This is a genomic window from Enterobacter sp. UPMP2052 (assembly GCF_053709675.1).
Genome location: NZ_JBSKJR010000003.1, coordinates 57672 through 115342, shown reverse-complemented (window position 1 = coordinate 115342; position 57671 = coordinate 57672). Strand labels below are relative to the sequence as shown.

51 protein-coding genes and 1 pseudogene (2 of these 52 cut by a window edge) are annotated in these 57671 nt (G+C 55.3%); 20 read left to right on the top strand and 32 right to left on the bottom strand.

Features of this window, described 5'->3' with window-relative positions:
- Window positions 1-194: the 3' portion of an 8-oxo-dGTP diphosphatase MutT gene (gene mutT / locus ACWKX3_RS12525; protein ID WP_042320465.1), read on the top strand. The gene continues 199 nt to the left of window position 1, outside the view; only the last 194 of its 393 coding nucleotides appear in the window; its start codon lies beyond the left edge, outside the window; it ends in the stop codon at window positions 192-194.
- A 1-nt stretch (window position 195) separates the two neighbouring features.
- On the opposite strand, the gene yacG is transcribed toward mutT, so the two are convergent.
- From yacG to coaE, 3 genes are read right to left on the bottom strand one after another with little or no spacing between them, the layout of a single operon-like run.
- Window positions 196-390, bottom strand: a complete 195-nt coding sequence (yacG, locus tag ACWKX3_RS12520; RefSeq protein WP_454541891.1) for a DNA gyrase inhibitor YacG — start codon at window positions 388-390, stop codon at window positions 196-198.
- 9 nt (window positions 391-399) lie between these two features.
- Window positions 400-1143, bottom strand: a complete 744-nt coding sequence (gene zapD, locus ACWKX3_RS12515) for a cell division protein ZapD (protein WP_454541950.1) — start codon at window positions 1141-1143, stop codon at window positions 400-402.
- Window positions 1143-1763: a dephospho-CoA kinase gene (coaE, locus tag ACWKX3_RS12510; protein ID WP_454541890.1), complete on the bottom strand. Its 621-nt coding sequence runs from the start codon at window positions 1761-1763 to the stop codon at window positions 1143-1145. The genes zapD and coaE overlap by 1 nt, the downstream gene beginning before the upstream one ends.
- Before the next feature lie 228 nt (window positions 1764-1991).
- Here coaE and ACWKX3_RS12505 point away from each other — a divergent pair, with 228 nt between their 5' ends.
- The gene (locus tag ACWKX3_RS12505; RefSeq protein ID WP_006173824.1) at window positions 1992-3035 is read left to right on the top strand and encodes a GMP reductase; all 1044 of its coding nucleotides are present in this window, start codon (window positions 1992-1994) and stop codon (window positions 3033-3035) included.
- 31 nt (window positions 3036-3066) lie between these two features.
- On the opposite strand, the gene hofC is transcribed toward ACWKX3_RS12505, so the two are convergent.
- From hofC to aroP, 6 genes and pseudogenes are all read right to left on the bottom strand, one after another.
- Entirely contained in the window at window positions 3067-4263 is a 1197-nt protein-coding gene (gene hofC, locus ACWKX3_RS12500) for a protein transport protein HofC (RefSeq protein WP_454541889.1), read from the bottom strand.
- Window positions 4253-5635, bottom strand: a complete 1383-nt coding sequence (gspE, locus tag ACWKX3_RS12495) for a type II secretion system protein GspE (RefSeq protein WP_454541888.1) — start codon at window positions 5633-5635, stop codon at window positions 4253-4255. The genes hofC and gspE overlap by 11 nt, the downstream gene beginning before the upstream one ends.
- A gap of 12 nt (window positions 5636-5647) precedes the next feature.
- A complete protein-coding gene (ppdD, locus tag ACWKX3_RS12490) occupies window positions 5648-6085 on the bottom strand; it encodes a prepilin peptidase-dependent pilin (protein ID WP_058609685.1) in 438 nt (145 codons plus the stop codon).
- A 175-nt stretch (window positions 6086-6260) separates the two neighbouring features.
- Window positions 6261-7154, bottom strand: coding sequence for a carboxylating nicotinate-nucleotide diphosphorylase (nadC, locus tag ACWKX3_RS12485; RefSeq protein WP_454541887.1), 894 nt, complete (start codon window positions 7152-7154; stop codon window positions 6261-6263).
- Window positions 7155-7253: 99 nt separating this feature from the next.
- Window positions 7254-7415, bottom strand: a pseudogene (locus ACWKX3_RS12480) (MFS transporter); the annotation flags it as partial.
- A gap of 164 nt (window positions 7416-7579) precedes the next feature.
- Window positions 7580-8950 (bottom strand): aromatic amino acid transporter AroP, encoded by a 1371-nt coding sequence (gene aroP, locus ACWKX3_RS12475; RefSeq protein WP_006173808.1) that lies wholly within the window; start codon window positions 8948-8950, stop codon window positions 7580-7582.
- Between the two features lie 537 nt (window positions 8951-9487).
- Between aroP and pdhR the strand changes: the two genes are divergently transcribed.
- The 4 genes from pdhR to lpdA all read left to right on the top strand — a co-directional run bounded on the left by pdhR (window position 9488) and on the right by lpdA (window position 16550).
- On the top strand, window positions 9488-10252 hold the full coding sequence (gene pdhR / locus ACWKX3_RS12470; protein ID WP_006173806.1) for a pyruvate dehydrogenase complex transcriptional repressor PdhR: 765 nt from the start codon (window positions 9488-9490) through the stop codon (window positions 10250-10252).
- A 121-nt stretch (window positions 10253-10373) separates the two neighbouring features.
- A complete protein-coding gene (gene aceE, locus ACWKX3_RS12465) occupies window positions 10374-13037 on the top strand; it encodes a pyruvate dehydrogenase (acetyl-transferring), homodimeric type (protein ID WP_058609688.1) in 2664 nt (887 codons plus the stop codon).
- Window positions 13038-13051: 14 nt separating this feature from the next.
- Complete coding sequence (aceF, locus tag ACWKX3_RS12460; RefSeq protein WP_454541886.1) at window positions 13052-14950, top strand: pyruvate dehydrogenase complex dihydrolipoyllysine-residue acetyltransferase; 1899 nt, start codon at window positions 13052-13054, stop codon at window positions 14948-14950.
- Window positions 14951-15125: 175 nt separating this feature from the next.
- Window positions 15126-16550, top strand: coding sequence for a dihydrolipoyl dehydrogenase (gene lpdA / locus ACWKX3_RS12455; RefSeq protein WP_042319244.1), 1425 nt, complete (start codon window positions 15126-15128; stop codon window positions 16548-16550).
- Window positions 16551-16632: 82 nt separating this feature from the next.
- Here lpdA and ACWKX3_RS12450 read toward each other — a convergent pair whose 3' ends face one another.
- Together ACWKX3_RS12450 and ACWKX3_RS12445 are read right to left on the bottom strand one after the other, a co-directional pair.
- Entirely contained in the window at window positions 16633-17424 is a 792-nt protein-coding gene (locus tag ACWKX3_RS12450; protein WP_088208879.1) for a DUF2950 family protein, read from the bottom strand.
- A 10-nt stretch (window positions 17425-17434) separates the two neighbouring features.
- Complete coding sequence (locus ACWKX3_RS12445) at window positions 17435-18949, bottom strand: DUF3300 domain-containing protein (RefSeq protein WP_454541885.1); 1515 nt, start codon at window positions 18947-18949, stop codon at window positions 17435-17437.
- A gap of 428 nt (window positions 18950-19377) precedes the next feature.
- Between ACWKX3_RS12445 and acnB the strand changes: the two genes are divergently transcribed.
- Together acnB and yacL are read left to right on the top strand one after the other, a co-directional pair.
- On the top strand, window positions 19378-21975 hold the full coding sequence (gene acnB / locus ACWKX3_RS12440; RefSeq protein ID WP_042319239.1) for a bifunctional aconitate hydratase 2/2-methylisocitrate dehydratase: 2598 nt from the start codon (window positions 19378-19380) through the stop codon (window positions 21973-21975).
- Window positions 21976-22165: 190 nt separating this feature from the next.
- Complete coding sequence (gene yacL / locus ACWKX3_RS12435; protein WP_006173797.1) at window positions 22166-22528, top strand: protein YacL; 363 nt, start codon at window positions 22166-22168, stop codon at window positions 22526-22528.
- Window positions 22529-22556: 28 nt separating this feature from the next.
- Here the strand turns inward: yacL and speD are convergent, their stop codons facing one another.
- From speD to ACWKX3_RS12420, 3 genes are all read right to left on the bottom strand, one after another.
- A complete protein-coding gene (gene speD / locus ACWKX3_RS12430) occupies window positions 22557-23351 on the bottom strand; it encodes an adenosylmethionine decarboxylase (RefSeq protein WP_006173795.1) in 795 nt (264 codons plus the stop codon).
- A complete protein-coding gene (speE, locus tag ACWKX3_RS12425; protein WP_454541884.1) occupies window positions 23352-24221 on the bottom strand; it encodes a polyamine aminopropyltransferase in 870 nt (289 codons plus the stop codon).
- Between the two features lie 101 nt (window positions 24222-24322).
- Window positions 24323-24670: a YacC family pilotin-like protein gene (locus ACWKX3_RS12420; RefSeq protein ID WP_042320459.1), complete on the bottom strand. Its 348-nt coding sequence runs from the start codon at window positions 24668-24670 to the stop codon at window positions 24323-24325.
- 145 nt (window positions 24671-24815) lie between these two features.
- On the opposite strand from ACWKX3_RS12420, the gene cueO reads away from it, so the two are divergent.
- Window positions 24816-26375, top strand: coding sequence for a multicopper oxidase CueO (gene cueO, locus ACWKX3_RS12415; RefSeq protein WP_454541883.1), 1560 nt, complete (start codon window positions 24816-24818; stop codon window positions 26373-26375).
- Between the two features lie 123 nt (window positions 26376-26498).
- On the opposite strand, the gene ACWKX3_RS12410 is transcribed toward cueO, so the two are convergent.
- Entirely contained in the window at window positions 26499-28889 is a 2391-nt protein-coding gene (locus tag ACWKX3_RS12410; RefSeq protein WP_220711079.1) for a glucose/quinate/shikimate family membrane-bound PQQ-dependent dehydrogenase, read from the bottom strand.
- Between the two features lie 206 nt (window positions 28890-29095).
- Here ACWKX3_RS12410 and hpt point away from each other — a divergent pair, with 206 nt between their 5' ends.
- Complete coding sequence (hpt, locus tag ACWKX3_RS12405; protein ID WP_058609693.1) at window positions 29096-29632, top strand: hypoxanthine phosphoribosyltransferase; 537 nt, start codon at window positions 29096-29098, stop codon at window positions 29630-29632.
- Between the two features lie 92 nt (window positions 29633-29724).
- On the opposite strand, the gene can is transcribed toward hpt, so the two are convergent.
- Window positions 29725-30387, bottom strand: a complete 663-nt coding sequence (can, locus tag ACWKX3_RS12400) for a carbonate dehydratase (protein ID WP_006173783.1) — start codon at window positions 30385-30387, stop codon at window positions 29725-29727.
- 107 nt (window positions 30388-30494) lie between these two features.
- On the opposite strand from can, the gene ACWKX3_RS12395 reads away from it, so the two are divergent.
- The 4 genes from ACWKX3_RS12395 (at window position 30495) to ACWKX3_RS12380 (ending at window position 34047) form a co-directional block, all read left to right on the top strand.
- Window positions 30495-31421, top strand: coding sequence for an ABC transporter ATP-binding protein (locus ACWKX3_RS12395; RefSeq protein WP_220711080.1), 927 nt, complete (start codon window positions 30495-30497; stop codon window positions 31419-31421).
- Window positions 31418-32188, top strand: coding sequence for an ABC transporter permease (locus tag ACWKX3_RS12390; protein WP_006173774.1), 771 nt, complete (start codon window positions 31418-31420; stop codon window positions 32186-32188). Before ACWKX3_RS12395 ends, ACWKX3_RS12390 begins: the two co-directional genes overlap by 4 nt.
- Window positions 32189-32295: 107 nt before the next feature.
- Window positions 32296-32736: a PTS sugar transporter subunit IIA gene (locus tag ACWKX3_RS12385; RefSeq protein WP_058609694.1), complete on the top strand. Its 441-nt coding sequence runs from the start codon at window positions 32296-32298 to the stop codon at window positions 32734-32736.
- Window positions 32737-32799: 63 nt separating this feature from the next.
- Entirely contained in the window at window positions 32800-34047 is a 1248-nt protein-coding gene (locus ACWKX3_RS12380; protein ID WP_454541882.1) for a polysaccharide deacetylase family protein, read from the top strand.
- 3 nt (window positions 34048-34050) lie between these two features.
- Here ACWKX3_RS12380 and ACWKX3_RS12375 read toward each other — a convergent pair whose 3' ends face one another.
- The 16 genes from ACWKX3_RS12375 to thpR all read right to left on the bottom strand — a co-directional run bounded on the left by ACWKX3_RS12375 (window position 34051) and on the right by thpR (window position 48281).
- The gene (locus tag ACWKX3_RS12375) at window positions 34051-35133 is read right to left on the bottom strand and encodes a fimbrial protein (RefSeq protein ID WP_454541881.1); all 1083 of its coding nucleotides are present in this window, start codon (window positions 35131-35133) and stop codon (window positions 34051-34053) included.
- Complete coding sequence (locus ACWKX3_RS12370; protein WP_368747378.1) at window positions 35126-35731, bottom strand: fimbrial-like protein; 606 nt, start codon at window positions 35729-35731, stop codon at window positions 35126-35128. Before ACWKX3_RS12370 ends, ACWKX3_RS12375 begins: the two co-directional genes overlap by 8 nt.
- Before the next feature lie 13 nt (window positions 35732-35744).
- Window positions 35745-36311 (bottom strand): fimbrial protein, encoded by a 567-nt coding sequence (locus ACWKX3_RS12365; RefSeq protein WP_058609698.1) that lies wholly within the window; start codon window positions 36309-36311, stop codon window positions 35745-35747.
- Window positions 36312-36337: 26 nt separating this feature from the next.
- Window positions 36338-36916: a fimbrial protein gene (locus ACWKX3_RS12360; RefSeq protein ID WP_220711084.1), complete on the bottom strand. Its 579-nt coding sequence runs from the start codon at window positions 36914-36916 to the stop codon at window positions 36338-36340.
- 24 nt (window positions 36917-36940) lie between these two features.
- Window positions 36941-39538: an outer membrane usher protein gene (locus tag ACWKX3_RS12355; RefSeq protein ID WP_454541880.1), complete on the bottom strand. Its 2598-nt coding sequence runs from the start codon at window positions 39536-39538 to the stop codon at window positions 36941-36943.
- 81 nt (window positions 39539-39619) lie between these two features.
- Entirely contained in the window at window positions 39620-40363 is a 744-nt protein-coding gene (locus tag ACWKX3_RS12350) for a fimbrial chaperone (protein ID WP_400445435.1), read from the bottom strand.
- 83 nt (window positions 40364-40446) lie between these two features.
- A complete protein-coding gene (locus ACWKX3_RS12345) occupies window positions 40447-41055 on the bottom strand; it encodes a fimbrial protein (protein ID WP_454541879.1) in 609 nt (202 codons plus the stop codon).
- 292 nt (window positions 41056-41347) lie between these two features.
- Window positions 41348-41728: an aspartate 1-decarboxylase gene (gene panD / locus ACWKX3_RS12340; protein ID WP_006173750.1), complete on the bottom strand. Its 381-nt coding sequence runs from the start codon at window positions 41726-41728 to the stop codon at window positions 41348-41350.
- A gap of 33 nt (window positions 41729-41761) precedes the next feature.
- A complete protein-coding gene (gene panC / locus ACWKX3_RS12335; protein WP_102891411.1) occupies window positions 41762-42613 on the bottom strand; it encodes a pantoate--beta-alanine ligase in 852 nt (283 codons plus the stop codon).
- Window positions 42614-42624: 11 nt separating this feature from the next.
- A complete protein-coding gene (gene panB / locus ACWKX3_RS12330) occupies window positions 42625-43416 on the bottom strand; it encodes a 3-methyl-2-oxobutanoate hydroxymethyltransferase (RefSeq protein ID WP_088208892.1) in 792 nt (263 codons plus the stop codon).
- A gap of 122 nt (window positions 43417-43538) precedes the next feature.
- A complete protein-coding gene (gene folK, locus ACWKX3_RS12325) occupies window positions 43539-44018 on the bottom strand; it encodes a 2-amino-4-hydroxy-6-hydroxymethyldihydropteridine diphosphokinase (RefSeq protein WP_006173746.1) in 480 nt (159 codons plus the stop codon).
- Window positions 44015-45412: a polynucleotide adenylyltransferase PcnB gene (gene pcnB, locus ACWKX3_RS12320; protein ID WP_454541949.1), complete on the bottom strand. Its 1398-nt coding sequence runs from the start codon at window positions 45410-45412 to the stop codon at window positions 44015-44017. Before pcnB ends, folK begins: the two co-directional genes overlap by 4 nt.
- A 42-nt stretch (window positions 45413-45454) precedes the next feature.
- Complete coding sequence (gluQRS, locus tag ACWKX3_RS12315) at window positions 45455-46345, bottom strand: tRNA glutamyl-Q(34) synthetase GluQRS (RefSeq protein ID WP_454541878.1); 891 nt, start codon at window positions 46343-46345, stop codon at window positions 45455-45457.
- Window positions 46346-46400: 55 nt separating this feature from the next.
- Entirely contained in the window at window positions 46401-46856 is a 456-nt protein-coding gene (dksA, locus tag ACWKX3_RS12310; protein ID WP_001155232.1) for an RNA polymerase-binding protein DksA, read from the bottom strand.
- Window positions 46857-47032: 176 nt separating this feature from the next.
- Complete coding sequence (gene sfsA, locus ACWKX3_RS12305; RefSeq protein ID WP_202561688.1) at window positions 47033-47737, bottom strand: DNA/RNA nuclease SfsA; 705 nt, start codon at window positions 47735-47737, stop codon at window positions 47033-47035.
- Window positions 47727-48281, bottom strand: coding sequence for an RNA 2',3'-cyclic phosphodiesterase (gene thpR / locus ACWKX3_RS12300; protein WP_058609704.1), 555 nt, complete (start codon window positions 48279-48281; stop codon window positions 47727-47729). The genes sfsA and thpR overlap by 11 nt, the downstream gene beginning before the upstream one ends.
- Window positions 48282-48354: 73 nt before the next feature.
- On the opposite strand from thpR, the gene hrpB reads away from it, so the two are divergent.
- The 6 genes from hrpB to ACWKX3_RS12270 form a co-directional block, all read left to right on the top strand.
- On the top strand, window positions 48355-50784 hold the full coding sequence (gene hrpB / locus ACWKX3_RS12295; protein WP_454541877.1) for an ATP-dependent helicase HrpB: 2430 nt from the start codon (window positions 48355-48357) through the stop codon (window positions 50782-50784).
- 145 nt (window positions 50785-50929) lie between these two features.
- The gene (gene mrcB, locus ACWKX3_RS12290; RefSeq protein WP_042319225.1) at window positions 50930-53452 is read left to right on the top strand and encodes a bifunctional glycosyl transferase/transpeptidase; all 2523 of its coding nucleotides are present in this window, start codon (window positions 50930-50932) and stop codon (window positions 53450-53452) included.
- A 342-nt stretch (window positions 53453-53794) separates the two neighbouring features.
- Window positions 53795-54364, top strand: a complete 570-nt coding sequence (locus tag ACWKX3_RS12285) for a fimbrial protein (protein WP_058609707.1) — start codon at window positions 53795-53797, stop codon at window positions 54362-54364.
- A 49-nt stretch (window positions 54365-54413) separates the two neighbouring features.
- Window positions 54414-55127 (top strand): fimbrial biogenesis chaperone, encoded by a 714-nt coding sequence (locus ACWKX3_RS12280; RefSeq protein ID WP_058609708.1) that lies wholly within the window; start codon window positions 54414-54416, stop codon window positions 55125-55127.
- 19 nt (window positions 55128-55146) lie between these two features.
- Entirely contained in the window at window positions 55147-57624 is a 2478-nt protein-coding gene (locus ACWKX3_RS12275) for a fimbria/pilus outer membrane usher protein (protein ID WP_454541876.1), read from the top strand.
- Between the two features lie 43 nt (window positions 57625-57667).
- Window positions 57668-57671, top strand: the beginning of a protein-coding gene (locus ACWKX3_RS12270) for a fimbrial protein (protein WP_454541875.1). The gene runs 977 nt beyond the window's last position; only the first 4 of its 981 coding nucleotides appear in the window; it begins with the start codon at window positions 57668-57670; its stop codon lies beyond the right edge, outside the window.

Here is a 57671-nt window from a genome sequence, read left to right as displayed (position 1 = left end):
TGTTTGATAAGCTGGAGTATCAGTTTCCGGATCGCCACGTTACGCTGTGGTTCTGGCTGGTGGAAAACTGGGAAGGCGAGCCCTGGGGCAAAGAGGGGCAACCGGGTAACTGGGTTGCGCTTCAGGCGAGTGATGCGGAAAAATTCCCACCCGCCAATGCGCCCGTGATCACCCGGTTAGTAGAGGGCGGTTAACTTACCGCTGCTCTTCGCTCCAGTCGTCGCTGTCAGAAAGATCGCCTTCACTCGGGATGCGTTTCTCTTCCGCGGCCCATTCGCCAAGGTCTATCAGCTGGCAGCGCTTGCAGCAGAACGGGCGAAACGGGCTGATTTCGCCCCAGACAACGGTTTTCCCACAGGTGGGGCAGATTACGGTAGTAATGTCAGTCACGGGCACTCCTTAACAACAGGCCAGTTCAAAATCAAGGCGCTCCGGTACGGTGCCATTTTCGCTGTCGAGCGGCATAAAGCGGATCGCAAAACGGCTTTTATGGCCGGAAATTTGCGGATAGAGCTGCTCGCCAAGAGAGAGATTGAGGCGCAGCAGATCCGCGTCGTCGCCGTTATCCTGATAGAACCCGTTGAGGCTGGTCTGCTTGCGGAAAGGGGCCGAGTTGCGGATAAGATCAAGCACCAGCGTCAGGGCCTGATTCATTGGGTCCAGGCTTGCCAGCCAGCTGTGCACCTGTGCGTCACGTTGCGCCTGCGGCATGTGCAGCCACATGTGAAGCGTCGGCAGGTCAAAGCTGCAGCAGCCGCCCGGAATACTCAGACGCTGGCGGACCAGGGCGATGAGGCGGTCTTCACGTAAAAATTGCCCGACGCGCGGTGCGCCCATCAGGATCGTGCTGCTGTTTTTCAACTGCTGACGAAGCGAATCGATGCGGCTCTGGTCAACGCTAGGCACCTCTGCCCACGCCTGTAATTTACGCTGCTGGCGCTCCAGCTCTTTCAGCAATTCCGTGCGAACATCACCGCGTTCAATCACATCCAGCAAGTCGCCAATATTGCGGAAGAAGTGCAGTGCCGCGGCATGGTCGCTAATAGAGGGGTGATGTGAAAGCTGTTGGAGCAAAAACTCAATACGCAGCCAGGTGCGCATTTTTTCATTAAGTGGATGCTCAAAAAGGATATGGGTCGACATCATGGTTTTTCCTGTGCAACGGCCTGCGCGGCGAACGACAGATACTTCTCATGCAGGCGGGCAACATCCGATGCGATGGCATCTGGTGCGCCGTTATTATCAATAACATCATCCGCTACGGCAAGGCGCGCATCGCGCGTGGCCTGAGCGGCAAGAATTTGTTCAGCATGCTCGCGCGAAACATTGTCGCGGGCCATGGTGCGCTGGATCTGCGTCTCGGGAGACACGTCGATCACCAGAACTCTGTCGGCTTTTCTCTGCAGCTGGTTTTCGACCAACAGCGGGACAACCCACAGAACATAGGGCGAGCGTGCTTCAGCGATCTGACGCTGGGTTTCCTGGTGGATAATGGGGTGGAGCAGGGCATTAAGCCAGACTTTTTCTGAAGAATCAGAAAAAATGTATTCGCGAAGCTGCCGACGGTTAAGCGTGCCATCCGCATTGAGGATGCGGCTGCCGAAATGCGTTTCGATGGCTTTTAGCGCTGGTGTATTCGGCTCTACCACCTGACGGGCAATAATATCGGCATCGATTATCGTGATGCCCAGACGAGAAAACGCGTTCGCAACGGTACTTTTACCACTACCGATGCCGCCGGTTAATGCGACGATGTACCCCATTAAATCAAATCCTGGGAATTATTCATTTTTAAAATCAGTTGCTTGAAATTCAAACATGCTGCACGCGATGTTTCGCTCCCTTTACCCGCCTTTTCTCAGGTAAATTTATAGGATTGTAGCGTAAAAAAAGAGATTTTCGCAGTCTTGCGGAGCAGGTATTAGTGCGTATGATAACGTCACTGGAGTTGTGCTTTTAACATTTTTGCCTCTAACCCCAGGAATCCGCACATGCGTATCGAAGAAGATCTGAAGTTAGGTTTCAAAGACGTTCTTATCCGCCCTAAACGCTCTACGCTGAAAAGTCGCTCAGACGTTGAACTCGATCGTCAATTCACCTTTAAACACTCCGGTCAGACCTGGTCTGGCGTGCCTATTATCGCGGCCAATATGGACACGGTGGGTACCTTTGCCATGGCAACAGCGCTGGCCAAATTTGACGTGCTGACCGCCGTGCATAAGCACTATAGCCCGGAAGAGTGGAACGAATTTGTCGCTGCTGCCTCTGATGAAGTGATTAAGCATGTGATGGTCTCTACCGGCACGTCCGATGCTGATTTCGAGAAAACCAAACAGATCCTGAACGCCAACCCGGCGCTGAATTTTGTTTGTATTGATGTTGCGAATGGTTATTCAGAACACTTCGTTCAGTTCGTCAGCAAAGCGCGTGAAGCCTGGCCGACAAAAACCATCATCGCGGGCAACGTGGTGACCGGCGAAATGTGTGAAGAGCTGATCCTCTCCGGCGCGGATATCGTGAAAGTGGGCATTGGCCCGGGTTCTGTCTGCACCACGCGTGTGAAAACCGGCGTCGGTTATCCGCAGCTGTCTGCGGTGATTGAGTGTGCGGATGCGGCACATGGCCTTGGCGGGCAGATCATCAGCGACGGTGGCTGCACCATGCCGGGCGATGTGGCTAAAGCTTTCGGCGGCGGCGCTGATTTCGTGATGCTTGGCGGTATGCTGGCAGGCCATGAAGAGAGCGGCGGTACCGTGGTGGAAGAAAACGGTGAGAAATTTATGCTGTTCTACGGCATGAGCTCTGAATCCGCGATGACGCGTCATGTCGGCGGCGTGGCAAAATACCGCGCGGCAGAAGGCAAAACCGTTAAGCTGCCACTGCGCGGCCCGGTAGAAAACACGGCGCGCGATATCCTCGGCGGCCTGCGTTCTGCCTGCACCTACGTGGGTGCCTCCCGCCTGAAAGAGCTGACGAAACGCACGACGTTTATTCGCGTTCAGGAACAGGAAAACCGCGTATTCAACAGCCTGTAATGGCTTTCGCTGGCGCATCCTTGCGCCAGCGCTATCCCGCGCTCATCGCATCGCCCAGATGAAAAATCGGCAGGTACATCGCCACCACCAGCGTCCCGATAATCACCCCCGTCACGATCAGCAGTAAAGGCTCAAGAAGCGCCGCCAGGTTGTCCCCCTGCTGGAGCGTCTGCTCCGTATGATGACGTGCCAGGTTTGCCAGCATCGCGTCGAGCGCACCCGAGATTTCGCCGGTGCGAACCAGCTGTATGCACAGGGGCGTAAACACACCTGACTTCTGAAATGCAGACCAGACAGGCGACCCCTGCGCGACATCTTCACGGATCCCCGTCAGTAGCTCTTGCCAGAACAGGCTTTCAACGGTCTCCGCCGCGCTTTCCATGCCGTGTAAAAAGGCGATGCCTGCCTGCTGGGTCAGCGTCAGAACGGTAAAGATCTGTCCCAGTTTTTGCCCCCGTGCCAGCGCACCCAGGATCGGTAAACGCAGCAACAGACGCTGGCTGAATTGTTGCCATAGAGGATGCCGCCTGAGGCCATACGCGCCGATAAAAGGGGTAATGAACAGAACGATCAGTACGACCGCATGATGCTGAATGAACGCCGACAAGCGCATTACACTCTGCGTCAGCCAGGGGAGCGGCGTATTGAATGTGCTGTAGATGGCGGCGAACTCCGGCAGGACCAGCGTAACCATCGCCAGTACCACCGCTGCGGCCAGCGTCAGGATGATGATGGGGTAGCGCAGCGCCTTCATCACCTTTGCGCGCAGAAGTTGCTGAGACTTCTGCTGCTGTGCAAGCTGGCGGCAGCAGGTCTCCAGCTTACCCGTGAGCTCGCCCGTTTTGACCATCGCGACATACAGCGGAGGAAACACCTCGGGCCACTGTTTTAGGGCCTCAGAGAAGGCACACCCTTCGCTGAGGTCATCGGCAATGGCCTGCAGTAACGCCCGCCATTGCGGCAAAGGGTGCTGCTGTGCCAGCATCGCCAGGCTGTGCGACAGGGTCAGACCCGCCTGTAGCAGCGTGGCGAGCTGCTGGAAAATAGCGTAGCAGTGATCGATCTGCCAACGCTGGCGTAACCTGCGGCGCTTGAGCGCCAGCGGATGCAGGTTTTTATGCATTAATGTGGCAAACGCCGCCTCGCGGTTTTGCGCCCACAGCGTTCCTTGCTGCAGTTCACCGTCGTGTGACAGCGCCCGCCATTGCCACAGCTGATTAGCAGTCATCAGGCATTCCCAGCACGCGCAGAAGCTCTTCGACGGTCGTGAGCCCTTGCTCCACGGCCAGGCAGCCGTGTTCAAACAGCGACAGCATACCCGCCTGACGGGCGCTCTCATTTATGATGTCACTCGTTGCGCCGCTGGCGATTGCCTGACGCAACGCATTGTCGATCGCCAGTACTTCAAAAATAGCCACGCGGCCATAAAAACCGTGATAGCAGCGGTCGCAGCCTGAGGGCAGCCAGCGCGGCAGTGGCCGGGGCCACACTGAGCGGGGTAATTCCGTTTTGCTGCTCGCCTCTTTCCGGCAGTGTGGGCACAGGCGGCGAACCAGCCGTTGAGCCACAACCAGCGAGAGGGCAGAGGAGATCGTCCAGCGCGCAACGCCGATTTGCTGCAGGCGGACAAGCGTTTCTGCCGTTGAGTTGGTGTGGAGCGTGGACAGAACCAGGTGTCCGGTTTGGGCGGCATTGATGGCAATTTCCGCCGTTTCGCCATCGCGGATCTCCCCCACCATGATGATGTCCGGATCCTGACGCAGCAGCGCCCGCAGCACGCTCTGAAAGGTTAAGCCCGCACGTGGGTTGATTTGCGTCTGGTTTAATCCGGCGAGCGGAATTTCAATGGGGTCCTCCACGCTGCAAATATTCACCTCAGGCGCGTTACGTGCCTGCAGCGCGCTGTAGAGCGTGACGGTTTTGCCGCTGCCGGTAGGTCCGGTGACCAAAATCAGCCCCTGAGGTTTGTGCAGGGCGTCGGTGAAGCGCGCGAGCTGATTCGCACTCATCCCAAGTTGACCCACGTCCAGCGTCTGCTGGACCTGATGCAGCAGGCGCAGGACGATCTTTTCTCCGCCGCTGCACGGAAGGGTGGCGATACGAAAAGAGACGGGCTTCTCTGCCAGCTCGACCGTAAATTGCCCGTCCTGCGGCAGACGGCGTTCGGCGATATCCAAATCTCCAAGGACCTTTAGCCGGGCGATGAGCGTGTTCGCCAGCGCGGGCGCAAGCGGCGGCAGTGGACAGAGCACGCCATCGATACGTAAACGGATCTGGCAGGCGTGTTCTGACGGTTCGATATGAATATCCGAGGCGCGCTGGCTTAGCGCCTCGCGCAGCGTATTATTCAGGGCATCCACCGCAGTACGAGCGGCGGGAATCGCTGGCAGCGGAGAAGGCGAGGCGAACTGTCGCTGCTTTTCCATGCGCTCGGCGGTCCAGCATTCAATATCGATGCGCTTTTGCGTCGCGAAGCGTAACGCCTCCATCAGTTCCGTCCCGGGATTGCCAACCACCGCAATGCCAATCATATCGTCGTCGCTGGTCAACAGCATGGCATGGTGGCGCTGACAGAGCGCCGTGAGTTGTTCGGTATTCATCCTCGGCTCCTGTCAGTGATCATCGAAGCGGAAGACGTCTTCGCAGGCCTGCTTCAGGGCGCTGTCGTCAGCGATATTGCAGTCGCGCTTCCAGCCCGTCATGCCGTTGCCCTCGTTCCACTGCGGCGTCATCACCACTTCAAGCCCGTTCAGACTCTCCTGGCCGGTTAACGTCACAATGCCTGACGCGACGCTCATGGCAGAGACATAGCGCGTCGTGGTGGCGGAAGGAATGCCGTTGCTGCCCGCGTCGCAGCGCTCCACACCCCCGTGATCCAGCGCGCACAGCTCAATGGCGGTGCGGTAGGGAACGAAGGTTTGCAGCATATCGGTGAGCGCGGCTTTTCGCAGGTAGTTCTGGTAGGCGGGTACACCAATGGCGCTCAGGATGGCAATAATGCCAATGACCACCATCAGCTCAATGAGCGTAAATCCGTGTTGTCTGTTCATATCTGCTCCTCAGATTAGGTAGCGCTACTTTGTCAGCAGGCGAGAAGACAGACGAGGGGCAAAAAAAGGAACGGGAAGAGACTTTCAGGGATTTAATGCGTTGTTGCACACCAGGGCATTATCTTTGCGAGCGGGGTTCTATTTTCCCCTCTCCGGGTGGAGAGGGGAGGACGTATTATTTGAAGCGCATCGAGAGATCGAGGGCACGTACGTGTTTGGTCAGCGCACCCACGGAGATGTAATCCACGCCGGTTTCGGCGAACTCGCGGATGGTATCGAAGGTTACGTTGCCAGAGACCTCAAGCCGCGCCTGTCCGTTAGTGAGTTTTACCGCCTCGCGCATTTGCTCCGTCTCGAAGTTATCGAGCATGATGATATCCGCGCCCGCCTTAATGGCCTGCTCCAGCTCTTCAAGGGTTTCGACTTCCACCTCGACCGGCACATCCGGGTGCAGCCAGAAGGCTTTCTCCACGGCCTGGCGTACCGAGCCAGAGGCAATAATGTGGTTCTCTTTGATCAGGAAGGCGTCGGATAAGCCCAGACGGTGGTTCGTGCCGCCGCCGCAGAGCACGGCGTATTTCAGGGCGGTGCGCAGGCCCGGCAAGGTTTTGCGCGTGTCCAGCAGCTGCGTACGCGTGCCGGCCAGCAGGTCAACGTAGCGGCGAACTTCACTGGCGACGCCGGAAAGCGTCTGGACAAAGTTAAGCGCGGTGCGCTCACCGGTCAGCAGCAGACGGGAGGGGCCATCAAGCTCGAACAGCGGTTGATTGGGGATGAGGGTATCGCCATCTTCAACATGCCAGGTAACCTTCACCTCGTCGCCCGCAAGCTGGGTAAAGACCTCTTCAACCCAGCGTTTACCGCAGAACACGCCCTCTTCACGGGTGATGATCACCGCGTGCGAGTGTGTCTCTTTCGGCAATAATTGTGCGGTAATATCGTTATCGGCATTCACGTCGCCGCCCAGGTCCTCTTTTAAAGCCTGGGCAACGCTTGCCGGAATATCTCTGTTAATACGTTCCAGAAGCGCGTCACGTCGATGGTCGGGGTTATAGCGGCGAGGCGGCATGATAAAACTCCAAATTGGTAACGAATCATAATATTGAAACATGCTACTCTGAACCGAGAAACTGCACCACACATAAGGAGTTCCAGCATGCTGTTAGAAAACGGACAGCAGCAGAACGCCGACCAGCGCGGGGGCAAGACCAAAAATATCCGTATAGAAATAGTTAACAAACAGCATGATAGCGCCGAAGATGATGTTACATCCTGCGTCGCCCATCCCATAGCCGATCTTCTCTTTTACTGACAGTTTATTGTTATCCATCGACAGCTCTCCGGGTTGCGGTATGGAGAGAATTAAACGCCGACAAGGCGATATATGCGTTGCAACATAGAGGCGGTGATATGGATAAAATGGCTGTGGATGTGAATCTGTGAGGAAGGTAACAATCCTCTGCGCCCGTTAGAGGCAGGCGCAGAGGAGGCGGATCAGTGCGCTTTTACCGTTTTGGCATTTTTCTGCTTAACCATATAGCCCACGCCGAGGATCGCAATCCAGACCGGGATCAGGTACACGGAAATCGCCATGCCTGGGGTAATCAGCATGATGACCAGTACGGCCGCCATGAACAGCAGGCAAACCCAGTTACCCAGCGGATAGAGCAGGGCAGGGAAGCGTGTGGTGACGCCCTGCTGCTGCTTGGCGCGGCGGAACTTGATGTGCGCCAGGCTGATCATTGCCCAGTTGATGACCAGGGCAGAAACCACCAGCGCCATCAGCAGGCCAAAGGCCGATTCCGGTGCCAGGTAGTTGATCAGCACGCACAGCGCAGTGACCACGGCTGAAACAATAATGGTGTTCACCGGTACGCCACGCTTGTCGACGTTGAGCAGCGCTTTCGGGGCGTTGCCCTGCTGTGCCAGGCCAAACAGCATACGGCTGTTGCAGTAAACGCAGCTGTTATACACGGACAGCGCGGCGGTCAGTACCACGACGTTCAGCGCGTTCGCCACAAAGGTATCGCCCAGCTCGTGGAAGATCAGAACGAACGGGCTGGTATCCGCCGTGACGCGCGTCCAGGGCAGCAGGGAAAGCAGCACGGCCAGCGAGCCTACGTAGAAGATCAGAATACGGTAGATAACCTGGTTGGTCGCTTTCGGAATGCTCTGCTCCGGGTTATCGGCTTCTGCGGCAGTGATGCCCACCAGCTCCAGGCCGCCGAAGGAGAACATAATGATCGCCATCATCATCACCAGGCCGGTCATGCCGTGCGGCAGGAACCCGCCCTGCTCCCAGAGGTTACGCACCGTCGCCTGCGGGCCGCCGTTGCCGCTGAACAGCAGCCAGCCGCCGAAGATAATCATCGCCACAACAGCAATGACTTTGATGATTGCAAACCAGAACTCCATCTCACCGAACACTTTCACGTTGGTCAGGTTAATGGCGTTAATGATGACGAAGAACGCGGCGGCGGAAGCCCAGGTGGGGATCTCCGGGTACCAGAACTGAATGTACTTGCCGACGGCGGTCAGTTCGGCCATGGCAACCAGAACGTACAGCACCCAGTAGTTCCAGCCGGAGGCGAAGCCCGCAAAGCTCCCCCAGTATTTATAAGCAAAGTGGCTGAACGAGCCTGCAACCGGCTCTTCAACGACCATTTCACCGAGCTGGCGCATAATCAGGAAGGCAATGAACCCTGCGATGGCGTAACCCAAAATAATGCCTGGTCCGGCTGACTGGATAACCGATGCGCTTCCCAGAAACAGGCCGGTACCAATGGCACCACCCAATGCGATGAGCTGTATATGGCGGTTTTTGAGGCCGCGCTTGAGCTGATCGCCATGCTGTTGAGCTTCCATTTGAAACCTCGTGTGTGGTTGTTATGTTCACGCTGTGCGTGTGTAATTATGAAAGTCCATATTCTGTATTTATTTCTTTACGGCTAACGATGCCGAAAAAATCGGAGATGACTTCCGTAAGCGCAAGAATAGTGGTAAGCGCCCGCGAATGCACCTGCTTTATGAAGGGACGATGACGACTTGAATAAAAAGAAAGCATTTGTAAATCTGCGCGCTAACCCTTCGTCTCCCAACCTATAGAATAGAAATGCTCCATAAGGGGGCGAATTTTCATGATTTGCCTTGTTGAATCGCTTCAGATTGTAAAAACCCTCGTTTCATTAAGGTTAAAACTGCCTCTTTGTGGGTAATCAACTCATTTGTGCAAAGTTACATTTCTGAAACGTTATTTCTGTAAGGTTGTTAAAAAGTGCAGGCTTTACTGATTTCAATCAAAACCAATATGGACAGAAGGTGAATACTTTGTTACTTTAGCGATACGAACATGAAATTGGTAAGACCAATTGACTCCGGGCAAAAAGGCGTAAGACAGGGAATATGGCCTACAGCAAAATTCGCCAACCAAAATTATCCGATGTGATTGAGCAACAGCTGGAGTTTTTGATCCTCGAAGGGACACTGCGCCCGGGTGAAAAACTTCCGCCAGAACGCGAGCTGGCAAAACAGTTCGACGTTTCCCGTCCCTCTCTGCGTGAGGCGATTCAACGTCTCGAAGCAAAGGGCTTGCTCCTTCGTCGTCAGGGCGGCGGAACCTTTGTGCAAAACAGCCTGTGGCAGAGCTTCAGCGACCCGCTGGTAGAACTTCTCTCTGACCACCCAGAATCCCAGTTTGATCTGCTTGAGACCCGTCACGCGCTGGAAGGCATCGCGGCCTATTACGCCGCGCTTCGCAGCACTGATGAAGATCGCGTGCGTATCCGCGAACTGCATCAGGCCATTGAACGGGCACAGCAGTCCGGCGATTTAGACGCCGAGTCCAGCGCCGTAGTCCAGTATCAAATTGCCGTCACCGAAGCAGCACATAACGTGGTGCTCCTCCATCTGCTACGCTGCATGGAGCCGATGCTGGCCCAGAACGTTCGTCAGAATTTTGAATTGTTGTATGCCCGTCGGGAAATGCTCCCACTGGTAAGCAACCATCGCACCCGAGTATTCGAGGCGATAATGGCCGGGGAACCGGAGCAGGCGCGCGAAGCGTCGCACCGTCACCTGGCTTTCATTGAGGAAATCTTGCTGGACCGCAGCCGTGAGCAATCACGTCGTGAACGCTCACTTCGCCGCATACAGCAACGAAAGGATTAAGCGCCGACATTTTAGAGCGCGGCAACTAAACGCAGAACCTGTCTTATTGTGTTTTCTGACGAAAATACAATGGGACAGGTTCCAGACAAATCAACGTATTAGATAGATAAGGAATACCCCCATGTCAGAACGTCTCCAAAATGACGTGGATCCGATCGAAACTCGCGACTGGCTACAGGCGATCGAATCGGTCATCCGTGAAGAAGGTGTTGAGCGCGCTCAGTATCTGATTGATCAGCTGCTTTCAGAAGCCCGCAAAGGCGGTGTGAAGGTTGCTGCAGGTGCAGGGGCTAACAACTACGTAAACACGATTGCCGTCGAAGACGAACCGGAATACCCGGGCAATCTGGATCTGGAACGTCGTATTCGTTCTGCTATCCGCTGGAACGCCATCATGACCGTTCTGCGCGCGTCCAAAAAAGACCTGGAACTGGGTGGCCACATGGCGTCCTTCCAGTCTTCTGCAACCGTTTATGAAGTGTGCTTCAACCACTTCTTCCGTGCGGCCAACGAGAAAGACGGCGGCGATCTGGTGTACTTCCAGGGCCACATCTCTCCGGGCATCTACGCGCGTGCGTTCCTGGAAGGTCGTCTGACTGAAGAGCAGATGAACAACTTCCGTCAGGAAGTTCACGGTAAAGGTCTGTCTTCTTATCCGCACCCTAAACTGATGCCAGAATTCTGGCAGTTCCCGACCGTATCTATGGGTCTGGGTCCAATCGGTGCGATTTATCAGGCTAAATTCCTGAAATATCTGGAACACCGTGGTCTGAAAGACACCTCTGAGCAAACCGTTTACGCCTTCCTGGGTGACGGCGAAATGGATGAGCCAGAATCTAAGGGTGCGATCACCATCGCGACCCGTGAGAAGCTGGACAACCTGTGCTTCATCATCAACTGTAACCTGCAGCGTCTGGATGGTCCGGTAACCGGCAACGGCAAGATCATCAACGAACTGGAAGGCATCTTCGCGGGTGCTGGCTGGAACGTGATTAAAGTGATGTGGGGCGGTCGTTGGGATGAGCTGCTGCGTAAAGACACCAGCGGTAAACTGATCCAGCTGATGAACGAAACCGTTGACGGCGACTACCAGACCTTCAAATCCAAAGACGGTGCCTACGTGCGTGAGCACTTCTTCGGTAAATACCCTGAAACCGCCGCACTGGTTGCAGACTGGACTGATGAGCAGATCTGGGCGCTGAACCGTGGTGGTCACGATCCGAAGAAAGTCTACGCGGCACTGAAAAAAGCGCAGGAAACCAAAGGTAAAGCGACTGTAATCCTGGCCCACACCATCAAAGGTTACGGCATGGGTGATACCGCAGAAGGTAAAAACATCGCTCACCAGGTGAAGAAAATGAACATGGACGGCGTGCGTTATATCCGCGACCGTTTCAACGTTCCAGTGACCGATGAGCAGGTAGAAAACCTGTCTTACATCACCTTCCCGGAAGGCTCTGAAGAGCACAAATACCTGCACGAACGTCGTCAGGCGCTGAAAGGCTACCTGCCTGCTCGTCAGCCTAAGTTCACCGAGAAACTGGAACTGCCAGCGCTGGAAGACTTCTCTCAGCTGCTGGAAGAGCAGAACAAAGAGATCTCCACCACTATCGCTTTCGTGCGTGCCCTGAACGTGATGCTGAAGAACAAGTCGATCAAAGATCGTCTGGTTCCAATCATCGCCGACGAAGCGCGTACTTTCGGTATGGAAGGTCTGTTCCGTCAGATCGGTATCTACAGCCCGAACGGCCAGCAGTACACTCCGCAAGACCGTGAGCAGGTTGCATACTACAAAGAAGACGAGAAAGGCCAGATCCTGCAGGAAGGTATCAACGAGCTGGGTGCAGGCGCGTCCTGGCTGGCTGCTGCGACCTCTTACAGCACCAACAACCTGCCGATGATCCCGTTCTACATCTACTACTCCATGTTCGGTTTCCAGCGTATCGGTGACCTGTGCTGGCAGGCGGGCGACCAGCAGGCTCGCGGCTTCCTGATCGGGGGTACTTCTGGTCGTACGACCCTGAACGGTGAAGGTCTGCAGCACGAAGATGGTCACAGCCACATTCAGTCGCTGACTATCCCTAACTGTATCTCTTACGACCCGTCTTACGCGTACGAAGTGGCTGTCATCATGCACGACGGTCTGACCCGTATGTACGGTGAAGCACAAGAGAACATTTACTACTACATCACCACGCTGAACGAAAACTACCACATGCCGGCTATGCCAGCAGGTGCCGAGGAAGGTATCCGTAAAGGTATCTACAAACTCGAAACCCTCGAAGGTAGCAAAGGTAAAGTTCAGCTGCTGGGCTCCGGCTCTATCCTGCGTCACGTCCGTGAAGCAGCACAGATCCTGGCGAACGACTACGGTGTCGGTTCCGATGTGTACTCTGTGACTTCCTTCACTGAACTGGCGCGTGATGGCCAGGATTGTGAGCGCTGGAACATGCTGCACCCAATGGAAACCCCACGCGTTCCGTACATCGCTCAGGTGATGAACGACGCGCCAGCGGTGGCGTCTACTGACTATATGAAACTGTTCGCTGAGCAGGTTCGTACTTACGTTCCAGCGGATGATTATCGCGTTCTGGGTACTGACGGCTTCGGTCGTTCTGACAGCCGCGAAAACCTGCGTCACCACTTCGAAGTTGATGCTTCTTACGTGGTTGTAGCAGCCCTGGGCGAACTGGCTAAACGTGGCGAAATCGATAAGAAAGTGGTTGCGGATGCAATTACCAAATTCAACATCGATGCAGAAAAAGTTAACCCGCGTCTGGCGTAAGAGGTAAAAGAATAATGGCTATCGAAATCAATGTACCGGACATCGGGGCTGATGAAGTTGAAATCACCGAGATCCTGGTCAAAGTGGGCGACAAAGTTGAAGCTGAACAGTCGCTGATCACCGTAGAGGGCGACAAAGCCTCTATGGAAGTGCCGTCTCCTCAGGCTGGCATCGTTAAAGAGATCAAAGTCTCTGTTGGCGATAAAACCGAGACGGGCAAACTGATCATGATTTTCGATTCCGCCGACGGTGCAGCTGATGCTGCACCTGCTAAGGCAGAAGAGAAGAAAGAAGCCGCTCCGGCTGCAGCACCTGCTGCTGCGGCAGCGAAAGACGTTAACGTGCCTGACATCGGCGGTGACGAAGTTGAAGTCACTGAAATCCTGGTGAAAGTAGGCGATACCGTTACGGCTGAACAGTCCCTGATCACCGTAGAAGGCGACAAAGCCTCTATGGAAGTCCCTGCGCCGTTCGCAGGTACCGTTAAAGAGATCAAAATCAACACCGGTGACAAAGTGTCTACCGGCTCCCTGATTATGGTCTTTGAAGTGGCTGGCGCTGAAGGCGCGGCGGCTCCGGCGAAAGCCGAAGCGGCTCCGGCCCAGGCGGCTGCACCAGCAGCGGCTGGCGGTGCGAAAGACGTTAACGTACCGGACATCGGCGGTGACGAAGTTGAAGTGACCGAAGTGATGGTAAAAGTGGGCGACAAAGTTGCCGCTGAACAGTCACTGATCACCGTTGAAGGCGACAAGGCTTCCATGGAAGTTCCTGCGCCGTTCGCCGGTACCGTTAAAGAGATCAAAATCAGCACCGGCGACAAAGTGTCTACCGGTTCTCTGATCATGGTCTTCGAAGTAGAAGGTGCTGCGCCTGCGGCCGCTCCGGCTGCCGCGGCTGCTCCAGCTCCGGCTGCTGCACCGGCTCAGGCTAAACCTGCTGCTGCCCCTGCTGCAAAAGCGGAAGGCAAATCTGAGTTCGCTGAAAACGATGCTTACGTCCACGCAACACCGCTGATTCGTCGCCTGGCGCGCGAGTTCGGTGTGAACCTGGCGAAAGTGAAAGGGACCGGTCGTAAAGGTCGTATCCTGCGTGAAGACGTTCAGACCTACGTGAAAGACGCGGTGAAACGCGCCGAAGCTGCACCTGCTGCAGCCGCTGGCGGCGGTATCCCGGGCATGCTGCCATGGCCGAAAGTGGACTTCAGCAAGTTCGGCGAAATCGAAGAAGTGGAACTGGGCCGTATCCAGAAAATCTCTGGTGCTAACCTGAGCCGTAACTGGGTGATGATCCCGCACGTTACGCACTTCGATAAGACCGATATCACCGATCTGGAAGCGTTCCGTAAACAGCAGAACGCCGAAGCTGAGAAGCGTAAACTGGACGTGAAATTCACCCCAGTGGTCTTCATCATGAAAGCGGTTGCGGCGGCGCTGGAACAGATGCCACGCTTCAACAGCTCCCTGTCCGAAGACGGCCAGAAGCTGACGCTGAAGAAATACATCAACATCGGTGTTGCGGTTGATACGCCAAATGGTCTGGTTGTTCCGGTCTTCAAAGACGTGAACAAGAAGAGCATTACCGAGCTGTCCCGTGAACTGACCACCATCTCCAAAAAAGCGCGTGATGGTAAGCTGACTGCCGGCGAAATGCAGGGCGGCTGCTTCACTATCTCCAGCATCGGCGGCCTGGGTACGACCCACTTCGCACCGATTGTGAACGCGCCGGAAGTGGCCATCCTCGGTGTGTCCAAGTCCGCGATGGAGCCGGTGTGGAACGGTAAAGAGTTTGTGCCGCGTCTGATGATGCCAATCTCTCTCTCCTTCGACCACCGCGTCATTGACGGTGCAGATGGTGCGCGTTTCATCACCATCATCAACAACACCCTGAGCGACATTCGCCGCCTGGTGATGTAATCGAAAAGCCGGCCAGACGGCCGGCTTTTTTCTGGTAACCTTGTGATGTCAGTGAGGTTACTGGCGAAAGCGAGAATTCATGAGCCGTTTGTTGTTTCAAAATTGTTAACAATTTTGTAAAATACGGGCGGATAGAACGACCCGGTGGACGACGGGTATAAATTAAGAGGTCATGATGAGCACAGAAATCAAAACTCAGGTCGTAGTACTTGGGGCAGGCCCGGCAGGTTATTCCGCAGCATTCCGCGCCGCGGATTTAGGTCTGGAAACCGTCATCGTAGAACGTTACAACACCCTCGGCGGTGTTTGTCTGAACGTCGGCTGTATCCCTTCTAAAGCGCTGCTGCACGTAGCGAAAGTTATCGAAGAAGCCAAAGCGCTGGCTGAACACGGTATCGTCTTCGGCGAGCCGAAAACCGATATCGACAAAATTCGTACCTGGAAAGAGAAAGTTATCACTCAGCTGACCGGCGGTCTGGCAGGTATGGCCAAAGGCCGTAAAGTGAAAGTGGTTAACGGTCTGGGTAAATTCACCGGGGCGAACACCCTGGAAGTGGAAGGTGAAAACGGCAAAACCGTGATCAACTTCGACAACGCGATCATCGCGGCGGGTTCCCGTCCGATCGAACTGCCGTTCATTCCACATGAAGACCCACGCGTATGGGATTCCACCGATGCGCTGGAGCTGAAAACCGTTCCTAAGCGTCTGCTGGTAATGGGTGGCGGTATCATCGGTCTGGAAATGGGTACCGTGTACCACGCGCTGGGTTCAGACATTGACGTGGTTGAAATGTTCGACCAGGTTATCCCGGCTGCTGACAAAGACATCGTTAAAGTCTTCACCAAGCGCATCAGCAAGAAGTTCAACCTGATGCTGGAAACCAAAGTGACTGCCGTTGAAGCGAAAGAAGACGGTATTTACGTTTCCATGGAAGGCAAAAAAGCCCCTGCAGAACCACAGCGTTACGACGCCGTGCTGGTGGCTATCGGCCGTGTGCCGAACGGTAAAAACCTCGACGCAGGCAAAGCCGGCGTGGAAGTGGACGACCGTGGCTTCATCCGCGTTGACAAGCAGCTGCGCACCAACGTGCCACACATCTTTGCTATCGGCGATATCGTTGGTCAGCCAATGCTGGCACACAAAGGTGTTCACGAAGGTCACGTTGCCGCTGAAGTTATCGCGGGCATGAAGCACTACTTCGATCCGAAAGTGATCCCATCTATCGCCTACACCGAGCCAGAAGTTGCCTGGGTGGGTCTGACCGAGAAAGAAGCGAAAGAGAAAGGCATCAGCTACGAAACCGCCACCTTCCCGTGGGCTGCTTCTGGCCGTGCTATCGCCTCTGACTGCGCAGACGGTATGACCAAGCTTATCTTCGACAAAGAATCACACCGTGTTATCGGTGGTGCGATTGTCGGGACCAACGGCGGCGAGCTGCTGGGCGAAATCGGCCTGGCGATCGAAATGGGCTGTGATGCTGAAGACATCGCGCTGACCATCCACGCGCACCCGACTCTGCACGAGTCTGTGGGCCTGGCGGCAGAAGTGTTTGAAGGTAGCATCACCGACCTGCCAAACGCCAAAGCGAAGAAGAAATAAGTTTCTTTATTGCTGATAAACGCCTCTTCGGAGGCGTTTTTTTTGCTTTTGCCGTGCTGAACCAGCGCGCCACGCGAAGGATTTATGGCGCGACGGCTTCCCAGCTTTTATCCAGGTGGAAGGAGGTTACATCCTCAGCTTTTTGCCCGGTTCCACTGCCGAGATCGGCCTGATAAACCCTGTCGTCCTGATTAATCATAAAGCTCATCACGCCCGTCTGACCGTAACGCACCGGCCAGGCGATCATCGCAAAGCCCTCTTTATCTGGCAGGATCCGGAAACGATAGCCGTGATAACCGGCGCCAGGCTCTTGCGGGCTAAATGCCGGTCCGAGCGGGCTGGGCGCTTCGCCCGGTGAGACGGGCCAGTACAGACCATCTTTTTTTCCTTCTGCGCTGACGATTTTTTCGGCGTAATGCTGATTCAGCGCAAAATAGCTCTGTTGCGCGTCCACATAGGCGTGTAAGGCTTCAATTGCCGCAAGCTCGTTGCGCCCGATTTCACGCGTCTGGATCTCGTCGGCGGCTTTTTGCATATCAAACTGCCAGCCGTCGGTTTTTTTCACAACGGGTATGGGCAGCTGCCAGCCGTTTTCTCCAACATAGAGATGGGCGGTATTGCCGTTAATGGCGACGTGATGGCTTACCTTCCAGTCGCGTAAAAAACGCGCCACGGCTTCAGGGTCAACGCCTTCAGGCGGCAGGTAATCACGCCAGTTATCGCCGAGCAGGCTGTTTAATGCCTCCTCGTTTTGCTCGCTGATGGCTTTTGTCAGGGCGTCCGTTGCCTGCCCCGGCGTCGTGAAATTCTGCTGGGCCAGGGCGAAGGTGGATACCATAAGCAACAGTACGCCGCCAATCAGTTGTTTTTTCATCATGATGTCCTTAACGGTGGCGGAATTCTCGGTGTTCGGCGTGGCGTTCAGACGCCTGTTGTCTGAGGCTGGCACGCTGTTCATCGCTCAGCGACGCTCGCTGACGGCTTTGCAACCCGCGCTGCTGCTGCGCCTGCCAGCTCGGAGAACGGCTGTCGTTGCCGCTCAGGGCGTTGGCGTAACGCTGAGGATGCTGGCTTTGCGCGCGTCGCTCGGTCTGCAGGCGATCGTGAAGGGCGTGGTTATTTGCCTGCTGCGCGTGCGGCTTTATCCCGTCGTAGCCCCGGTAGTTATTGCGTTGAGTGATCTGCCTTAGCTGCTGGGCGGAGGCGGGGTGCTGCACGTTGCGGGTGACGGGATGCTGCAGTTGCGACAGCGATTTCCCGGTCGATTTTTGCACCTGCGCCAATGCCGCCTGACGCTGACTGTCGCGGTTAATCGGCTGATGTTGCGTCGCGCTCAATCCGGTGGGGGTCGACGTCGGATGGAACCGGCTGGCAAGCTGGCTGTTGGTATAGGGCACCCCGTTGCGATACGCCGGGTTGTGCTGCCACACCATATTGTTATCCGTGCGGTGCTCGCCGGTTATTTTATTGAAATTATTGACATTGATATTGATGTTATCGCCGTTATGCGAGTATCCGTCATGATGATAATAATCATCATCGTGGTGGTGGTGATCGTCGTCATCGTCCCAGTCGATATTGCTGAACAGCGCATAGGTAGTAGCCACGCCGAGGCTATAGCCGAACCCTTTTACAAAGCTGTTGGTGAACTGCCCGCCGGGAGACGGGGGGAGATAAACCGGCGGATAGCTGGCGTTTGGCCAGGTGCCGTAGACGGTCGTTGGGTTATAGGTGGGTACATACACTACCTGCGGATCGGCGGGCTCAATCTTTATCACCGTCTCGCTTGCAGGCGCGGCGGCGACCGTTGCGGTGGTACTTTTGGCGGGCGCGGCTTTTTTAACCGTGGTCACCGTCTGCTGAGGAGTCGATTGCAGCGCGCCGGTTTGCTGCGCCAGCGCGCGAAGACGCTGCACGGAGTCCATGACGTCCTTCGGCTGGGCCAGAAATGCATTTCCTAAATTTTGCACCCACTCCGGATTACCGCCCATTAGCGTCATCAGCTGTGGGAAGGCAACCAGCGATTTTACGCTGGCATCCCACGGCTGGGCAGAGACGGCCTGGATCGCAGCGTCGCCCTGCAATTTTGGATTGTCCTGCGACCACTGCGCGGCCTGGATGACGTTTGAAGGGTAGGTTGATGCCATCAGGATTTGCGAAAGCAGCGCATCGGGGTAGAGCGCAATGGGCGCTGTCCACTGATCGATTTGAGCCGCAGTATAAGTCGGGGCAACGACCGGCGCGGGCTGAGCAGTTGGGGTGACGGGTTGTTGCGCGACAGGCGCAGGGGAGACCGGCGTTTCTGTCGCGCGGCTTTTAACAAACATCACGCCAGAGGCGGCGAATAACCCGGTACTGCACAGAAGAACAAGCAGATGTGGCTTAAAGGGCAACTTCATATAGTGACTCCGACGAGACCAGCGCAATGCCCTCAGGCGTTGCAATTGCCGCGAGTATTATTCACCCGTCTTTTACAGTTTTGACGATTGTTGGGAATTCACCAGAAGGTCCGGATAAAGAGTGTGAGTATTTATTACACAATTCTGTACATGCACCTGCCGCAAACCTGCCAGCCACCGCCAGGCAACAAACTCACCGCTTTCAGGCGGTTTTTTGTCCCTCAAATTGGCCTCGTCTGCCCGCTATACCATTCTTAACGATTCAGCAAAGTATTTAATGTTGCTTTTTTGTAAACAGATTAACACTGTGCAGAAATCCTGCTATGCTGCCCGACGCGGTATCGGGCATTTACCCTACAAACTGCTGTCTCACAGGAGCGTGAAGAGAACGCCGGCCGCATATGACAATGAGAGCGAGGAGAACCGTCGTGCTAGAAGAATACCGTAAGCACGTAGCAGAACGTGCCGCCGAGGGAATTGTACCCAAACCTTTAGATGCAACCCAAATGGCCGCGCTCGTCGAGCTGCTTAAGAACCCGCCTGCGGGCGAAGAAGAATTCCTTTTAGATCTGCTGATCAACCGTGTACCGCCTGGCGTAGATGAAGCTGCCTACGTAAAAGCCGGATTCCTTGCCGCCGTTGCCAAAGGCGAAGCGACCTCCCCACTGGTTACTCCTGAAAAAGCGATTGAACTGCTCGGCACCATGCAGGGCGGCTATAACATTCATCCGCTGATTGACGCGCTGGACAACGAAAAGCTGGCACCGATTGCTGCCAAAGCGCTCTCTTCAACGCTGCTGATGTTCGATAACTTCTACGATGTGGAAGAGAAAGCCAAAGCGGGTAACGTCTACGCGAAGCAGGTGATGCAGTCCTGGGCCGATGCCGAATGGTTCCTGAACCGTCCTGCCCTGGCCGAAAAAATCACGGTTACCGTCTTCAAAGTGACCGGTGAAACTAACACCGATGACCTCTCCCCGGCACCGGATGCGTGGTCTCGCCCGGATATCCCTCTGCACGCGCTGGCGATGCTGAAAAACGCCCGCGAAGGCATCGAGCCGGATCAGCCTGGCAGCGTTGGCCCGATCAAACAGATCGAGGCCCTGCAGCAAAAAGGTTTCCCGCTGGCCTACGTCGGTGACGTTGTGGGTACCGGCTCTTCGCGTAAATCTGCAACCAACTCCGTGCTGTGGTTCATGGGCGATGATATCCCTCATGTGCCGAACAAACGCGGCGGCGGCTTGTGCCTCGGTGGCAAAATTGCGCCTATCTTCTTTAACACCATGGAAGATGCGGGCGCGCTGCCGATCGAAGTGGATGTTTCTAACCTGAACATGGGCGATGTGATTGACGTTTACCCGTTCAAGGGTGAAGTGCGTAACCACGAAACCAACGAACTGCTGGCAAGCTTCACGCTGAAAACCGACGTGCTGATCGACGAAGTCCGCGCCGGTGGCCGTATTCCGCTGATTATTGGCCGTGGCCTGACCACCAAAGCGCGTGAAGCGCTCGGTCTGCCGCACTCAGACGTGTTCCGTCAGGCGAAAGACGTGGCGGAAAGCAGCCGCGGCTACTCCCTGGCGCAGAAAATGGTTGGCCGCGCCTGCGGCGTAGCGGGTGTCCGTCCGGGCGCTTACTGCGAACCTAAGATGACCTCTGTGGGGTCTCAGGATACCACCGGCCCAATGACGCGTGACGAACTGAAAGACCTGGCGTGCCTGGGCTTCTCTTCCGATCTGGTGATGCAGTCCTTCTGCCACACCGCGGCCTATCCGAAGCCGGTTGACGTCACCACGCACCACACGCTGCCGGACTTCATCATGAACCGTGGCGGCGTTTCCCTGCGTCCGGGCGACGGCGTGATCCACTCCTGGCTGAACCGCATGCTGCTGCCGGATACCGTCGGTACCGGTGGTGACTCCCATACCCGTTTCCCAATCGGGATCTCCTTCCCGGCCGGGTCAGGTCTGGTGGCGTTTGCCGCAGCGACCGGCGTAATGCCGCTGGATATGCCGGAGTCTGTGCTGGTGCGCTTCAAAGGCAAAATGCAACCGGGTATCACCCTGCGCGACCTGGTTCACGCTATCCCGCTGTATGCCATCAAACAGGGCCTGCTGACCGTAGAGAAGAAGGGCAAGAAAAACATCTTCTCTGGCCGCATCCTCGAGATTGAAGGGCTGCCGGATCTGAAAGTGGAGCAGGCTTTCGAGCTGACTGATGCCTCCGCCGAGCGTTCCGCCGCGGGCTGTACCATCAAGCTGAACAAAGCGCCAATTGAAGAGTACCTGACGTCGAACATCGTGCTGCTGAAGTGGATGATTGCTGAAGGCTACGGCGACCGTCGTACGCTGGAGCGTCGTATTCAGGGCATGGAAAAATGGCTGGCCGATCCGCAGCTGCTGGAAGCCGATGCTGACGCAGAGTATGCGGCAGTGATCGACATCGATCTGGCGGATATCAAAGAGCCAATCCTGTGCGCGCCAAACGATCCGGACGACGCCCGTCCGCTGTCTGAGGTGCAGGGCGAGAAGATCGACGAAGTGTTTATCGGCTCGTGCATGACCAACATCGGCCACTTCCGCGCGGCGGGCAAGCTGCTGGATACTCACAAAGGCCAGCTGCCGACGCGTCTGTGGGTGGCACCGCCAACCCGTATGGACGCGGCACAGCTGACCGAAGAGGGCTACTACAGCGTGTTTGGTAAGAGCGGCGCGCGTATTGAAATCCCTGGCTGTTCCCTGTGCATGGGTAACCAGGCACGCGTGGCAGACGGTGCGACGGTGGTCTCTACCTCTACCCGTAACTTCCCTAACCGTTTAGGTACGGGAGCTAACGTCTTCCTGGCCTCTGCGGAGCTGGCGGCGGTTGCGGCGCTGATTGGCAAGCTGCCAACGCCGGAAGAGTACCAGACCTTTGTTGCTCAGGTTGATAAGACGGCGGTGGATACCTATCGCTATCTGAACTTCGACCAGCTTTCTCAGTACACCGAGAAGGCGGACGGGGTTATCTTCCAGACGGCAGTATAAACAGCAAAACCGTCTCCACGAGACGGTTTTTAGTGTTTGCACCCTCTCCCGTGGGAGAGGGGCGGGGTGAGGGCATCAGGCCGCAGGGTCTGGCTCTCACCTTTTTATTTTCATTCCTCCTGCCTCTCCCGCTTTTTTTCTTCCTCTACGCTGCGATAATTACCCTAATGGCTTTGCAGAGGAAAACGCTATGGATTACGAATTTCTGCGCGACATCACCGGCGTGGTGAAGGTGCGTATGTCGATGGGCCACGAAGCCGTAGGGCACTGGTTTAATGAAGAGGTTAAAGACAACCTCGCGCTGCTGGATGAGGTGGAACAGGCCGCGAACACGGTCAAAGGCAGCGAGCGCTCCTGGCAACGCGGTGGGCATGAATACACCCTGTGGATGGATGGCGAAGAGGTGATGGTACGCGCCAACCAGCTTGAGTTCTCGGGCGATGAGATGGAAGAGGGGATGAACTACTACGACGAAGAGAGCCTGTCGCTGTGCGGCGTTGAGGACTTTTTGCAGGTAGTTGCCGCGTATCGCGAGTTCATGAAACAGAAATAACGGTGGAGCATCCTTGCCCCGGCAATACCTACACGGCTGGAATGTTGCGGCCGTAGTAGATTTCGCGCATCTCTTTCCAGAGCAGGTCGGTAATGGCCTTGCGCTCGTCTTCGCTTAAATCTTCCGGTTTGGTGTGGAACATGTAGTGCTTAAGGTCGAACTCCTTAAGCAACATCTTGGTGTGGAAGATATTCTCCTGATAGACGTTGACGTCCATCATGTCATACAGCGCTTTCATATCCTCGGACATGAAGTTCTGAATGGAATTAATTTCATGATCGATAAAGTGCTTCATACCGTTGATATCACGGGTAAAGCCGCGTACGCGGTAATCAACGGTCACGATATCGGATTCCAGCTGGTGGATTAAATAGTTCAGCGCGTTCAGTGGGGAGATTACGCCGCAGGTCGACACCTCGATATCGGCACGGAAGGTACACAGCCCGCCTTCCGGGTGGCTCTCCGGATAGGTGTGAACGCAGATATGGCTCTTGTCTAAATGCGCAACGACCACTTCCGGCAGCGGGCCGGGGTGCTCGGTTTTGTCGATAAGCTGAGGGTCAACCGGCTCTTCGCTGACCAGAATGGTGACGCTTGCGCCCTGCGGCTCGTAATCCTGACGGGCGATGTTCAGGATGTTGGCGCCGATGATTGAGCAGGTTTCCGACAAAATTTCCGTCAGGCGGTTGGCGTTATAGAGTTCATCGATATAGGCGATATAACCATCGCGCTCTTCTGCCGTCTTGGCGTAGCAGATATCGTAAATACAAAAACTCAGGCTTTTGGTCAGGTTGTTAAAGCCATGCAGTTTAAGCTTTTTCAATTAGTTCACCCCCTTAGAGGACAGCGCGTCTTGCAGATACTGTGGCAAGGCAAAGGCTGCGGTATGGATCGCCGAATTGTAGTAACGGCACTGAAGATGGGTCTGATGGAAACGGGCCTGGATAATTTCGGTGGAGAGATGGCGCAGCGCTTCGTTATCCGTCGCCCAGGCAAAGGTCATGATCCCGCCGTAGTAGGTCGGGATGGCAGCCTGATAGAAGCTCACGTCACTGAAATACGTGCTCAGCTTGCGATGGCTGTCGAGGGCTTCATCCTGCTGCAGGAAGCAGACGCCGTTTTGGGCCACAAAGATGCCGCCCGGTTTCAGGCAGCGCTTGCAGCCTTCGTAGAAGGATGAGGTAAACAGCGATGCGCCCGGGCCGATCGGGTCGGTGCAGTCCGAAATGATCACATCAAACGTTTGCGTGGTCTGGTTAACAAAATTGACGCCGTCGTCGATAACCAGATTGAAGCGCGGGTCGTCGTAGCTCCCGGCGTTGTGGTTAGGCAGATACTGGCGGCAGAAAGAGACCACGCCTGCGTCGATTTCCACCATGGTGATGGTTTCGACAGTCTGATGGCGGGACACTTCGCGCAGCATGGCACCGTCGCCGCCGCCGATAATCAGCACGTGTTTTGCGTGGCCGTGCGCCAGCAGGGGGACGTGGGTCATCATCTCGTGATAGATAAACTCGTCGCGCTCGGTGGTTTGCACCACGCCGTCCAGCGCCATCACGCGGCCAAAGGCGGCGTTCTCGAAGATTATCAAATCCTGATGATCGGTTTTCTCATGATAAAGCACGTTATCAACGGCAAAATACTGACCAAACTGGTCATGCAGCGTTTCTTGCCAAACCGTTTTTTCGGTCATGGGGTGTCACCTTCTTCGTTAACATCCATTACTTCCAGCGGAATGGGCGCAACACAACACCGCGCGTGCGCGGCCAGAGTCAACAAGGTGCGTCGGGAAGGTTACTTCACGTAGGCGAGCAGGCTGAGTGAATCGCGTGCCAGTGCTTTGCATTTTTTGGCCGTAGGAATGCCAATGCCGCTTAAATCGCGGTAGCTGTCTTCACCGAGCGCTTTCATGTCGAAGCTGTCGTAGTTGCTAAGATCCCATTGGTTCTGCTGGGCAAAAAAGACCAGTGCGCGACGAATTTGCCCGTTGGGTAAATTCTGGTAACCACAATCGTTTTTCAGAAACACAAAAACAGCCGTCAGATCGGCCATATCTTCTGCTTCATTTTCACTCAGCGCATAACTGTTTGCACACATCGCCATCAGGCCACCGAACAGAATTGTTCTGAAAAACGTCTTCATTGCTTCTACCACTGCGTCACGGAAAATTAACGTTAGCATACTTGGTGCCAGGCCGACGATCTTTATTATCGCCGCTGTGCTTGACCTTCCGGTAAGGGGAGGGTTTATGCTCAAAAGATCGCCTGCTGGAAATAAGGAAATGAACATGCAACGTCGTGATTTTTTAAAATATTCAGTTGCGCTGGGTGCTGCCAGCGCTTTACCGCTCTGGAGCCGGGCGGTGTTTGCCGCCGACAGGCCTGCACTGCCGATCCCGGATTTACTGACCGCTGATGCCCGTGGCCGTATTCAGCTCGTCGTCCAGGCGGGTAAAACAACCTTTGGCAAACACACCGCAACGACGTGGGGCTACAACGGCAATCTGCTCGGCCCCGCGCTGCAGTTGCGCAAAGGCAAGGCCGTAACCGTTGATATCCACAACACGCTGACGCAAGAGACCACCGTGCACTGGCACGGGCTGGAAGTGCCCGGCGAGGTCGACGGCGGGCCGCAGGGCGTTATAAAAGCGGGCGGCAAACGTAGCGTTACCTTTACCCCGGACCAGCGCGCCGCGACCTGCTGGTTCCACCCGCATCAGCACGGCAAAACCGGCCACCAGGTCGCGATGGGGCTGGCGGGGCTGGTGCTGATTGACGATGACGAAAGCCGCCTGCTGCGTCTGCCAAAACAGTGGGGCATCGACGATGTACCGGTGATCGTGCAGGACAAGAAATTTACCGCAGACGGGCAGATTGACTATCAGCTGGACGTCATGACCGCGGCCGTAGGCTGGTTTGGCGATACGCTGCTGACTAACGGCGCGATTTACCCGCAGCACGCCGCGCCGAAAGGCTGGCTGCGTTTACGTCTGCTCAACGGGTGTAACGCCCGCTCTCTCAACTTTGCCGCCAGCGACAAGCGTCCGCTGTATGTGGTGGCGAGCGACGGCGGCCTGCTGCCAGAGCCGGTTAAGGTAAGCGAGCTGCCAATGCTGATGGGCGAGCGCTTCGAGGTGCTGGTGGATATCAGCGACGGCAACGCGTTTGATCTCGTAACCCTGCCGGTCAGCCAGATGGGGATGGCTGTTGCGCCGTTTGATAAACCCCACCCGGTGCTGCGCATTCAGCCGCTGCAAATTACCGCCTCGGGCATACTGCCGGAGACCTTAACCACGCTGCCTGCTCTGCCAGCCCTTGAGAGGCTAACGCAGCGTAAGCTGCAGCTTTCGATGGACCCCATGCTCGACATGATGGGCATGCAGGCGTTAATGAAGAAATACGGTGAGCAGGCGATGGCGGGCATGCACCACGGGCAGATGATGGGCCACATGAATATGGACCACGGCAAGATGGGCGGGATGGATCATGGCGGCCACGGTTTTGATTTCCATAATGCAAACAAGATCAACGGCAAAGCCTTCGACATGAACACGCCGATGTTTGCCTCCACAAAAGGGCAGTTTGAGCGCTGGGTTATTTCTGGCGAAGGCGACATGATGCTGCACCCGTTCCACATCCACGGCACGCAGTTCCGCATTCTCTCTGAAAACGGCAACGCGCCTGCCGCGCATCGTTCAGGCTGGAAAGATACGGTGAAGGTAGAAGGGGGCGTAAGCGAGGTGCTGGTGAAGTTCGACCACGACGCGCCGAAGGAGTTTGCCTATATGGCGCACTGTCATCTGCTGGAACATGAAGATACAGGGATGATGCTGGGTTTTACTGTTTAAAGCAGTGTGGCCTGATGCCCGCGCCCACGGGGAGAGGGCACAAACACTAAAACGGCAACCGAGGTTGCCGTTTTAGCATCTTTCCGTAGGCCCGGTAAGCGTTAGCGCCACCGGGCTTTGTTGTTACTTAGCGTCGTCAGGCAGTGCATACGCGACAATATAGTCGCCCATCTTCGTGCCAAACGAACCGTGACCGCCCGCAGAGATGACAACGTACTGCTTGCCATTCACTTCATAGGTCATCGGCGTGGCCTGTCCGCCCGCTGGCAGACGGCCCTGCCACAGTTTCTCACCGTTGGTCATGTTGTACGCGCGCAGGTAGTTATCTGCGGTTGCCGCGATGAACAGCACGTTACCGGCGGTGGAGATTGGGCCACCCAGCATTGGCATACCCATATTGAACGGCACCGGAACCGGCATCGGGAACGGCATGCTGTCCTGTGGCGTACCAATACGTTTCTTCCAGACAATCTGATTGGTTTTCAGATCCAGACCGGAGATATACCCCCAGGCAGGCTGTTTACACGGCAGACCGAAAGGCGACAGGAACGGATTCAGCGTCACGCCATATGGCACGCCGTACTGCGGCTGAATACCCGCTTCGGTACCGCTGCCTTTAGCATCTTTCGGCTGTTCCATTGGGTTGCCCGGTCCGCGTGGGATCAGACGGGAAACGAACGGCAGCGCCATCGGGTTGGCAATCGCCACCTGACGGTTAGGGTCAACGGAGATCCCGCCCCATTCGAACATCCCCAGGTTACCCGGGAAGACCAACGTGCCCTGTTCGGACGGCGGCGTGAAGATACCTTCGTAGCGCAGTTGGTGGAACATCACGCGGCACACCAGCTGGTCAAACATAGTGGCACCCCACATGTCTGCTCCGCTGAGGTCTTTCTTCGGACGGAAGCTCAGGTCAGAGAACGGCTGCGTTTTGCTGACGTAGTCGCCTTTTGCGGCACCCTGTGGAACCGGTTTTTCCGGTGCAGGGACAACCAGCTCACCGTTGCTGCGATCCAGCACGAAGATGTTGCCGGTTTTCGCCGGGGCGTAAATCACCGGAACGGTTTTACCGTTAACGGTAATGTCCGCCAGCGTCGGCTGGGACGGCATATCCATATCCCACAGGTCGTGGTGAACGGTCTGATAGCTCCATGCCAGCTTACCGGTAGTGGCGTTCAGCGCCACGATGGCGCTCGCGTAACGCTCCTGCTCTGGCGTGCGGTTACCGCCCCAGATATCCGGCGTGGACACGCCCATTGGCAGGTAGACCAGGTCCAGCTTCGCGTCATACGCGGCAGGGGCCCAGGAGTTTGGCGAGTTAAAGGTAAAGGTGTGTTCGTCTGACGGGATCGCGTTTGGATCTTTCGCGCCCGGGTCAAAGGCCCACAGCAGTTTACCGGTATTCACGTCGAAACCACGGATAACGCCCGAGGTTTCGCGGGTAGAGAAATTATCCGTTACCGAACCGGCAATCACGATGGTTTTATCGGTGATGATAGGCGGAGAGGTCGGTTCATACAGACCCGGCGTGGTGTCCGGCATGTTGGTCTGCAGATTCAGGATACCCTTGTTGGCGAAGGTTTCGCACAGCTTGCCCGTTTCGGCGTTGATGGCGAACAGACGACCATCGTTGACCGGCAGCATAATGCGGCGCGGACAGTCGGCAATGACTTCCGGGCTGGCATTATCGGCACGCGCTTCATGGTAAGAGACACCGCGGCAGGTAACGTGCTGGAACGACGGGTTAGAGTTCAGCTGTGGATCGAAGTGCCATTTCTCTTTACCGGTGGCCGCGTCGAGCGCGAACAGGCGCTGGTGCGCCGTACACAGGTAGAGCATGTTGCCCACTTTAATTGGCGTCACTTCGTTGGTCAGTTCGCCCGGATCGTTTGGCATCTTCAGGTCGCCGGTGCGGAATACCCAGGCTTCCTTCAGATTTTTAACGTTGTCGGCGTTGATCTGCTTGAGTGGAGAGTAGCGTTGGCCTTCCTGGTTACGCCCGTAGGCTGGCCAGTCGCCATCCGCAACCTGAGAAATGGCCGCAGCAGGGGTGGCTTCCGTGTTCAGCGTACCGTTGATCTCCTGCGGGTCGTTAAAGCCGGCCCAGGTCAGGATACCGCCGCTGATCAGCAGCGCCACGACCAGCGCCGCAACGGCACCGTTGGAAGGCACAATCAGGCGACGCCAGACAAACGGCAGGATCAGCCAGATACCGAAGAACACCAGAATGTCACTGCGCGGCGTCAGTGCCCAGAAGTCGAACCCGACTTCCCAGACGCCCCAGATCATCGTTGCGAGGAGTAATGCAGCGTAAAGCCACAGTGCAGATTGCTTCCTGCGGAGAAGCAGGACGGTTACGGCAACCATAACCAGACCCGCAATCGGGTAATACCAGGAGCCGCCAAGCGCGACCAGCCAAACGCCACCGATTAACAAATACAACGCGCAGAAGGCTGCGAACGCTGCTGTTAATGTCACCAGTAGACGCGGCTGTTGAGTTTTTATTTCAGCCATAGAAAGTGTACTCGTCAGTTTGTTAATTATTTGCTAGCAATTAATTATAGGTATTAACAACTGTGATCGGAATCACAAAATTTGCTTTTTATAACTCATACGCCAGGGTTATCCATTTACTGGTATAATGGCTGGCTTGCGTATCGATGCCGGAGTAAGATTCACCTGCATTGAGAGATTTTCATTAAAATCATATGGTTAGTAATATGAAACATACTGTTGAAGTGATGATCCCGGAAGCCGAGATCAAAGCGCGTATCGCCGAACTGGGTCGTCAAATCACCGAACATTACAAGGACAGCGGCAGCGAAATGGTGCTGGTCGGACTGTTACGTGGCTCTTTCATGTTCATGGCAGACCTGTGCCGTGAAGTGCAGGTGTCCCATGAGGTCGATTTTATGACCGCCTCCAGCTACGGCAGCGGCATGTCCACAACCCGTGATGTGAAAATCCTGAAAGACCTGGATGAAGATATTCGTGGCAAAGATGTGTTGATCGTTGAGGACATCATCGACTCCGGCAACACCCTCTCGAAAGTGCGCGAGATCCTGAGCCTGCGCGAGCCGAAATCGCTGGCGATTTGTACCCTGCTGGATAAACCGTCCCGCCGTGAAGTTCAGGTGCCGGTGGAATACGTTGGCTTCTCCATCCCGGATGAATTCGTGGTGGGTTACGGTATTGATTACGCGCAGCGTTATCGTCATCTGCCGTATGTCGGGAAAGTGGTGATTCTGGACGAGTAGCCTGCGTCTGTTGCCCGGTGGCGCTACGCTTACCGGGCGCTACAAAGCGCACATGTGTAGGCCGGGTAAGGCGAAGCCGCCACCCGGCTTTTTTATTTATGGTTTACGTGCTTAAGCTTGAGGTTAGCAATGCCTGAGCGGTAGCGCTGTTCCAGCGTTTCGCGGTTCGTCGCGGTCACTTCCAGGTTACGCAGTAATCCGTCATGAATGCCGTATGCCCAGCCGTGAACGGAGACCTTCTGCCCGCGTTTCCAGGCAGACTGCATGATGGTGGAATGCCCCAGGTTATAGACCTGCTCCATCACGTTCAACTCACACAGCGTGTCGAGGCGACGCTCCTGCGGCATTTCGCCCAGCAGTGAGCTATGTTTGAACCAGATATCGCGGATGTGCAGCAGCCAGTTGTCGATTAACCCCAGTTCGGTGTTTTCCACCGCGGCCTGAACGCCGCCGCAACCGTAGTGGCCGCAAATAATGATATGCTCGACTTCAAGCACATCCACGGCATACTGAACAACAGAAAGGCAGTTGAGATCGGTGTGGATAACCAGGTTAGCAACGTTACGGTGAACAAAGAGTTCGCCCGGTTCGAGACCGGTCAGGCGTTCTGCAGGTACACGGCTGTCGGAGCATCCAATCCATAAAAAACGCGGTTTTTGCGCGTGCGCCAGTTTTTCAAAAAATCCGGGATCGTCTTCCACCAGCATTTTTGACCATAGTGCATTGTTGCTGATGAGTGTATCTATGTCGTTCATGGAGGGTGACGGCCTGTAACCGAGTGATTGCGTTGCGCTACTATAGGGTAACCCGACTTTTAATGAAACCACACAACGTGTGTCAGAACTATAGGTAAGTTTAATTCATGGCGATTGCACTTGAGCTTGAACAGCTTAAAAAAACCTATCCGGGCGGCGTTCAGGCGCTACGCGGGATAGACCTTAAAGTAGAGGCGGGAGACTTCTACGCACTTCTGGGGCCAAACGGCGCGGGGAAATCCACCACCATCGGTATTATCAGCTCGCTGGTGAACAAGACCTCTGGGCGGGTGAACGTGTTTGGCTACGACCTGCAAAAAGATGTGGTCAACGCCAAGCGTCAGCTGGGGCTGGTGCCGCAGGAGTTTAACTTTAACCCGTTTGAGACGGTGCAGCAGATCGTGGTTAACCAGGCGGGCTACTACGGCGTGGAGCGTAAAGAGGCCGTTGAGCGCGGGGAAAAGTACCTCAAACAGCTCGACCTGTGGGAAAAGCGTAACGAGCGTGCGCGGATGTTATCCGGTGGCATGAAGCGCCGCCTGATGATTGCCCGCGCGCTGATGCACGAGCCGAAGCTGCTGATCCTTGATGAGCCGACGGCGGGCGTGGATATCGAACTGCGTCGCTCAATGTGGGGCTTCCTGAAGGATCTCAACGACAAAGGCACCACCATTATCCTGACCACGCACTACCTCGAAGAGGCGGAAATGCTGTGCCGTAACATCGGCATCATTCAGCACGGGGAGCTGGTGGAAAACACCTCGATGAAAAATCTGCTTTCCAAGCTCAAGTCTGAGACGTTTATTCTCGACCTTGCGGCGAAAAGCCCGCTGCCGAAGCTGGAAGGGTACAACTACCGCCTGGTCGACACCTCCACGCTTGAAGTGGAAGTGCTGCGCGAGCAGGGCGTTAACAGCGTGTTCGCACAACTGAGCGCGCAGGGCGTGCAGGTATTAAGTATGCGTAACAAAGCGAACCGACTGGAAGAGCTGTTTGTCTCTCTGGTGCATGAAAAACAAGGAGACAAAGCATGACGCATCTTTTCTGGGTCGCGCTGAAAAGCATCTGGGCGAAAGAGATTAACCGCTTTATGCGCATCTGGGTGCAAACCCTGGTGCCGCCGGTGATCACCATGACGCTCTACTTCATCATTTTCGGCAACCTGATCGGCTCCCGGATCGGTGAAATGCACGGCTTTAGCTATATGCAGTTTATCGTGCCGGGCTTAATCATGATGGCGGTGATCACCAACGCCTACGCTAACGTGGCGTCGTCGTTCTTTAGCGCCAAGTTTCAGCGCAACATTGAAGAACTGCTGGTGGCACCGGTGCCCACGCACGTCATCATCGCCGGTTACGTAGGCGGCGGCGTGGCGCGTGGCCTTTGCGTGGGTATTCTGGTCACTGCGATTTCGCTGTTCTTCGTGCCGTTCCAGGTGCACTCCTGGCTGTTTGTGGCGCTGACGCTGCTGCTGACGGCGATCCTGTTCTCGCTGGCCGGGTTGCTGAACGCCGTTTTCGCCAAAACCTTTGACGACATCAGCCTGATCCCGACCTTCGTTCTGACGCCGCTGACCTACCTCGGCGGGGTGTTTTACTCGCTGACGCTGCTGCCTCCGTTCTGGCAGGCGCTGTCGCACCTCAACCCGATCGTCTACATGATCAGCGGCTTCCGCTTTGGCTTCCTTGGCATCTCCGACGTGCCGCTGTTTACGACGGTGGCGGTGCTGGCGGTCTTTATCGTCGCGTTTTACGTGCTCTGCTGGTATCTGATCCAGCGTGGGCGCGGCCTTCGCAGCTAACCTTCCGCCCGGCGGCTCTCCGCTCGCCGGGCGCTTTTCTTTGACAGTTATCACCGTAAACAAATCTTCACTCCGCTAAACTACTCGCCTGCTAAGGAGGGAGAGTTATGCTGGGATGGGTGATCACCTGCCACGATGAACACGCGCAGGATATGCTGCTGAAACTGGAAGCCCGGTTTGGTCCGCTGGTTCAGTGTCGTGCGGTAAATTACTGGCGGGGCTTAAGCACTAATATGCTGAGCCGTATGATGTGCGATGCGCTGCATGAAACCGACTCCGGCGATGGCGTCATTTTCCTGACTGACAAATCCGGCGCAGCGCCTTACCGTTCGGCCGCGTTGATGAGCCATAAGCATGACAACTGTGAAGTGATCTCCGGGATTAGCCTGCCGCTGCTGGAAATAATGTATCCATGCCGTGAATCAATGAGCAGCGACGAGTTTCGCCAGGCAATCGTGGCGCAAGGCACGCCAGGGGTCAGCAGTTTGTGGCATCAGCAGCAGAAAAACCCGCCTTTCGTCCTTCTGCACGATCTGTATAAGAATTAAACATTGGTATTGATGTCGCTTTTGATACAATGACGTCCGTTTTTTCGTGCCGATAAAGAACCCATGTTTACGCGTCTTCTAGCCTTGCTGTTATTAATCGTCTCCGGCGTCTGTTCCGCCAGTTTATTAAGCCAACAACGCGTGCCTGCGCAGTATATGCAAACCACCGAAGATGCGGCGATTTGGGCGCAGGTGGGTAATGACGTGATTAACGTGGGCAATGTGCGCGCCGGGCAAATTCTGGCCGTGGTGCCTGCGGCGGCTGATTACTACGAGTTTCGCTTCGGGTTTGGGACGGGCTTTATCGACAAAGAGCATCTGGAGCCGGTGCAGGGCAAGCAGCGCGTCGAAGACAGCCTGGGCGATCTGAATAAACCGCTAAGCAATCAAAACCTCGTGACCTGGAAGGACACCCTGGTCTATAACGCACCCAGCAGCGGCAGCGCGCCATTCGGTACCCTGAGCAGTAACCTTCGCTACCCGATCCTCAGCAAACTCAAGGATCGTCTCAACCAGACCTGGTTTCAGATCCGCATCGGTAACCGTCTGGCATGGGTAAGCAGCCTGGATGCGCAGGAAGACAACGGCATTCCGGTGCTGACGTACCACCATATTCTGCGTGACGAAGAGAACACGCGGTTTCGTCACACCTCAACGACCACCAGCGTGCGTGCCTTCAGTAACCAGATGACCTGGTTGCGCGATCAGGGCTATACCACCCTCACGATGTACCAGCTGGAAGGGTACGTGCGTAACAAAATCAATCTGCCCGCCAAAGCGGTGGCGATCACCTTTGACGATGGCCTGAAATCGGTGAGCCGCTATGCCTGGCCGATCCTCAAGGCATACGGGTTTAAGGCGACGGCGTTTGTTATCTCTTCCCGGATAAAAAGACATCCGCAGAAATGGGACCCAAAATCGCTGCAGTTTATGAGCGTGTCAGAGCTGAAGGCTATTCAGGACGTGTTTGATATCCAGTCCCACACCCATTTCCTGCATCGGGTTGATGGTTACAAACACCCGATCCTGCTGAGCCGTTCTTACCACGTGATCCTGTTTGATTTTGAGCGTTCCCGACGGGCGCTGACGCAGTTTAATCCGCATGTTTTGTATCTCTCCTATCCGTTTGGCGGCTACGACAATAAAGCGATAAAGGCCGCGAATGACGCCGGTTTTCACCTGGCGGTGACGACGGTAAAAGGGAAGGTGAAGCCGGGGGACAATCCGTTCTTGCTCAAACGTCTGTATATCTTAAGAACGGATTCGCTGGAGACGATGTCGCGGCTGGTCAGCAACCAGCCGCAGGGGTAGCGGTTATTCGTAGGTAAACTGCATGATAAGGTTTGAGCCGAAGGGACCCACGGTGACAGGTTCATCACTGTATTTCAGCAGTTGCGCCTTATACTCCACTTCAAAAGATGTCGTGGCATATTTGTCATTAAATACGACAATCGCTTCCTTAAATGACGAGTTTATTTTGGACCTGAACGGCGTTGTGATTTGAACTCCCACACCATTAGCCGGAGTCCATTCCGAGGTACCGCTCAACTCGTTAAGAATGTAGTTACCATCCGACGTGGCGTGGTTTGATTTCAGGGTCCCGTATAAAATCCCTGTATTCGCACATGTCCCGGAGACCTTAAATTTTACCTCGGTGGTCAGACCGTTTTCCACTTCCTTCGGCGTCCACTCGCCCAAATCAACGTTGGTCGGGGCATGGATCCCGCAGGTCGGTCTGTTCGCGACGATATCAAACGACATCTTAGAAATACTCACCTGAGGGCGGGGATGATCTTCTGCATCTCCGGTGTCAGGGTTACCCACTACAATCTGGCCGATCGTACCCGGACCGAGGGTGAGGAAATCCACGTTAGAGGGCACGCCTTCAAACATGTTGGTCTGATAGAAGTCCATACGTACGTGCCAGGTTTTATCATCCACGATGTTGGCTGAGCCATGCGTATCACCGGTACGAACAAAGTTTCCACCGGATCTGACAGGAAACCATGCGGTTACGCCGTTACCGTCCGGAAAAAAGCCCAGCGTGTAATAGATGCCTGGTACATTTGTCCCGAACAGCGTTTTGCCTTCGAATTCCAGGTTAGTCTGAAGCGCATTGTCTGTGTACTGGAATACGTCTAATCCATCTTTACCTGACGTACATTCCGTTCTCAACTGAGGCACGGTTTCCATGATAAGGCCGGAGGCAATAAGCGTAGGGTGAACAGCGGCGTCAACCGGCAGCGGCACAATCGTAACCGGCGGGGGGGACATAATCAGTACGGGGTCACCGCTGGTAAATTTACATTCCTCTCTAGCCTGGCAAATGCCCGATATCCCCAGCAGCCCAACCGTCAGTAAAAACGAGGTGAATTTCATAATAATCCCTTTATTCATAACGCACATCCACCAGAACATTGCTGATAACGGAACCGCCCGTTACTGCACCGACATTCTGATAGCGCGCATAAAATTCATAGTCCGTTAAATAATTCTCACTACCCGTCACGTTAAAAATGACGTTGGAGCTTCCGTCAGTATTCAGCACGTTGGCGCGATCTTTCGCTGAGAAAATCACCACGCCGACGTTTTCAGCCGCGCCTGCAGCCGCATCATTTTTAAACACCTGGCTCTGGTTGTTCCAGAAACCATTTTTGGGCGCAAAGCTAAAATGCAGCTTCTGAACTGACGTACCGGTTTCGCTGCTTCCGTTACAGTTCGAGACGTGGATGGTAAAAGGCGTTCCTGCCTCATCATCCGTGGGGGTTAACCGGTTACTGTTATCGTCGTTATAAAACCAGCTGCGCATGACGGTAGGCAGATAGATATTACCGCCGTCATTGAGGCTTATTTCACAGGTAGAGTTAACGATATTCGCGGTTAGGTTAACATCCATATTGGAAGCTGCCTGGCTTGCGCCAGGCATTAATCCACCAGCCAGTCCGGCAAGCAACACAAGGCCGGGCTGGCATAAATTAAACGGCAATTGTGGCATTCTGATTCTCTGCTTATGGATAGGCGACAGTAAACACAACGGGGGTATTGGCCGCGCCGGTGCCAATTTGGCTGGCATTTTTTCCTTCCGCCAGAACGATACGGGATTTCATTGGAAACTCACCGCCACCGCTGTTCAGCGCCACTTCCTGCGGTGCTGGTTTAGTCGTACATTTTAACTGCACACCGCTGTCCACTTCTCCGGACCAGAGTTCGAACGCGGTGGCAGCAACGCCGCTGAAATAAGCTTCGCCAGTACCACCGTTGCCAGAGCAGGAAGCTCCTGTTCCTTTACTTGCTACTACCGTGGCTTTGGTTACCCCGGAGCAGTTTGAGAAGACAATTTTGAGTGGCTCAACGCGCGTTTTATTGGCCACATCAGACTTATAAACGTCACCAAACGCAATTTCTGCTGATTCCACACCCGCACCGTTAGTCACTTTAGCCGTACAGGTACCTGATGTGATGGTTGACATAAAGGTCATTTCTGCGCTGGACGTGCCGGTAATTGTTGCATTGGCCATTCCTGAGAATAAAAGTGCAGAGACGGACAGTGCGATAAAAGTAGAGTTAAATTTCATAGTAGTGCTCCGTAAATCTGCACGATTTATTCGTAGATAAATTCGAAAGTAGCAACGCTCTGGAAAGTACCGATCGTCATCTGGTCTGCCTGTGTTTCACGTAAGGTGGCAATCAGAGGAACTTCTTTACTGGTGATTTCATCTGGACTCCAGACCAGACGCTCTGCATCTACCGTAGAGTTAATTTTAAAAGGCGCATTCTGTGCCGAGGCACGGGCAACTTCGACGGCGACATACTCAGCACCGCCGCTCGCTTTTGCGATTTGGTTGGCCAAACCCGTAGCCAGGTTACTGGCTGGCGTACCTTTAATGTTTGTTTTCAACGCATGTAGCGAAGACGGGCATTCAACGATGACTAATTTAAAATTCGCCGATGCGGTGCCTGCTTTCACCGTTTCCAGACGAACCTGGCCACTGGAATCACCAATTTTCAGCGTTTGCTGGGTATCGGTACCCGTACCACCGACCAGTTTCATATCACAGGTCGTTTCGCGGATATTGGCGGTAAAGTTGACGTTAAGGTCAGTGCTTCCCGCTAAAGCTGTCCCTGTGAGTGCCAGCGTCGTCATCGCAATGACGGACAGGCTGAGAAGATTTTTTTTCATAGAGTCTCTCTTAATTTCCCTGAATTACATTTGGCATGTCTGATTACTAAGAACGGTAATAATCCCGGCCTTTTCGACATTGGATGTCAGGTGGTAATTGACGGTACAGGCGTTGTCTTTTTCGCTGCCCCATACCACACGAAGAACGCCGCTATCTTCGACGCCGCGGACATAGGCTTGCCCCGCCTGGCCCACGGTGCCGATAGATTCATTTTTTTCATTCATCACGTCAGCGCCCAAGGGAATAAAACCTTTATCGCTGCGCTGAAGTTCCAGGATTAACGAGCGGCCTTCATTGGTTTCAAAATTCACCATTACCACGGACCCGCTGCGAGGAACGGTCACTGCGCTGGTGCTTTTAATTTCGACGTCATTCTCGAGCGTCCGGATATCCAGCGATACGCGGTTTTCGCGGTAGGCTGACATATAAGGCAGTATGCCGTAGCCGGAGCTGCCAATGACGCCGGCACCGTATCCCACGCCTGCGCCTTCCGCGCCGCTCGCTTTGACAATGGCGATGGAGTCATTATCGCCAATGCTGCCAGGCGCGAAGGCCACACCGCCGCTGTGCAGCACCATGCCGCCGCTATAGGATGCGGAATATTGTTGGCTGTTATCATCGCCAAACGAGGCTGACAGCCCTAAAGGACCGTATCCGCTGTTCCATGAGCTAAAACCACTCAACTGGTTCAGGTCGCCATAATTACCGCTATTTGAGGAGGCGCTCAGGGAATAGCCCACTTTATTGTCTTGCGTGCTGCCGCTGGCAGAGGTATTAAAGCTGGTGCCGCCTTTGAGGTCGGATCGTAAGCCCATGTTGATGTTAGAGAACCCGCCCGGACGCGTTTCACCGTTTGAGAACACGCTGAAAGGAATACTCATGTTTAAATAGACGCTGTCGTCTTTTTTGCCGGTCTGATCGTAGGTACGCTGCAGCGACAGGCTATAGCTGCCGTACTGGAAGCTGTTGTTATAGCCCACGTTATAGTTCGAGTTAGAGCCCTGGCCGTTCCAGTAATCCTGCCAGGTGCCGCTGAGATACAGTGAGCCTAAATCGGTTGTATCCACTTTGAGCGGCTGGTTCAGACTGATCTGCACCTGGTTTTTGGTACGCTGGTAATCGGCGTACAGCTCGGCGTTAGAGCCGTAGTCGCGGTGCCCGTAGTTCTGTCGTTTGATACTGTCCTGCAGCTGTGCGGCATCGTCGAGGCTCAGATAATCCTCGGTAGAGAAACGGTACGCCGCCACGTTGAAGGAGGTGTTCGTCGCTTCAACGCGTTTACTGTAGGTGAGTCGGTAGCTTTGACCGCCGAGCACATCCAGCCCCTCGATATCAGCGTGAGATTGGGTGATATCAAAAGCAAAGGCGCCCACTTCGGTGTTCATCGCCACACCTAAAATACCGGCGTAGTAATCCATGTCGGTGTATTGCGCACCAACGTAACCGGTAAAGGTGTTGTTCAGACCGTAGTACAGCGTACCGTAGCCGAGCTTGGGTTTCTCAAGCAGGGAATCGTCGTTGAGTTCACCCATGCCGATATCCCAACGCGACGCGCCGGGACGCAGCATCTGGGTGACGGACGAGAACGGCACGGTAAAGGAACGCTTGCTCCCGTCTGCCTCTTCAATCGTCACCAGCAGGTCGTTCCCGTAGCCAGTGGTGCTGAGATCGTTAATTTCGAAAGCGCCCGGCGGAACGGACGTTTCATAAATTTTACTGCCGCTTTGCGACACGCTAACTTTCGCGTTGCTGTTCGCCACGCCGCGGATCACAGGCGCATAGCCTGTCGTCCCCATGGGTAACATGCGTTCATCGCTGTAGAGACGCGTACCGCGCAGGCTCAGCGAGTCAAAGGCTTCGCCGCGCGTGTAGGAGTCACCAATGACCCATTGCCCGTTAACCGAGGTGATATCGCGCTGAAGATAGATATCCTGGCTGGAATAATGGCTGCCAGCCTCTTTATCCCAGTTGAGGTTTCCACGCGAACGCAGACGCCACGGCCCCATATTCAGGCCATAGCGTAAGCCTGCATACAGGCTCTCTGCGGTGGTGCCATTGCTCTCACTGTGCCAGCCGTTCAGATCGTATGAGACCAGCGCAGCCGGAATACCGTTCTCCCATAGCGAAGGATCGACGTAGCCTACCGGACGTTTCAGTACATACAGCTGCGGGAAGTTAAATTCCATCTGCTGCTTTCCGCTGTCATAGCTGGCGCTGGCACCCGGAAAGGCATTTTTAATATCTATGCACGTTGTATTGTCGTCATCGGCGATATCATCATTCAGCTTGCTGGTATCAATGCCGGTTTGTGCCAGCAATAATTTTGTAATGCAGGGGGTCGCGCGCGGCGTCCCGTTATCTTTAAACGTTATCTCTACCGTTGATTTTAATGTTCCGTTTAAGTTGACTTTCGTGCGGTAGGTCCCCGGCGCGACCGGGTTACCGTGCGCAAAACGGCTAACATCAATATTGGATCCGCCCGTCAGCAGAAACTGGTCGTTGAATTCAACCGCTTCTTCGCTTTCAGGCGTATTTTCGCTGGCTACGCTATCTTCAGCGTAAACGTGTAAAGGTAATGCTGCACTTATGGCAAGGCATAAAAGAGAACGTCGAAAGAGCATGGCATATCCATTTAATCAGTGCGAATAAAACGATCCGCAGTGTTAACGCTATCAATTGTTATTTTTTTAGGCTCTGCGGCGTTAATTCAGTTTGGTTTCGTGCTTATCTACGCCACCGTTATCGTTGATCGTTTCATACATCACGCTTCCCGTCGTGGCAGAGGACAATCCCTTCACCGTCATGGCTTTTTCACTAAACGGCAGAACAGATTGCTGAGCAACGTCATAGCTTTTCTGGCCCGCTTTCAGCGTGACTTTGGAAATGGCGACGTTGTACGGGGAGTTGTTATGCGCAACGAGCTGAACCGCATTGCCGTCTTTTTTCGCTGACCACGTCATGTCAGTTGCGGCCTGAAGAGGAGAGCCTTTCAGCCCATCAGGACGGAAGAAGAATTTAATGCGCGTACGAAACGCAAGCTGCAGCTGGTTAAGGCTTTCACCCTCTTTGGCTTTGGATTTTGGTGGGATCTCCAGCACGTTAAACCAGTACAGTGATTCGCGATCCTGCGGCAGGGGTTTACCCATATAGGTAATACGTAATGATTGACCATTTTTAGGATCAATACGGGATACCGGTGGCGTGATGACAAAAGGTAATTTCAGCTCTTGCGGATTAACATCATCGCGCCCGTCGTCGAGCCAGGTTTGCACCAGCAGCGGTTTGTTGCCACGGTTTTCAAGATTGACCACCACGTCTTTCGACGATTGCGGATAAATAATACGCGTGCCTGAAATAACAATATCTGCACAGGCGTTAAACGTCGTTAACAGCGCAGCAGCGGCCAGGGCGGTTTTAATTCCTTTAAATCCGGACATAGTAAACATTATTTCCACTTCCTTTTGGAATGATACAAATAATCCCCCGACGAAGCGGGGGATTGGTTACACATTAATACTTAACGAATTTATTATTCGTAGATCATGGTGAAGGCAACCTGCGCCTGCACGGTACCAGCAGTTACAGGGTTAGAGGTGGAATCCCAGCCCTGGCCCTGAGTGTAAGCAACTTTATAGAACAGATTGCCAACGCCGTCTGTGATAGTCGCTTTCTGAGTGTTGTTGGTCTGGTCAACTTTGATCTGATCGGTAGCAGAGTTGCCATCGTTCGACAGAACCAGGTTTACGTTTTTCGCAGCGCCCTGTGCGTTGCTTGCTGGAACCAGCATGCCGCCTTCATTAGAGGTGGTACCCGCCCAGGAGTCAAACTGCGCAGACGCTTTTGCAACGGTAGCAGCATCACAACCAGTCATAGACAGGCTGAATTTTTTCTGGCCCAGGGTGCTGGTTGCGCCCAGTGCGTTAGCGAAATCTTTAACGAAAACGGTATCCAGAGTAACGTCGAAATCGTTACCATTCTGGTCAATTTTCTGATCCAGGGAAACCTTACAGGTGTTGGTAGAAACCATACCGTGGAAGGTGATAGTGCCGGTATCTGCAGTTGAATCTGCCGCAACTGCAGAACCTGCGCTCAGTACCAGTGCAACTGCTACGCCCATGCCAACATTTTTTAAAGACATTTTAATATCCCTATCTTTTTATAAAAGGAGAACAGCAAATAACTGAAGCGTTAATTTGCTTCTTGAAAGGTTATTTCGCGGCGAATTTTATTCTCTTTTTATGGGGGCGGATAGATAAGGAGATCTTATAAATACTGTAGTCAGGATTAAGTTATGCTAACGTAATTACCAAGAATATATGAAGTGTATAATTTGTCGTCGTTATATATTACTAATCTCAATAAATAAGCGGATGATGAGGTGGACTTATTCGTGATAATTATATTATCAGCGAACAAGTCCATAAAAATGATCAGGCAACCTGTACCGGAATGGCCTTCGCGGTACGTTTCATCTCATTTTCGCCTTCAAAATAAGCTACTTTAGGCTGCCAGCGACGGGCTTCTTCATCAGACATCATCACGAAGCTGGCGATAATCACGATATCGCCCACGTCCGCGCAGTGCGCAGCCGCGCCGTTAACGGAGATGATTTTAGAGCCGCGCTCGGCGGCGATTGCGTACGTCGAGAAGCGTTTGCCGTTATTTACGTTCCAGATATCAATCGCTTCGTTTTCGAGGATACCCGCCGCGTCGAGAAAATCCTGGTCGATGGCGCAGGAACCTTCATAGTGCAGGTCGGCCTGGGTGACTTTGACACGGTGAAGCTTACCTTGCAGCATTTTGCGAATCATTACGTTTACCTTTCATATTCCTGGTAGAAAAAACTACGCCAGCTCAACCACTTTGTTATCGATAAGGCGCGCCTGACCGAGCCACGCCGCCACCAGAATAACCGCACGTTTACTGGTCTCAGAAAGCGCCAGAAGCGTATCGGCATCCCGAATTTGAACGTCGTCAGCACGAAGACCTTTGTCGTTCAGCGCCTGTTCAGCCAGCGCAACGATCTCTTCTGCGGTTAACTCTTTCGCCAGCAGTTGCTCTGCCATGGTATTCATGACTTTGCTTAATCCCGGCGCAATTTTACGCTGATCGGCGGTCAGATAGCCGTTGCGGGAGCTGAGCGCCAGGCCGTCTTTGGCACGCACAATCGGCACGCCCACAATCTCGATATCGTACCCCATGTCGGCAACCATTTTGCGGATCAATGCCAGCTGCTGGAAGTCCTTCTCGCCGAAGCAGGCAATGTCCGGCTGAACCAGGTTAAACAGCTTGCTGACGATGGTGGAGACGCCGCGGAAATGGCCCGGTCGGCTGGCCCCTTCCAGCATGGTGGATATGCCCGGTACGTCCACGAAGGTCGCTTCGTCGGTACCCTGAGGATAGATATCCGCTGGCGCAGGGGAGAAGACGATATCCACATGGCGTTTTTTCAGCTTCTCGCAATCTTCCTGCAGCGTGCGCGGATAGCGGGCGAGATCGTCGGCACGGTCAAACTGCATTGGGTTAACGAAGATACTGACCACCACAATATCGGCACGCGCTCTCGCTTCGTCGACCAGCTTCATATGGCCGTCGTGCAGGTTGCCCATGGTCGGCACCAGGGCGATACGTTGACCTTCCTGACGCGCCCGGCGGATGTGCTGGCGCAGCAGTGGCAGGGTTTCAATGATTAGCACACCTTAACTCCTTAATGGAAACTGTGTTCTTCGCCCGGATAAACGCCGGACTCTACCTCAGCGATATACTGCCGTACCGCGGCGCGCAAGTCGCCCGCCCCGGTCAGGAAATTTTTAGCAAATTTTGGAATGTGCCCGCCGGTTATGCCGAAGGCGTCGTGCATCACCAGTATCTGACCGTCGGTGACGTTACCCGCTCCGATGCCGATCACCGGAATGGAAAGCGCGTCGGTCACCCGTTTTGCCAGTTCGACCGGCACACACTCCAGCACCAGCAGCTGTGCGCCTGCCGCTTCCAGGGCGAGGGCGTCATCAAGCAGCGTCTGCCCGGCATCACCACGGCCCTGCACCTTATAGCCGCCAAAGATGTTTACGGACTGCGGCGTAAGCCCCAGGTGTCCGCATACCGGCACTGCGCGCTCGGTGAGCATTTTCACGGTGTCGACAAGCCAGGCGCCGCCTTCGATTTTGACCATGTTTGCCCCGGCGCGCATAACCGCAGCCGCATTGTCGAACGCCTGTTCGGGGGTGGCATATGCCATAAACGGCAGATCGGAAAGAAGCAGGCAGGCTGGTGCACCACGCCGCACGGCGCGCGTATGGTAAGCAATATCCTCAACCGTCACTGGCAGAGTGGAATCATGTCCTTGTACCGTCATCCCTAACGAATCCCCCACCAGCATCACGTTGATCCCTTCTTCGGCAAACAATTTGGCGAAGCTGTAGTCATACGCGGTGATGGTGGCGAAGCGTTTTTTTTCCTGTTTGCATTTCTGCAGTAAGGAGATGGTGGTTGGTTTCATACTGTTTCCTGATAACCCAAAAACGAATCTTTGCGCATTCTAACAGTAACATTTAAGGGAACAATGATTTTAGGCAATCGATTAACCACAAATATTTAATGGTTAACCGATAAAAAAGCGTATTACCAGCGGGCCGGTTTTTCCGCGTTGAGAACGTCAAGCACGGACTTCAGCGAGGTACCGTCAGGGAAGGTCAAATCGGGGGCGACTTCAAACAGCGGCCAGAGCATAAAGCCGCGGTTTTTCATGTCGTAATGCGGCACGGTAAGGCGCTCGGTATGGATAACGCTGTCGCCAAACAGCATGATATCGAGGTCCAGCGTGCGCGGCCCCCAGCGTTCGGCTTTACGCACGCGCCCCTGCTGTAATTCGATGCGCTGGGTGTTATCGAGCAGCGTGTCGGCATCAAGCGCGGTGTCCAGCACCACGGCGGCATTCAGGTAATCAGGCTGATCCTGTGGACCCAGCGGCGGTGTGCGGTAGAAAGAGGAGACCGCAACAATGTGGCTGTGCGGGATCTCCCCCAGCGCCCGTACGGCAGCATTGACCTGCTCCAGCGGAGAGGCCAGATTGCTGCCAAGGGCGATGTACGCGAGGGTCACGCTGATCCTTCACGACGCGGCGCGCGTTTGCGCGGGCGGCGGTGACGACGACGCGGGGCCGGATCATCATCGAGATCGGTCAGCATATCTTTCTGCTCCGGCGGAGCGGAAACCTGGAATTCTCCCCACCACTGCGCCAGACGCTGCAGCTCCTGGTTCTTCTCGATTTCGGCCCGCAGAGAGAGCAGGTCGAACGCGGCGCGGAATTTTGGATGCTCCATCAGCTTCCAGGCGCGTTTACCCTGACGACGGGACATGCGCAGCTGAAGCTGCCAGATATCGCGCACCAGCGTGGTAATGCGTTTTGGAATGGCCAGCGTCCGGCAGGCTTCATCAAGCACGTCGTTAGCCGCCAGGGCAAAGGCGTCGTAATAGGCCAGACCGCTTTCCTGAGTGATCCGCTGAGCCGTTTCCAGCAAGGGATACCAGAACATCGCCGAGAACAGGAACGCCGGGTTCACGCGCATATCGTTGTGGATGCGGGTATCGGTGTTCTTCAGCACCTGCGCAATCATGCGCTCCATCGGGCTGTCGCCGTTTTCGGTGAAGTAGCGCGTAATGGTCGGGAACAGCGGCTGGAACAGGCTGTATTCACGTAGCAGGTTGTAGGTTTCGAACCCGTAACCGGCCTGTAGCAGTTTCAGCGCTTCTTCGAACAGACGGGCTGGCGGCACGTCGTTAATGAGCGTGGCCAGACGGGGGATAGGCTCCGCCGTCTCCGGGCTGATGCGCATATTGAGCTTGGCGGCAAAGCGCACGGCACGCAGCATGCGCACCGGGTCTTCGCGATAGCGCGTCTCTGGCATGCCGATCAGGCGAATCAGGCCGTCTTTCAGGTCCTGCATGCCGCCGACATAATCACGCACGGTGAAATCGGCCACGCTGTAGTAAAGGCTGTTAATCGTGAAATCGCGACGCTGGGCGTCTTCTTCGATAGAGCCAAAGATGTTGTCTCGCAGCAGCATGCCGTTCTGGCCGCGCTGGGAGGTGGTACGATCGGCTGCGCTCGCTTCGTGATGACCGCGGAAGGTGGCCACCTCGATAATTTCCGGGCCAAACATAACGTGGGCAAGACGGAAGCGGCGGCCAACCAGGCGGCAGTTGCGGAATAATTTACGCACCTGCTCAGGTGTGGCGCTGGTGGTCACATCGAAATCTTTTGGCTTTTTGCCCAGCAGTAAATCACGCACTCCACCGCCAACGAGATAGGCCTCGTAGCCCGCTTTGTTCAGACGATAGAGCACCTTGAGGGCATTTTCACTGATATCTTTGCGGGAAATATTGTGCTGCTCACGGGGAACAACCGACATGCGGTTTTGTGCAATAGCATCATTCGCCATGCTCTCTTCGCGGCTCAGCACTTTACGGCAAAAATTAGCGACTCGGGTAAAAATGGTACACCTCGTAGTGTGTTTTGTTATGAAAAAAGCGGCTAATCATAGCTCAGCGCAGCGCATTTGAGAATGCTGGATTTTAGGCACGGCCTCAAGTGACCAGTTGGCAATCGCCATTTTCAGCAGTTCTTCAGTGTGAAGATCCTGCCAGCCGTCGATGACAGTCTGGTTGAGAAACCGCAGCGCGTCGATTAAAACCGGGCGCGGATCGCCGCCCGGCAGGGCTGGTGCATGGTTTTGCTTGGACAACTTCAGGCCCGACGCGGTGACCGCCAGCGGGAGATGAATGTAATCCGGAGCTGCCCAGCCAAACTGACGATACAGCGAAATATGGCGCACGGTGGGTTCCACCAGATCGGCGCCGCGCACAATTTCCGTGACGCCCTGGAAATGGTCATCCACGACCACCGCCAGGTTGTAGGCGAACAGGCCATCGCGGCGGTGGATGATGAAATCCTCCTGCGCCAGACGCGCATCCGCCTGTATCTCACCGGATAGCAGATCGTTAAAACGGGTCACGGGGTCGCGCTGACGCAGACGAACAGCCGCGTTTTCCGGGCCGTTGTTGAGCGTGCGGCAATGGCCGTCATAGACGCCCCCTACGCTCTGGATGCGGGCGCGGGTGCAGGTACAGTTGTAGGAAAGCCCTTGTTCGTGAAGCCAGGCCAGCCGTTCACGATAGGCCTCGTGGCGTGTTGATTGCCAGAGAACGTCGCCGTCCCAGTGAAGACCGTAATGTTCCAGCTGATGCAGAATGGTGTCTGCCGCACCGGGAACTTCACGCGGAGGATCGATATCTTCAATACGAACGAGCCAGGTACCCTGATGGGCGCGAGCCTGCAGGTAGCTGCCAAGGGCGGCTATCAAGGAGCCGAAATGTAATTCACCGGAAGGGGATGGCGCGAAGCGCCCAATATAATGTGATTCAGACATATCAACTAATAAGGCGGGAGAGACTCCCGCCTTTACGGTGTGTTTAGAGGGCGGATTAACCGGCCATCTGTTTTTCGCGAATTTCTGCCAGCGTTTTACAGTCGATACACAGATCGGCGGTTGGACGCGCTTCGAGGCGGCGAATTCCGATTTCAACACCGCAGGATTCGCAGTAGCCAAAATCTTCGTCCTCAACCTTTTTCAGCGTTTTTTCGATCTTTTTGATCAGTTTGCGTTCGCGGTCACGGTTACGCAGTTCGAGGCTGAACTCTTCTTCCTGAGCGGCACGGTCTACCGGATCCGGGAAGTTAGCAGCTTCATCCTGCATATGAGTAACGGTGCGATCGACTTCATCCCTGAGTTGATTACGCCATGCTTCAAGAATACGCTTGAAGTGCGACAGCTGGGCTTCGTTCATATACTCTTCGCCCGGCTTCTCCTGGTATGGCTCCACCCCAGCGATGGCGAGAATACTCAGGGACGATGTTTTACGGTTTTGCCCTTCTTGCATGTTGCTTCTCCTTAACACGCACTATCGATCCCCGTGTCGGGGGAAAAATCAGGTCGCTATAAATAGCAGATGCTTTTCCGTAAGGCAATTATCTAAACGTAACACTTGACAAGCCTGTGAGGAAAAGCGTATTTGCGCACGCGGCCAGAACACATAATAACCAATCGTCTAATCCCTTATAAGACAATGGGAAGAGAGGATCTCAGAGTCATATTTTTGGCCGAAAGTTCCGCTTTATAAGCGAAAATCTCTACCCCCTGCTTTTGTGCCTCATGCAACAATTGCGCGTATTTAAGATCAATATGGCGGGCGGGAGAGAAGCGTTCGATGGCTGAGTGCAAAACGGCAAACAGCAATACGGCGCGCTTGCCCGCCGCCGCAACACTCATTAGCTCTCGCAGATGCTTCTGGCCACGTAGCGTTACCGCATCCGGAAAGTAGCCATTTTCCTGCTCTGCTAACGTCACTGATTTGACTTCAATATAGCACTCAGGACGATCTTCCGCCTGTAACATGAAGTCAATTCTGCTGCCCTCATCGCCATATTTCACTTCGCCTTTCAGCATACTGTAACCCGTAAGTTCCGGGAGCAAATCATTTGTTAGCGCTTCCTTCACTAATTGGTTTGCCCGCAGGGTGTTGACGCAAATAAATGCGCCATTTTGCGTCTGCGTCATTTCCCAGGTATGCGGGTATTTGCGTTTAGTATTTTCTGAAGTGGAATACCAGACGGTGTCCCCCGGCGTGGCACAGCCCGTCATGGCCCCGGTATTGGGGCAGTGCAGGGTAAAGTGTTCCCCCTCGGGAGTCACCACGTCAGCAAGAAAGCGTTTGTAGCGCTGGATAAGCGTGGCGTGCTGCAGGGCCGGACTAAACTTCATCAGAATTCCTTATCGTGTCGCCCAGCGTCCAGCGCTGGAGCGGGGTATAGCGGGTGCGTCCTCGTGCAAAAACCGATTCGTACAGCGCGAAGCCGTTCACCGGAAAAGACCAGTGAAAACCCGGCGGCGGGATGGCGACGGCGTGTCCCGCATCGCGCAGCAGCGTGATATGCGGATGAAACGGCTGCGGGCTTTGGTAGCACCCGCTGCGTGCCGCCTGTGCGCGCAGCATACTGGCAAGCTGTAACAGCCCGCGCGGCGGCTGACGCGTACCCAGCCAGACGACGCGGGAGCGCAACCACTGCCCGGCATCGTCAAGGTGTAGCGTAAACCCCGGCTGGGAAATTCGCCCGGCCATGGCCGCCAGCGCACGCTGCTTTTCGGCACTCACGTCGCCCAGAAATGCCAGCGTCAGGTGCAGGTTTGCCGCCGCAATCGGACGGCCCGCTTCCGGCGGAAAGTGGCTGGCGCGCCAGCGCACAATTTGCCGCTGCACGTTGGCGGGCAACTCCAGGGCGAAAAACAGTCGTTTCGACTCAGACATACAGGGGACTCGGTAATGATATGCGCCGATGCTACAATGTACGCCGACTAAAGTTAACCCTCTGGAGCTGTTCGTGTCCTCTTTGCCGGTCGCCGTCGTCCTTCCTGAGCTTCTCACTGCCTTAAAATATGCCCCTCAGGTCTTGCTCAATGCCCCCACGGGCGCGGGGAAGTCCACCTGGCTGCCGCTGCAGATCCTGACATCGGGCGTTATCTCCGGGAAAATTATCCTGCTGGAGCCGCGCAGGCTGGCCGCGCGCAATGTGGCGCAGCGTCTGGCGGAGCTGCTGAACGAGAAACCGGGTGAAACGGTAGGCTACCGGATGCGGGCTGACACCTGCGTGGGGCCAACGACGCGCCTGGAGGTGGTGACCGAGGGTATCCTCACCCGCATGCTGCAAAACGATCCTGAGCTTAACGGCGTCGGGCTGGTGATTCTGGATGAATTCCACGAGCGTAGCCTGCAGGCGGATCTGGCGCTGGCGCTGCTGCTGGACGTGCAGCAGGGGCTGCGCGACGATCTCCGGCTGCTGATCATGTCGGCGACGCTGGACAATGCTCTGCTGCGCCAGGCGCTGCCCGACGCACCGGTGATCTCATCCGAAGGCCGCGCGTTCCCGGTTGAGCGCCGATACCAATCGCTGCCTGCGCATCAGCGTTTTGACGACGCCGTGGCGATAGCAACGGCAGAGCTTCTGCGTCAGGAACCCGGTTCGCTGCTGCTGTTTTTACCCGGCGTGGGGGAAATCCAGCGCGTACAGGAGCAGCTCGCCACCCGTGTGGGCGGTGATGTCGTGCTTTGCCCGCTCTACGGCGCGCTGCCGCTCAGTGAGCAGCGCAAAGCGATTCTGCCTGCGCCTGCCGGTCAGCGTAAGGTGGTGCTGGCAACCAATATTGCCGAAACCAGCTTAACCATCGAAGGCATTCGCCTGGTGGTCGATTGCGCGCAGGAGAGGGTGGCGAGCTTTGATCCGCGGACCGGGCTTACCCGACTGATTACGCAACGCATCAGCCAGGCGTCGATGGTGCAGCGCGCAGGGCGTGCGGGGCGTCTTGAGCCGGGGATCTGTTTACACCTGATCGGCGCCGAGCAGGCCGAACGGGCGGCGCTGCACGGTACGCCGGAAATTCTGCAAAGCGACCTTTCGGGGCTGACGATGGATCTGCTTCAGTGGGGTTGTCCGGATCCGGAGCAACTGGTCTGGCTCAACCCGCCGCCGGTGGTCAATCTTGCCGCTGCCCGTACACTGCTGGCCCAGCTCGGTGCGCTGGACGGCGAACGGCTGTCGTCGCGCGGCCAGAAAATGGCGGCCATCGGCAACGATCCGCGTCTGGCGGCCATGCTGGTGGCGGCAGAGGGAGATGACGAAATTGCCACGGCCGCGAAACTGGCGGCTATCCTTGAGGAGCCGCCGCGAGGTGGCAGCAGCGATCTGGCGCAGGCCTTTTCCCGTCGTCAGGGGCACTGGCAGCAGCGCGCGCAGCAGCTGTGCCGACGGCTCAACAGCCACGGTGGCGCGCCCGACGGTGACCGTATCGTTCCCCTGCTGGCGCGGGCTTTTCCGGACCGGATCGCACGTCGTCGCGGCCTTGACGGACGCTACCAGCTGGCGAACGGCATGGGGGCCATGCTCGACGTCGACGACGCCCTGACGCGGCATGAATGGCTGATTGCGCCGCTGCTGTTGCAGGGCAGTCACTCGCCGGATGCGCGCATTCTGCAGGCGATTGCCGTTGATATCGACGCGCTCACCCGCGCCTGCCCGCAGCTGCTTCAGCAGTCTGACAGTGTGGAATGGGATGAAGCCCAGGGCACGCTGAAGGCGTTTCGCCGCAGCCAGATTGGCAGGCTGACGCTGGGGACGAAACCGCTGGCGAAGCCCTCGGAAGAGGAGCTGCATCAGGCGATGCTGAACGGCATCCGTGAGAAGGGGCTGGGCGTCCTGAACTGGACGCCGGAGGCCGAGCAGTATCGTCTTCGTCTGCTGTGTGCCGCGCGCTGGTTGCCGGAATACAACTGGCCTGCGGTAGATGACGACACGCTGCTGGCGTCGCTGGAAGGGTGGCTCTTGCCGCAAATGGCGGGCGTACACTCGCTGCGGGCGCTGAAAGCGCTCGATGTTAAGGCCGCGTTACAGAATTTACTGGACTGGTCATTACGTCAACGTCTGGATAGTGAACTGCCTGGGCATTACACTGTGCCGACCGGGAGCCGGATTGCCATTCGTTATCATGACGATAATCCGCCTGCGCTGGCGGTGCGTATGCAGGAAATGTTCGGTGAGGCGAGCACGCCGTCCATTGCCGAAGGGCGTGTGCCGCTGGTGCTGGAGCTGCTCTCACCCGCGCATCGTCCGCTGCAGATCACCCGTGATCTGGGCGCGTTTTGGGCGGGGAGCTACCGTGACGTGCAGAAAGAGATGAAGGGGCGCTACCCGAAACACGTCTGGCCGGACGATCCGGCGAACACCGCACCGACGCGGCGGACGAAGAAGTATTCGTAGGGTAAGTGCGGGCTGATGCCCTCACCCCGGCCCTCTCCCACGGGAAGAGGGAGAAAAGACATAAATTTGAGAGATTTCTTCTATCACGCTGATGTGGAAGACAAGAGAATCTGGCCTTTGCGCCTGAATGTTGCGGAGAAAAAGCATGGCGGGGAATGACCGCGAGCCAATAGGACGTAAGGGAAAACCCACGCGTCCGGCGAAAGAAAAAGTGAGCCGTCGTCGACTCAGAGATGAGGAGTATGACGATGACTATGAAGACGATTATGAGGATAAAGGATCCATGCCACGCAAAGGAAAGGGCAAAGGACGCAGGCCTCGTGGTAAGCGCGGCTGGTTCTGGCTGCTGCTGAAGCTGTTCATTGTTTTTGTCGTGCTGATTGCGATTTACGGCGTGTATCTGGATCAGAAGATCCGCAGCCGAATCGATGGCAAAGTCTGGCAGCTGCCCGCGGCGGTGTATGGCCGTATGGTCAACCTTGAGCCGGATATGTCCATCAGCAAGAACGAGATGGTCAAGCTGCTGCAGGCGACGCAGTATCGTCAGGTGACGAAGATGACGCGCCCTGGCGAGTTTACTGTACAGGCGAAAAGCATTGAGATGATCCGCCGTCCGTTCGACTTCCCGGACAGCAAAGAGGGGCAGGTGCGCGCGCGTCTGACCTTTGACGGCGATCGTCTTGAAACCATCGAGAACATGGATAACAACCGTCAGTTCGGTTTCTTCCGTCTCGATCCGCGTTTGATCACCATGCTGTCGTCGGCGAACGGCGAGCAGCGCCTGTTCGTAGCGCGTAACGGCTTCCCGGATCTGCTGGTGGATACCCTGCTGGCAACCGAGGACCGTCACTTCTACGAGCACGACGGTATCAGCCTTTACTCCATCGGTCGTGCGGTGCTGGCGAACCTGACGGCAGGGCGCACGGTGCAGGGGGCGAGTACCCTGACCCAGCAGCTGGTGAAGAACCTGTTCCTCTCCAGCGAACGCTCCTACTGGCGTAAGGCCAACGAAGCGTACATGGCAGTGCTGATGGACGCGCGCTACAGCAAGGATCGCATCCTTGAGCTGTATATGAACGAGGTCTATCTCGGCCAGAGCGGCGATAACGAAATTCGCGGCTTCCCGCTGGCGAGCCTGTACTACTTTGGCCGCCCGGTGGAAGAGCTGAGCCTTGACCAGCAGGCGCTGCTGGTGGGCATGGTGAAAGGGGCGTCCATCTATAACCCGTGGCGCAACCCGAAACTGGCGCTGGAGCGTCGTAACCTGGTGCTGCGTCTGCTGCAACAGCAGCAGGTCATTGACCAGGAGCTTTACGACATGCTGAGCGCGCGTCCGCTGGGCGTGCAGCCGCGTGGTGGGGTGATCTCTCCGCAGCCTGCGTTTATGCAGATGGTGCGTCAGGAGCTTCAGAGCAAGCTCGGTGACAAGGTGAAAGATCTCTCCGGTGTGAAAATCTTCACCACCTTCGATTCCGTCGCGCAGGATGCGGCAGAAAAGGCGGCCGTTGAAGGCATTCCGGTGCTGAAGAAACAGCGCAAGCTGAGCGATCTTGAAACGGCGATGGTGGTGGTTGACCGTAACACCGGTGAAGTGCGCGCCATGGTGGGCGGTGCTGAGCCGCAGTTCGCGGGTTACAACCGTGCAATGCAGGCGCGTCGTTCGATTGGTTCTCTGGCAAAACCGGCGACCTATCTCACCGCGCTGAGCCAGCCGAACCAGTACCGCCTGAACACCTGGATTGCCGATGCGCCAATTTCCCTGCGCCAGCCTAACGGCCAGGTATGGTCCCCGCAGAACGATGACAGACAGTTCAGCGGCCAGGTTATGCTGGTGGATGCGCTGACGCGCTCCATGAACGTGCCAACGGTTAACCTCGGTATGGCACTGGGTCTGCCGGCGATCACCGATACCTGGCAGAAGCTGGGCGTGCCGAAAGATCAGCTGCATCCGGTACCGGCGATGATCCTCGGGGCGCTGAACCTGACGCCAATTGAAGTCGCGCAGGCGTTCCAGACGATCGCCAGCGGCGGTAACCGTGCGCCATTGTCAGCCCTGCGTTCGGTCATTGCCGAAGACGGTTCAGTGCTGTATCAGAGCTTCCCGCAGGCAGAACGCGCGGTTCCGGCCCAGGCGGCCTATATGACCCTGTGGACCATGCAGCAGGTTGTACAGCGTGGCACCGGGCGTCAGCTGGGGGCGAAGTATCCAGGCCTGCATCTGGCGGGTAAAACCGGGACCACCAACAACAACGTTGATACCTGGTTCGCCGGTATTGATGGCCGTGAAGTTGTGATCACCTGGGTAGGCCGCGATAACAACCAGCCGACCAAACTGTATGGTGCGAGCGGCGCGATGTCGATTTACCAGCGTTATCTTGCCAATCAGTCCCCGGTCCCGCTGAACCTGGTGGCACCGGAAGATATCGTCGATATGGGCGTGGATGACGCGGGTAACTTCATCTGTGGCGGCGGCGTGCGCATGCTGCCGGTCTGGACGACGAACCCGGATTCCCTGTGCCAGCAGAGCCAGCCGGAACAGCCGACGGGCAACCCGTTCGATCAGTCTTCTCAACCTCAACAGCCGCAGCAACAGCCGCAGCAGCAGAATGAGAAGAAAGACAGCGACGGCGTCGCAGGCTGGATCAAGGACATGTTTGGCGGAAACTGATTTTCGCCATGATAAAAAGCCGCTTCCTGACGAAGCGGCTTTTTTTTTGGTAACAGAGCCGCTTACTTTATTCGATGAGATCTCACTTCATTTAAAAATAATGAATATTTCTTTTAGAAATAATAACGATTGCTTTCTTTCAGACAAATCAGTGAGTTAATAAGAATAGGGTGAGGGAGACGGTTTTACCCGGTAGACGCACTTGAGGCGATTCTGATTTAATCTTGTTCAGTTTGAAATGTTATTCATTGAGTGGGTCAGAATATTTACCTTTCATTCGTCTCTACTCATTTGTTTTGTCAGGAATGGAATCATCTTTTTATCTCATATAAGGAATATTCGATGAAAAATAAAATTGTGTACTCTTTTTTCGCGGCCAGTATTTTGGCTGTATCATCACTGCCTGCGTTGGCGAGTGATTCCGGTACCGTGAATTTCGCCGGTAAAATTGTTGCTGATACCTGTGTCGTTAACGTTGATGATTCCAACTCAACGGTATCAACCGTTACCTTTGCAGACACGTATCCGTCTGACTATGGCTCAGATGGCAAAGTGGGCACCTCGAAAAATTTCAAAATTTCAGTGTCAGGTTGTGATCCCCTGGTCTCTAAACTGAACCTGAAATTTAGCGGTACCACGACGGATGCGGCGTATAAACGTCTGCAAAACGATCTGACGGGTGCCGGCAATGCGACCCATGTAGGGATTACCGTCACCAATAATAACGGTGGTAAAAGCGATGTGCTGTTTAACGGTTCTGTTCCTGACGGCACAACGGATGTCACGAACGACCCTGAGGGCACGGCTGCCTCTGTTTTTAACTATACCGCGAATGTCATCCAGGTCGGTGATACTGTGCCAACCGCAGGCCACTACTCGGCTTCCGCAACATTTGAAGTGATGTATCGCTAACTCTTTTCGGGGCAGTGTTAAATCGCTGCCCTTTTCGGATTTAAATATTATGAAAGCGTTATTAAAAGTATTATGCGGATGCATAGTCATTGGTTGCTGTTCAGCACAGGCCAGTATTGTATTAGGTGGCACCCGCGTTATTTATCCATCGAATAAATCTGAAGTGCAGATTGCGTTAAAAAATAAAGATCCGCATACGCGTTATTTAGTGCAGAGTTGGGTCAGTAATCCAGACGATACCAAAGCGCCATTTGTTGTTACCCCTCCGGTTTACAAATTGCAGGAAAACCGCCAGACGCTTTTACATATTATTTATACGGGCGATAAAAATGCGCTTCCCAACGACCGGGAAACATTCTTTGTGGCGAACGTTAAGTCCGTTTCGGCGCTTGCGCCAGAATTGAAAGATAAAAATACATTGCAGTTTGCCATGAAGACGCGGCTTAAGCTGTTCTGGCGACCGTCGCAGTTAAAAGAAGCTGATGCGCTCCAGGCATGGGAAAAGATCGCTTTCCGCCGCCAGGGGACGCAGCTTATTGCGAAAAACCCTACGCCTTTCTATGTCTCCTTTGGCGAACTGGCCGTCGGGGGCAAAGCCGTGCCCGTTGTTGAAACCAAATCCACCCCCGGCGCGGTGGCGATGATGGTTGCGCCTTACAGCGAACAGACCTTCCCCTTGCCCGCAGGCGCAAAGGGTGCCGTTACATGGACAGCCATTAACGACCATGGTGCACAAACGCCGCAGAAGCAGCAGGCCCTATAACACATCATGTTGGTAGCGTATGTCTTCGTTCTCAAATTACAGGCCGATTCTGAAGGGGGTCGCGTTAGCCATGCTGGCGTTATTTCAGCCTGCAAATGCGGACGACGAATTCAACCTGCGCATTCTTGAGCTGGACACTCCGCTGGAAAATACCGCTACCCTTAAAAATTTCATCGGGAATAACAGCTTGCTGGCCGGAAGCTACCCGGTGACCATTATGTGGGGGCGGGACATTATCGATAAACGGACCGTGACCTTTGTACTGTCAGACGACAAGCAAAGGCTGCTGCCCGAACTGACCAAGGCCGACCTGCGTGATTTTGGCCTCAAGGTAGATACCCTGCCGGACATGAAAGATCTGGCTGATAGCGCCCGGGTAGAGGATATCTCGCATTTCATTGAAGGGGCGCAGTACGACTTTAATCAGGACGATCAAACCCTGAGTCTGGTGATCCCGCAGATTTACCGCGACCAAACGGCGTCAGGGACGATCAACCCAAAATACTGGGACGACGGAGCAACAGCTGCCTGGGCCAGCTACCAGGTCAGTGGTTCGCAGCAGGAATCAGATTCCGGTAAAAATACCTCCACCTGGTTGGGTCTGGATTCGGGCATTAACCTCGGCGCGTGGCGACTGCGTAATAACAGCACCTGGAGCGACACCGCCGGCTGGGACGCCATCAGTAACAGCCTGCAACGCGACATTAAAGCCTTACGAAGCCAGCTGGAGATTGGCCAGACTGCCACCAGCGGCGAGTTATTTGATAGCGTTCAGATGACGGGCGTAAAGCTTGAAACCGATATCTCCATGTTGCCAACCAGTCAGCAGGGGTTTGCGCCTGTGGTTCGCGGTATTGCCAATAGCGATGCGAAGGTCACCATCAAACAAAATGGCTATACCCTCTACCAGACCAACGTCGCCCCCGGTCCGTTTGAAATTCATGACTTAAGTCAGGTGACCTCCGGTGCCGATCTCGAAGTGACCGTAGAAGAAGCGGATGGCAGTGAACACAGCTTTATTCAGGCCAGCGCCTCGGTACCCATTCTTCAGCGGGAAGGGGCGTTTAAATATTCCCTCGCAGCAGGAACGTTTCGCGGTAATGAAGGGGAGGAAGAACCTGCTTTTGCGCAAGGAACGGCGATTTATGGCCTGCCTTACGGCGTGACGGTCTACTCCGGTGCGCTGGGAGCATCCCTTTATCATGCGTTTCTGGCCGGCGTCGGCGCGGATTTGGGGCGTTTCGGCTCGGCATCGGTTGACGTGACCGCCGCCCACACCCTGTTTGACGATGGCCGCGATCCCGCCAGCGGCTTGTCATGGCGCGCGCAGTATTCGAAAGACATTCCTGATACAGACACCACGGTCACGCTGGCGAGCTATCGCTATTCCACCGCCGGGTTTTATACCTTTCAGGAGGCTATCGACCAACGCGACAGCAACATTGACGACGGGATCTACACCTATCGACGGGTCAATAACCGTCGCAGCCGCATGCAGGTTAACCTCTCTCAGCGACTGGGGGACTGGGGTTCTACCTATGTTAACGCTTATCAGCAAAACTACTGGGATATGAGCGGCAGCGAACGCAGCGTGAGCGCCGGGTTTAGCTCAAGCTGGCGCGATATAACCTGGTCTGTCAGCTACAACCTGACCCGCACTCCGGATGCCGACAACGACAGGCAACTGGCGCTGATGGTCAACATCCCTTTCTCACGCTGGCTGCCAAATTCATGGGCAAGCTACAGCATGACGACCGCCAGCGGCGGGTATACCTCTCATCAGGCCGGTATTGGCGGAACGGCGCTGGAGGATAATAAGCTCAGCTACAACCTTCAGCAGAGCTATACCAGCAACAATGTCGGATACGGCGCCAGTCTTTCAGGGCGCTACAGAGGATCGGCTGGCGAGGTCGGGCTGGGTTACAGCTACGGCGGCAGCAACAGGCAGTGGAATTACAACGCGAAAGGCTCGCTGGTAGCCCATGAGCACGGGGTGACGCTCGGGCAGTCTGTGCGCGACGCCTTTGCCATCGTCCATATCAAAGACGGCAGCAACGTGAAAGTCCAGAACGGGCGCGGGATTTATACCGACGCTTTTGGCAATGCGATTGTCCCGACGCTGACGGCCTATCGCCATAATGGCATCACCGTAAACACAGAGGATCGTGACGATCTGGATATCGAGCTCGCGACACAGGATGTGGTGCCAACCAAAGGGGCGGCCATGATGGCGAATTTTGATGCGCGTGCAGGCCAGCGCGCGCTGGTCACGCTGATTTATCTCGGTAAACCCGTGCCGTTTGGGGCCATCGTCACGCTGGATAACACCTCCGCGATTGTCGGTGATGACGGGGAAGTCTGGCTAACCGGCCTGCAGGGGACTGTCGCGTTAAGCGTGCAGTGGGGAGAGGACGCCGGACAGCAGTGCAAAGGGACGTTGACCGTGCCTGCTGAGCGCGCGGCGAACATTTTAAAATCAACGGTGCATTGCCGTTAGGTGGGGAACGATGGGCAATGATTTATCACTCAGGCGTGCGCTGATGA

Excerpts from the sequence above, each read along its gene's own strand:
- zapD (WP_454541950.1), bottom strand. The coding sequence starts at position 1,143 with ATGTCGACCCATATCCTTTTTGAGCATCCACTTAATGAAAAAATGCGC.
- coaE (WP_454541890.1), bottom strand. The coding sequence starts at position 1,763 with ATGGGGTACATCGTCGCATTAACCGGCGGCATCGGTAGTGGTAAAAGT.
- ACWKX3_RS12505 (WP_006173824.1), top strand. The coding sequence starts at position 1,992 with ATGCGTATCGAAGAAGATCTGAAGTTAGGTTTCAAAGACGTTCTTATC.
- hofC (WP_454541889.1), bottom strand. The coding sequence starts at position 4,263 with ATGACTGCTAATCAGCTGTGGCAATGGCGGGCGCTGTCACACGACGGT.
- gspE (WP_454541888.1), bottom strand. The coding sequence starts at position 5,635 with ATGAATACCGAACAACTCACGGCGCTCTGTCAGCGCCACCATGCCATG.
- ppdD (WP_058609685.1), bottom strand. The coding sequence starts at position 6,085 with ATGAACAGACAACACGGATTTACGCTCATTGAGCTGATGGTGGTCATT.
- nadC (WP_454541887.1), bottom strand. The coding sequence starts at position 7,154 with ATGCCGCCTCGCCGCTATAACCCCGACCATCGACGTGACGCGCTTCTG.
- aroP (WP_006173808.1), bottom strand. The coding sequence starts at position 8,950 with ATGGAAGCTCAACAGCATGGCGATCAGCTCAAGCGCGGCCTCAAAAAC.
- pdhR (WP_006173806.1), top strand. The coding sequence starts at position 9,488 with ATGGCCTACAGCAAAATTCGCCAACCAAAATTATCCGATGTGATTGAG.
- aceE (WP_058609688.1), top strand. The coding sequence starts at position 10,374 with ATGTCAGAACGTCTCCAAAATGACGTGGATCCGATCGAAACTCGCGAC.
- aceF (WP_454541886.1), top strand. The coding sequence starts at position 13,052 with ATGGCTATCGAAATCAATGTACCGGACATCGGGGCTGATGAAGTTGAA.
- lpdA (WP_042319244.1), top strand. The coding sequence starts at position 15,126 with ATGAGCACAGAAATCAAAACTCAGGTCGTAGTACTTGGGGCAGGCCCG.
- ACWKX3_RS12450 (WP_088208879.1), bottom strand. The coding sequence starts at position 17,424 with ATGAAAAAACAACTGATTGGCGGCGTACTGTTGCTTATGGTATCCACC.
- ACWKX3_RS12445 (WP_454541885.1), bottom strand. The coding sequence starts at position 18,949 with ATGAAGTTGCCCTTTAAGCCACATCTGCTTGTTCTTCTGTGCAGTACC.
- yacL (WP_006173797.1), top strand. The coding sequence starts at position 22,166 with ATGGATTACGAATTTCTGCGCGACATCACCGGCGTGGTGAAGGTGCGT.
- speE (WP_454541884.1), bottom strand. The coding sequence starts at position 24,221 with ATGACCGAAAAAACGGTTTGGCAAGAAACGCTGCATGACCAGTTTGGT.
- ACWKX3_RS12420 (WP_042320459.1), bottom strand. The coding sequence starts at position 24,670 with ATGAAGACGTTTTTCAGAACAATTCTGTTCGGTGGCCTGATGGCGATG.
- cueO (WP_454541883.1), top strand. The coding sequence starts at position 24,816 with ATGCAACGTCGTGATTTTTTAAAATATTCAGTTGCGCTGGGTGCTGCC.
- ACWKX3_RS12410 (WP_220711079.1), bottom strand. The coding sequence starts at position 28,889 with ATGGCTGAAATAAAAACTCAACAGCCGCGTCTACTGGTGACATTAACA.
- hpt (WP_058609693.1), top strand. The coding sequence starts at position 29,096 with ATGAAACATACTGTTGAAGTGATGATCCCGGAAGCCGAGATCAAAGCG.
- can (WP_006173783.1), bottom strand. The coding sequence starts at position 30,387 with ATGAACGACATAGATACACTCATCAGCAACAATGCACTATGGTCAAAA.
- ACWKX3_RS12395 (WP_220711080.1), top strand. The coding sequence starts at position 30,495 with ATGGCGATTGCACTTGAGCTTGAACAGCTTAAAAAAACCTATCCGGGC.
- ACWKX3_RS12390 (WP_006173774.1), top strand. The coding sequence starts at position 31,418 with ATGACGCATCTTTTCTGGGTCGCGCTGAAAAGCATCTGGGCGAAAGAG.
- ACWKX3_RS12385 (WP_058609694.1), top strand. The coding sequence starts at position 32,296 with ATGCTGGGATGGGTGATCACCTGCCACGATGAACACGCGCAGGATATG.
- ACWKX3_RS12380 (WP_454541882.1), top strand. The coding sequence starts at position 32,800 with ATGTTTACGCGTCTTCTAGCCTTGCTGTTATTAATCGTCTCCGGCGTC.
- ACWKX3_RS12375 (WP_454541881.1), bottom strand. The coding sequence starts at position 35,133 with ATGAATAAAGGGATTATTATGAAATTCACCTCGTTTTTACTGACGGTT.
- ACWKX3_RS12370 (WP_368747378.1), bottom strand. The coding sequence starts at position 35,731 with ATGCCACAATTGCCGTTTAATTTATGCCAGCCCGGCCTTGTGTTGCTT.
- ACWKX3_RS12365 (WP_058609698.1), bottom strand. The coding sequence starts at position 36,311 with ATGAAATTTAACTCTACTTTTATCGCACTGTCCGTCTCTGCACTTTTA.
- ACWKX3_RS12360 (WP_220711084.1), bottom strand. The coding sequence starts at position 36,916 with ATGAAAAAAAATCTTCTCAGCCTGTCCGTCATTGCGATGACGACGCTG.
- ACWKX3_RS12355 (WP_454541880.1), bottom strand. The coding sequence starts at position 39,538 with ATGCTCTTTCGACGTTCTCTTTTATGCCTTGCCATAAGTGCAGCATTA.
- ACWKX3_RS12350 (WP_400445435.1), bottom strand. The coding sequence starts at position 40,363 with ATGTTTACTATGTCCGGATTTAAAGGAATTAAAACCGCCCTGGCCGCT.
- ACWKX3_RS12345 (WP_454541879.1), bottom strand. The coding sequence starts at position 41,055 with ATGTCTTTAAAAAATGTTGGCATGGGCGTAGCAGTTGCACTGGTACTG.
- panD (WP_006173750.1), bottom strand. The coding sequence starts at position 41,728 with ATGATTCGCAAAATGCTGCAAGGTAAGCTTCACCGTGTCAAAGTCACC.
- panB (WP_088208892.1), bottom strand. The coding sequence starts at position 43,416 with ATGAAACCAACCACCATCTCCTTACTGCAGAAATGCAAACAGGAAAAA.
- gluQRS (WP_454541878.1), bottom strand. The coding sequence starts at position 46,345 with ATGTCTGAATCACATTATATTGGGCGCTTCGCGCCATCCCCTTCCGGT.
- dksA (WP_001155232.1), bottom strand. The coding sequence starts at position 46,856 with ATGCAAGAAGGGCAAAACCGTAAAACATCGTCCCTGAGTATTCTCGCC.
- sfsA (WP_202561688.1), bottom strand. The coding sequence starts at position 47,737 with ATGAAGTTTAGTCCGGCCCTGCAGCACGCCACGCTTATCCAGCGCTAC.
- thpR (WP_058609704.1), bottom strand. The coding sequence starts at position 48,281 with ATGTCTGAGTCGAAACGACTGTTTTTCGCCCTGGAGTTGCCCGCCAAC.
- mrcB (WP_042319225.1), top strand. The coding sequence starts at position 50,930 with ATGGCGGGGAATGACCGCGAGCCAATAGGACGTAAGGGAAAACCCACG.
- ACWKX3_RS12285 (WP_058609707.1), top strand. The coding sequence starts at position 53,795 with ATGAAAAATAAAATTGTGTACTCTTTTTTCGCGGCCAGTATTTTGGCT.
- ACWKX3_RS12280 (WP_058609708.1), top strand. The coding sequence starts at position 54,414 with ATGAAAGCGTTATTAAAAGTATTATGCGGATGCATAGTCATTGGTTGC.
- ACWKX3_RS12275 (WP_454541876.1), top strand. The coding sequence starts at position 55,147 with ATGTCTTCGTTCTCAAATTACAGGCCGATTCTGAAGGGGGTCGCGTTA.